Source organism: Nostoc sp. LEGE 12454, from assembly GCF_056620565.1.
Map to the genome: position 1 here is coordinate 1 of NZ_JBWQXL010000022.1, position 56393 is coordinate 56393.

Genomic DNA, 56393 nt, shown 5'->3' on the forward strand with positions numbered 1-56393 from the left:
CCTAAAGCCAGATTCTCACGCGTTACTCACCCGTCCGCCACTGTGTCCGAAGACACCGTTCGACTTGCATGTGTTAAGCATACCGCCAGCGTTCATCCTGAGCCAGGATCAAACTCTCCGTTTTGTTGTGTTTCGAGTTTGTGGCTCTGAAAAAAATATTTTCCAGAATCCTAGTTACTAATTTTGATTATATTTTTGGGAAATCCCAAAAGCAAAATCTTTTGACGAGGATTGGTTTTTTCTTAAGCTTTCAAAGTATTATGTTTTTTAGGTTCAGCGGTCGTTTGCGTCTTTCGCTTCCCGACTTAACTAGAGTAACTAGTCATCCCCTAGTTTGTCAAGGGGTAAATTTATTATTTTTCCTAAAAGGGCAAATCGCCTGAGTGGCATTACTTTCAGGTGAATGCCTTAAGCAATGGGAGGGGGCAAAAACAAAGTGGCTAAACCTGACTGGGTGAATCATTCACGTTGAGTGATTATCGAAAAAGGCAGGAATAGTCTTGCTGGAGGGATTTATCCGGAATTCTTACGCCTGAACTAACCATATACATAATATTAAGAGCATAATTGTTGCGGAGCTTGTGATTTAAAACTCCCATCTTACAGGTGACGCTTATATCGGCCTCTACGCGATCGCCATCACTACGCTCGCGGAGCGTTTGGAAGAGAAGATAGGCGTTACAGTGAATCTAGCGCTGTAGAGGGGCTTCAAAATTTATAATGAGTTTTTGATAAACAGCTAAAAACTAGACTAGGCAAGAAATACAGATGATCCGACCGCGTAAGGTCTTTGCTCAACATTGGCTCAAAAGTGAAAAGGCGCTCGACGCAATTATTAAAGCAGCTGAGTGTACAGAAAGCGATCGCGTCTTGGAAATTGGGCCTGGGACCGGGATTCTGACTCGTCGTTTATTACCCTTGGTGCAATCTCTGGTTGCAGTTGAAATAGACCGCGATTTATGCCAACTGTTGTCAAAGCAGCTTGGTAAGAATGAAAATTTTTTACTGCTGCAAGGCGATTTTCTAACTCTAGATTTACCATCTTATCTGGCAGCCTTTCCCAATTTTCAACAGCCAAATAAGGTAGTAGCAAATATTCCCTATAACATAACAGGCCCAATCATTGAGAAACTACTGGGTACGATCGCTAACCCCAATCCCGAACCATTTGACTCGATAGTGTTGCTGGTACAAAAAGAAGTCGCAGAAAGGTTATATGCTAAATCAGGCTCAAAAGCTTTTGGGGCATTGAGCGTGCGGGTACAGTATTTGGCTGAGTGTGAGTTAATCTGCACAGTCCCAGCGGCCGCATTCCAACCAGCGCCAAAAGTCGATTCAGCAGTGGTGCGATTGCGCCCACGAGAAATAGAAATACCAGCGCTTAATCCCCGACAATTAGAGAATTTCTTAAAATTGGGGTTTGGTGCCAAGCGCAAAATGTTACGAAATAATTTGCAATCAGTTATAGAACGCGATCGCTTGAGCCACTTGCTGGAACAATTAAAAATAAATCCCCAAGCTAGAGCCGAAGACCTCAGCGTTCAGCAATGGGTAATTTTAGCAAATGAGTTGGGAGTGGAGAGTAGAGAGTAGGGGACAAGGCAGATTTTTTCCCATTCCCCATTCCCCATTCCCCACTCCCCATTCCCCACTCCCATAAAATGCATTCCTACAGCCTAATTGCCCCTGCCAAAATCAACTTATATCTGGAAATCATTGGTAATCGCCCCGATGGTTATCACGAGTTAGCCATGATACTTCAAAGTATCGGACTTGCAGACAAAATTGATGTGCGTCCCATTAGCACTGATACTATTAGGGTTCATTGCAACCACCCACAAGTACCGACAGATAAAAGTAATCTGGCATACCGCGCAGCAGAATTAATGGTAAGGCAATTTCCCGAAGCCTTTGCTAAATATGGAGGCGTGGAGATTACCGTCAACAAGCAGATTCCTGTAGCTGCTGGGTTGGCTGGAGGTTCGACAAATGCAGCGGCTGTGTTGGTGGGGATAGATTTACTGTGGAAGTTGGGGCTAACTCAGTCAGAATTAGAGGAGTTGGGAGGTACACTCGGTTCAGATGTACCTTTCTGTGTAGCGGGTGGAACTGCGATCGCAACAGGTAGAGGTGAGCAACTTTCTCCCCTGCCGAGTTTAGATAATGTATATATAGTATTGGGAAAATACCGCAGTTTAGAAGTTTCCACCCCTTGGGCATATAAAACCTATCGACAGCAGTTTGGTCATTCTTATATTAGAGATAGCGACAACTTGGTAGCGCGTGCGAATGCAGTTCATTCCGGAGGAATTGTAAAAGCTATCCTGGATAAAAATCCAGGAGAAATTGCCCAAAAACTGCACAATGATTTAGAGCGCGTGGTATTGCCAGCCTATCCGCAAGTCTTGCAGTTGCGAGAAGTATTTGCTAATCAAGAAGGCGTTTTAGGAACAATGATGTCTGGTTCTGGACCAACAGTTTTTGCTCTTGTTGAGTCTCAACAGCAGGCAGAACAAGTAAAACTGCAAGTCAGAGAAGCAATTCTTGATGAAGACTTAGAATTGTTTGTGACTCGGACAATTACACATGGTATTCAGGTGGCATCTTCAGTTTAAATAAATCTTTATTGTTAATGGAGTATGGGCAATAAGCTGATGGATGAGCTTTTAAGTTGCATAGTTAAAATCCCCAAAAAAAACGCAAAGATGCAATTTAAATGATAATAATTATTCCTAATACTCCAATCCAAAATCTAACATCTAAAATCTAAATATTATGAATGACCAAAATCTAACGCCGCAAACAAATGCTAAAGAACAGGTGACAGCTAGTCCGTTACGCTGTTTTACTGGGGCGGTGATTTCTGGAGGGATGGCATTTGCAGCGTATTCGCTGATGATTGCGCTCGCGACAAATTTTGCTAGTAAACCGATCCATTCAATCAATCCATTGGTGGTGAAAATTTCTTCTGCTGTCCGCACTCTGGTTGTTGGTGTAGTTGCTTTAGGTAGCGGGATTTTTGCTATAGTGGCAATTGGTTTGTTGGCTTTGGGAGTGCAATTATTAGTGCAGCAATTGACGAAGCAAAAAAGTAGTGAAAACTAGTAATTTACTTTTAATGAGTAATCTAAAAGCAGGAGTTTTTCTAAAGCAGCACGACTTACCCTTATTCTGCAAGGAGTTGATTTTACTCTTGCCAAATTTATTTAGCACAAGCAGCAGGCGCAGATACAGTGCTACTGGTTGCAGCAATTCTCTGGATTACTGCATCCCTACTTGTTTTAGTCAAGCTTTTTGGGATTGAGGTAGACGCAAAGCAACTTGTTGTCTGACGATGTTGTAATTTTGGTAACTAGTATAAAATTTGACTTTAATAGATTTTGGGTTGACACTTTATAGACTGTCTCAATATTCACAAATTTATGCGGAATTGACACCAGTGACACTGAAATCGATAACAACATCATTTATAAGCAAAATTTATGAACACAATCAAGAAATTTTTTTTACCCCCTATTTTTGTGACAATGGTTGTGAGCCTCGGTAGTTGTAGTTCTAACCCTACCGCAGGTAATATTGATAGCGCAACTTCATACCCTACCACAGCACCAGCACCGACGAATAGCCTACCTTCTCAGTCTCCCAGCCAAATTCCTAGCGTAGCTCAGTTGAGAGAAAAATCTCCTAATCAAGAATCTTCTAAGGAAAATACGCCTTCCTCACCAGCTTCTAAAGTTGCCACTAGCAAAACTACTACCGTAACACTATACACAAGCGATACACAATGTCAAAAACTAATTCCAGAAAAGGTATCAGTACCAGCCGAGGAACCAGTAACAAATGTAGTGAGTAAAATCTTAGAAAAACGAGATACAAGCGACTTTAGCTTGTCTGGGTATCGTGTCAACATCAAAAATGGCATTGCTACAGTTGATTTACGAATATCTCCTGAGTCAAAGCGGCAAATAACTTCTCTTTCTAGTTGTGAACAGTTTGCTCTGTTTGGCAGTCTCCGCAAAACCTTAACGAGTAATGCTCAATGGAATATTAAAGAGGTTCGCTTTACGGAGCGAGGCGAGGACATTGTTCTTTAGTTAAATATTGTAATAAGTGCCGTCATCAGCTAGCTAAAAAAATTTCCTAATCTGAACAGCCACAGGACTCATGCATCAGTAGTTGTCAAAATAGTGTATTTTCTAGCCAATTGAAAACAGCTGTAAATAGTGATATGCTTAATTTTAAGCATAAATTTATGTTAGCAATTTGCGGGTGTAATTCAGTGGTAGAATGTCACCTTCCCATGGTGAACGTCGTGGGTTCGAGTCCCATCGCCCGCTCTAAAATCTGTAAGTTTTCACTATCAATGGGAATATCACCCAATTGTTGAGCAGCCGCTTTGGTTTATTATGAAATCATTTTCTAAAATCTGTAACTTTTAGCCAGTAGTGCGATCGCTCTTTTCCTTAAATAAAAAAATCCTGACATAATACTTACTATGTCAGGGTTTTAGGTATTTGAAATGCTGTGGCAGTATTTTGTTAAATTGACCAATAATTAGTTAATGTACAATTCATCCTTATATTTCACTAGGGATTCTACTTACCCGCCTAAAGTCCGCGTATAAATTACCTGACCTTGGGAATCATAAAGAAAAAGGGATAGATTGGCATTTTCACCAATTACGGCTAGGGCTTCGCGTAAGATTTGCAAGTGATTGGTAACGTCAACAGCAGTATCCGAATTCTGAGAATAAGGATTAGCCAAGTTATTTTGCCTTATTTGGTCATATTCAGGGGTTAGTCGGACAATAATTTCTGCATTGTCCATACTAAAGGTGCAAATCCGAATTCCATTAGTACAGGTTTTATCTAAGTCAGTGCGGGTTTGTTGCAAACTACTAACAACTTGTACTTTTTCTTGTGCTTGTTTGAACGCAGATGAATAGGGTTCGATGAGAGACTGAGCCTGAGTGTAGTACAAACTATCTTGGGGAACTTTTTTAGCAGTTTGCAAAGCCTGCTCCCAATATATCGCCGCTGCTTGCCATTGTTTTTGTTGTTCATAAACTTTGGCTTGCTTGGCAGTGGTAAGGGCCTGTTGGTAAGTTTTAACAGCTAATTGTTCTTTTGTAGCGCGATCGCGTACTAATACTAACTTAGGTTTATAATCTACCAACAGCTTTTGGGCTTCTTGGTATCCAACGCTATTTCGGGGAATCGTATTCAAGGCATTAATTACCACCAGCCAAGTAGACTGCGCCTTTTGCCAGTCTTTCAAGGATTTAGCAGTAGCCTCCTGCTTCTCGGCTGCAACGGCTACACCTTTTGCCGCTGTTAGTTTTTTCAGCCATTTTTCCTCAATAAATATCTGTTGATTTACAGTGTGCAAACGGACACGATAATTCAGCAATTTACCCTGTACTAGCCCATAGAGTTCACTACTGGAACTTATACTTTCTAGTGGCGCTATAACCTGTCGCCATAAGTGTTGCCTAGTTTGTAATTCCTCTAAGCTAGATGCAGGATTTTGAACTTTTTGTGTCGCCAAAGATGCCGTTTGCAAAGCTTTGACCACCTGATTGATTTTTTCTGCTCGCCCAGACAAACTTGCTTTTAGTTCCTGTGACAGCTGGTAACGAGGCGACCAACTAGGAATTACATTCAAGTCTGTGCTGGCTGCTGCAAGTTGCTGTTGTACAGCAACTAACTCTTTTTCAGACTTGGCGCGGCGCATCAGTTGCGGAGATTTTGTTTTTAATTGCTCGGCGTTTTGTATTTCTTTACACTCAGACATCACGCAAGGGCGAGTCAATAAGTAAGCACCACCGCCTAAAACTATAATTCCCAGCAACACTGCACCCAGGAGGATAGGTTTGACTTGGAATCCTGGCTTTGAAGCCGATAAATTCGGCACATCTGCAAACGGGTCAAACAGTTCTTCTTCTTCGCTCTCATTGATTAATGGAGAATATGTCAGAGATGATGAGGGGGATATTACTTCCTCATCTCCTTGTACTTCTTCATCTCCCTCTGCGACCCATCCACCCGTCGGCTTCAACGCCAAGAAACATTTAGTATAAGGGAGTTGTTCGCCAAAAACTCTGAGGAAACATTGCACCCGCTGCTCTTTGTGGGGTGCTAAAGACTGAAGTACCTCCTCAATGACTGCAAAAATTAGTTGAGCATCAACGATTACATCTGACGCGTGTTGCGTTAAAATCATTAGCTCGCCTTTATTGACGACGCACTTAACCTCGAAGACTTCAGCGGTTGAGACTTCTACAAGTAATTGTTCTTGCAAAGTTTTGGCTAAAAGCTGTAAATCTTCTTGCTGGACTGCTACTTTCATAGAGCTTTCCCGCTGAACTTCTATATTGTTTTGATTATCTTTAAGGGGATGAAATGAACTTTTTAGGTTTGTTGAATGCAAATGCACAGTTTAATCAACCACAGCCTGAGAGTCTGAACGACCAACTTTCTAACACAAATTCTGATTTTTCACCAAAAATTAAAAAAGTAATTATTGTTCGTGTCGATACATTTTTACAGCGCTAGATGCAAAATTAAATAATCTGTCTTCAGATATAAATTACAAATAAAAAATGGGAATAATAGAAGGTTTGGGTATTTTCACTGCATTACTTTGCGATAATTAAATTCACAAAAGCTACTGCTTTGCGAAATTCTAGTTGCAGAGCAATTTTTACCAAATTATCTAAAGGTTAAGAAAACAATGCTATGTCAGAGGGTTTTGACAAAAAAGCTAGTTATCTTCTATGCTGGGAAACTTGCTGAGGAGATTAATTATGTGTTGTGGCTATGGCACAAACAAGTTGACTATGCAAAATTAATATGCTTCATTTGCTGAATTCGATAAAATTGATCCGTGAAAAATAAGTTTTTATAGCTGCAAAAAGGTTAATTCTGCAATAAAGGTGCTGCAAAATATCAAGACAGGAATAACCAAAATCTTGGAAAGTGTCAATATAAGGTGTATCAATGGATTTATTAGAGTACCAAGTTAAAGAATGGTTTGCGAAGATAGGCATTCCGGTATTGCCTTCCCAACGAATTGACCATCCTACAGATTTAAAACGGTTAAAAATTCGCTTTCCAATTGTACTGAAATCTCAAGTTCACGGAGCGGAACGGGCAAAAGCTGGTGGAGTCAGGTTTGCCCAAACGACTATCGATGCGATCGCAGCAGCTCAAAATATCTTTAGTTTACCAATATGGGGCGAATTGCCGGAAGTTGTACTGGCAGAATCTAAATACGACGCCAACCAAGAATTTTATCTAGCAGTAGTTTTAGATACTGCTGCTTGCCGACCGGTACTTTTAGGTTGCAAAGAAGCAGACATCGATTGGGAATCCGCTGGGGAAAGAATGCACTACGTTGTTGTGGAACAGGAATTTTCGCCATTTTATGCCCGACGATTGGCTTTGAAAATGGGTTTGCAAGGAACGCTGATGCAGTCGGTAAGCAGCGTTGTGGAGAAGATGTACCACTTATTTGTCCAAAAAGACCTGGATTTAGTCGAAATTAATCCCTTGGCAGTCAGTACTACTAGTCAAGTTATGGCTCTTAATGGTAAAGTCAGGGTCAACGAACGGGCGATCAAGCGTCATCCCGATCTAGCCGAGATGGCAGCAAAAATTATCAGTCGTCATACCACTACTGAAATTAACGGTATTTTGGGTGACTGGGATGGTGTGCAAATGCATGGAAAAATCGGTATTTTAGGTAATGGTACTGGTTCAGTGATGGCAACTTTAGATTTAGTTGCGAATGCTGGTGGCAATCCAGGTGTTTGTTTGAATCTACGTCATGCTTTCCTTACAGATACTACACCAACTACCTTCCGCGATCGCCTAGAAACAGGTTTGAAAATGCTGGAGGCCGATAAAAGCATTCAAGTAATACTAATTAACTTTCTGGGTAGCATTCCGCAAACTGAGGAAGTAGCTGAAGTTATAGCTAGAGTTGTACAGCAAGACAACAGCGAACTTCAATCACAGGTTGTACGTTCTAATGGTAGTAAAGTTCGGCGACAGCTTAATTTTCCATCTTTAGTTGTCCGTCTTGCGGGTTCCGAATTTAATACTGCGAGAAAATATTTGACGACACTAAAAACCCACACCGATGCGCTTGTCGTGGTAGAAAATTTAGATGAGGCTGTGGCAGCAGCAGTTCTCCTTGCTAAACCAACGGCTAATAGAAGATAGTGAATGTCATTTTGTTCCAATTCAAAAATCAAAAATTATTAGTTTTTACCATCGGGTATAAATTGTTGAATTTGATGCTCAAATCAAGTATAGCTTTGCTTTCTGGAACTAAATTATATAGTGTATTCAAACTGGATATTCTTAGCTAGAGGCGTGTTTTCTAACTTTTGGAACACTCAGCTTCCAGACTAATTTTTGGAATTTCAGTAAAAATTGAATCAATACGACACTGTAAATGCGTCGTTTTTATGCTCAGTGGTTTAAGGCGCTGGGTTGTCAAACTTACGGTAATTTTTTATGAACCTAACGCCAGAAAGTAAAGTCTTAATTCAAGGCTTTTGTGAATTTATATCAAGCACTCATGTCGATCAAATGAAAGCTTATGGCACAAATTTAGTAGCTGGTGTCAATCCTGGATGCGGCGGACAAGAATTGCATGGACTGCCAGTATTTGATTTAGTAGAGGAAGTAATAGAACAATTTGGGGCAATTGACACAACAATTATTTGTGTAGATCCTTACGACGTGTTAGATGCGGCATTAGAAGCGATCGCATCTAATATTCGCCAGATCATTATTATTACTGCTGGCGTGCCGCCTTTGGATATGGTGCAATTACTCCGCAAAGCCGAAGCCTGTGAAACTTTGGTAATCGGGCCAAATAGTCCGGGGATCATTGTACCGGGAAAAATTCTCTTAGGAACTCAACCTAGCGAATTTTATACTCCTGGAACAGTGGGGATCGTTAGTCGTAGCAGCACCCTCACCTACGAAATCGCCTATGAATTAACAAAAGCAGGTTTAGGGCAGTCGATTAGTGTCAGTATTGGTAGTGATGCGATCGTCGGTTCCTCATTTTTGCAATGGCTGCAAATTCTCGATGAAGATGAAACCACACAAGCGATCGTTTTAGTCGGTCAACCTGGTGGTGGTAGTGAAGAAGCAGCAGCGCGGTACATTGCTGAGGCAATTGATAAACCAGTAATTGCCTACATCGCAGGTAGACAAGCACCACCAGGAAAAAGTTGGCGTCAAACCGGGACTTTAGCAACAGTTATCGGACGCGATCCTAACTTTGGCACAGCCCAAAGTAAATTAGCTGCTTTAAAAGAAGCGGAAGTTACAGTAGCAGAACGCCCTTCTCAAATTCCAGAATTATTACGAAAGGAAATTAACTAATTACTAATACTTCGGCTACGCTCAGTACAAGTTCGTAATTCAATTTTTAACTACGAATTACGAATTACGAATTACGAATTATTTTAATTGGTCAGTCTTGGGAACGATTTTGAGGGAACAGGTAAGCGATCGCAGCATAACCCGAAGCACTGAGTAAACTAACCAAAAAAGCAGCCAAAATAAAAGTAGACATAATGTTACACTCTATGCATTTCTAAAATCCTGGCATTCATCAACAAGCTAGAATTTTGGATACTTTCAAATTAGCAATTGGGTATGACACAGCCATGACTACCTTGTGTCAATCTCTGGGAACTCAAGGTTTTGTCTCAAGCTAAAGGCAGAAAAAAGCGAAACGTACTACCAACTCCCAATTCGCTTTCAACCTGAATTTGACCGCCTTGTAATTCAATCAAACGGCGGGAAATAGTTAAACCAATACCAGTACCTCCCGAATGGCGATCGCGCGATTGGTCAGCTCGCCAGAAGCGCTCAAACACATGAGGCAAATTTTCTGGAGCGATACCAATGCCTGTATCACTAACCGCAATCCAGAGTTGAGATGCGTCAATCCCAACAGTAATGGTAATTGAACCTTCATTAGTGTAACGTACTGCATTGCCTAGCAAATTAACTAGTACCTGTTCTGTACGGTCAATATCTGCCAATACAGGAGGTAGCACAGATGGACATTGCAAGAGCATAACTGGCCCATCTTCTAATAGTTGGTCGGTAAATTTCTCCACTAATGACTCTAACAACGGACGCAAATTTACCCGTTGGATATTAATTGGTAGATAACCAGCTTCTGCCTTAGATAGTTCTTGCAAATCGTTCACCAATCGCTCTAAGCGTCGAGTTTCTTTCGCTAAACGTCGATAGATTTCAGGAGACGCTTCAATTTCCCCATCAGCCAGTTCTTCCAAGTAACCGCGCACCACAGTTAATGGTGTGCGGAGTTCATGGGTCATATCTCCAATTACTTCTCGCCGCCGCGCTTCTACCCCTTCTAAACTAGCTGCCATTCGGTTGAAACTACTGCTCAATCCACTAAGTTCTGGAATGTCAGATACAGGTAGTCGTGCATCCATTTGACCAGCAGCAAATTTTTGGGTGATTTGTTCCATCTCGGTCAATCGCTGCATAATCCGTCTGGACACCCAGTAACTCAATCCTCCGGCGGCGGTACTACCGACTAAGACTGACCAAATAGTGCTGCGCTGCCAAGCAAGTTCAAATCCTGTAACCAATTCAGCACGGACATCGATTAAGTCGAACCCCTGATTTTCTAATCCTTCCAAATGTAAGACAAACAAGCGGGGGGAAGAGATTTTGCTGATGCTTACCAGACTAGCTACCCCCACGATCATTACTACTAAGTGGGAGAAAAATAGGCGCCCTCTCAGCCCCATCTTCATAACATTTACGCTACCAAAGGATCTTCAAATTTATAGCCAACCCCAACAACAGTTTTAATAAAAGTCGGATTTGCCGGATCGGGTTCAATCTTTTTTCGCAACCGAGCTACATGAGTATCTACAACTCGTTCATCGCCAAAAAAATTATCTCCCCAAAGTTTGTCAATTAGTTGAGTGCGGTTCCAAACTCGACCAGGATTACTGACAAAGGTGGTTAGCAAGTTAAATTCTAGGGTAGTTAAGTCCAAAATTTCAACTTCTTGAGAATTTATCTGGCGACTGGCAGTGCGCTGGTCTACATCAACAATAAAGTGTTGGGTACGATTGATTTGATGTTGTCCCCCTTGGCGGAGGCTACGCCGTAATAGTGCCCGCACTCTAGCTACCAACTCTCTGGGGCTAAAGGGTTTGACCATATAATCATCAGCACCAGTAGATAGACCAATGACGCGATCGATTTCCTCACCCTTAGCCGTGAGCATTAAAATGTAAGGATCTTTCGCACCTGGTTTCTGGCGAATTCGGGCACAAACTTCCAACCCATCCAAACCAGGAATCATTAAATCTAGAATGATTAAATCAGGTGGTTGCTCTTGAAACATCCGCAAAGCATTCATCCCATCGCGGCTAGTGCGACAAAAAAATCCTTCTTTTTCTAAAGAAAGTTCGATTAAACGAGCAATTTCTGGTTCATCTTCAACTATTAAAATATCCATCTGAATATAGAGTCGAGCAAAATGGGCAGAGCGGAAACACAGAGACACAGAGATATTTTTTATGCGTCCCTGTGTCTCCCACTTCCCGCCTCTTTTTAATTAGAGGTTTGAATTTGACGCTGTGCGATAACTATAGCCAAGACTAGAATCTTTTTGAATGTGTGTTTTAATACTATCGAGGTCAATGAAGCAGTCAGCAACGTCAATCAAACTTTCACTAGTGGTTGTTTGCAAACTGACTACTTCCACCCGAACGCCCATTCTGCTGACAGCGTTCACAGCATAAGCTAAATCTCCATCGCCACTGACTAAAACCGCTGTATCGTAATAAGGAGCTAAAGTTAGCATATCTACAGCAATTTCTACGTTCAGATTTGATTTTTTGAAATTCTCTGTTGGTACAACGAGTTCTTTTGCCACTACGCGATAGCCATTGCGACGCATCCACAAGAGAAAACCCTGTTGCTTTTCATTACTGATATCAACCCCAGTATAGAAAAAAGCACGCAATAGTCTGGAACCGCTGGTTAAATGACAAAGCAATTTAACGTAGTCAATTTCTATGCCGAGTTGTAAGGCCGTATGGAACAGGCTTAAGCCATCAATAAAAATAGCAACTCGACCGCGATTTAAGTTATTCAAAATCGAACTATCAGGTGCAGGATCTCGCATCTTGGTATCTTTACCTTTGACAGCAGTATCGTTCAAATTTTGCCCTTGCCAATGTGGTTTCGCTTTGAGTACTTTAGGTTCCTTAAATTCATTGCTTTGTTTACTAAAATTAGTTATAATCATTGATACCTCTGATTTTAAAGCTGTAAAGATTTTTGACTAAATTTTCTATAGTATAATCTGTGCTTGATTTATAACCTAGCAGGTAATGGTCTTAAGTCACTATATGCAGATAAGGTTAACTGGTGCTAAACAAGATTCAAAATAGACAGCGCAAGGTTTTCACTATTGTTATGGTTGATTTAACGAGATATTGCCTCTGCCCACAGATATGTTAATCTTTACCCACCGAGACAGCAAGAGTTTCGATAAAATAAATCTTTTTGTCAGGATAAGGGCTGTTTTTGTGAGGTCTGTATTGCACTCAACTCAGAAGCACTATATCTATAATTGGGTAGGCATGAACTGTAAGACCTGTAATAGGGGCAACCCGATATAAGCAAATTCCGCACAAGAATCCCACGGCTTTTTTAGGGGGAATGAGCGTAGCAATATTTACGCAGCCGTGGGTGTGTCAAGGAGTTAGAAACACTAATAATGTAATATTGCGATGCGATCGCACCTCAAAATCAACTTGTCTTAATTTATACAAGAACCAAATAAGAAGGACAGAGATGATTCGTTGCTCTCTTGTCCTCCTATTTGCTTAACGCACGCCAGCGGTTTCTAAAGACAAATCTTGAAACATGGGTGTGCTGAGATAACGTTCGCCAAAGGAAGGCTGAATCATCACGATTAAACGCCCGGCATTTTCTGGACGTTTACCGACTTGAATTGCGGCACACAAAGCTGCACCAGAGGATATCCCAGACAATAAGCCTTCTTCTTTTGCCAAACGTCGCCCGAATGCGATCGCTTGTTCATCGCTGACTCGAATTACTTCATCTACCAATTCTAGGCGGAGAACATCGGGGATAAATCCGGCGCCAATACCTTGAATTTTATGTGGCCCGGCTTCACCGCCTGAGAGGACTGGGCTATTGCTGGGTTCAACTGCGATCGCTTTAAAAGTCGGTTTGCGCTGCTTAAGTACTTCTGCAATCCCAGTAATCGTCCCACCAGTACCTACCCCAGCAATGACGATATCTACTTCCCCGTCTGTATCTGTCCAAATTTCTTCAGCGGTGGTTTCCTGGTGAACTTTGGGATTTGCAGGGTTGCGGAACTGTTGCAGCATAAAAGCATTGGGAGTATTAGCCACAATTTCTTCGGCTTTGCGAATTGCTCCCCGCATACCCTCAGTTCCTGGTGTCAACTCCAAAGAAGCACCATAAGCTCTAAGCATAGCGCGTCGTTCTTGGCTCATAGTCTCAGGCATCGTCAAAATCAAACGGTAGCCACGCGCTGCTGCTACCATTGCTAGAGCAATTCCTGTATTACCGGAAGTAGGCTCGACTAAAATGGTCTTTCCAGGGAAAATTGAGCCGGCGGCTTCTGCCGAGAGTACCATACTTAACCCAATGCGGTCTTTCACCGAAGCCGCTGGATTCATACCTTCTAATTTAACAACTATTCTTGCAACTACTCCCTCAGCTTGAGGAATCTTGTTCAGTTGAACTAAAGGAGTTCGTCCAATTAGTTCTGTTATGTCTTGAGCAATCCGCATTATTTAACCCCTAAAATCCTAAATCTTAAGTACAGAGTATTTACTTATAACAATAAGCTTTGATGTATTTATTTTGCCGTTTAATGCTAATAAATCCATATACTATATATTCTAACTAAACCACAAAACATTAAAGTTTAGAAAGAACTTTTATTAGATGTCCCCATTGATTGCGACTTCAACAGAGGGCTAACTCACCATCCTTCTATTTTACCATTTGAGATTGCTGATTATTATCTCTTTAGTCAAGATTCATTTTTTTTAATTCTGTATATATGAATAACTTTTTCATTGTTTTGTATTTCCTATGAAAATTTAATTCATTTTAAAAATAATTAATTGCTTTTCCGAACTTGTTAGTCTATGTTTATCAAAAGACATTAATATTTTCTTTTGAGTGCAGATTTTGTCAGTCCCAAATTGCATCTAAAACAGTCTTTAACCATTGCCTACATTGCTTTGAGGTTGAGTGCAAAAAAGCCAGAACCCCACCTCGAAAATACTAGAACCCCATCCAAAAAAGACTAGCACCCATACCCCAATTATTTTTTATAAGACTTATCAGGCATGGATTACAGGCTTTGAGTACTATTCTAATGAATTTAATAATCTTAACAGGGCTGGGGTAAACTGTTTGGTGGAGAGCGGCTGATATAAATCGTATAGGATTTACGCAGAGATTCCCCTCTACCCCCCAACATTCCTGAGCGAAAGCTTAGTGAACTAGGGGGGACTTCTTAATCTCCTTTTTGAGAGTAAGATGAAACCAGATTCCCGAATCTAAGTGCGTTCTTTCTGACTGAATAATCCTAAGTTTTGTGAAAAGGGTGGTAACTTTTTATTGGTCAGTAGTCAGTAGTGGCGAGAAAAATAACTGGCAACTAATGATTGTAAAAATTACCGATTACACATATTTTAATATCAAAACTGTTTAAGAGGTAGAAATATATAACTACTTTAGATAAACAGCAAAAGATATTTTCTTACTGGGTGCATACTACCTAGCAAGGGAGAGCCAAGATGAAAGCCAAACTTTTAAATGTTCTTACAGTTTGCGTCGTTACCTTAGCAGTGCTTTCACCAGGACTAGTAGTATTTGGCATAATTTGGGAGCGACATCTGGAGTTAGTAAAATCTCAGAATTTCGCTTACGAAGTTAACAACACAACTACAGATGCTCCCGCCTTGGCTCCCCAGATAGAGGGTACACATTCCCCTCAGACTAGCATTCAATCCTCCGATCGTAATGTGGTTCATCAAATGCTAACTGTTGCTGAACAATATAAATTTGCCACTATCCTGCAATGGTTCTTCTTGTTAACCCCGATTTGTGTTGGGTTAGGGATTCTCTTTTACGACAGATATCTGGTTCATCGTGCTGCTGTTTTAAAAGAACAAGTTGAAATGTTGGAAAGGCTGTGGCACCAAAGTATCGAACAGTAACTTATTCACAATTACTAAATTCAAGAAAATTACCATGACAGACCAAGAACAACGTCAAAGCCTGTATTTTAATCTGATTGATGAGTTACTCAAATGTCCTAATGGTCAAGAACCAGAAATTTTGGAATCTAACCCCGAATTGATTGATTCCGGTTTAGTAGAAACAATGTTACAAGTAGCTACTATGTTTGCCCATGAAGGCAATCAAGATGGTGCCAAATTTTTATTTTTTGTGGCGCGTGAACTAGCGAAAGAATTAGGTTTATACCCGGAAGTTCCCAGTACTGAAGTTGCAAATCCTGAAGTTGCAAATAAGGAGTAAAAATGTTGTTGACTTCAACGGATGCGGGACAAATAGCTTTAGAACTGCTCATGGCAGACTGGAATATTTCAGAAGAGAACAGAGAGTGGTTCACAATCTTTAACTCTCGTCTGATTGGCGAGAGTTGGTACACTGTGGAACTAGGTATAGAAGGATTTCCCGATAGGTGGTTTATTCAAGTATATGACAATGGAGTGTGCGATCCAAACTATACATTTATTTCACCAATCCTTGGTTCTGAAGGATTTACAGACTTTGTAAATGTCCCGGATATCATAGCAGAGGTTTTAGTTTGTGAACGCAATGCTCGCTAATAATAATTAAAAATTCAAAAGTTAGAATTCAATAAGAATTTGTAACTCGTAATTCGTAATTAAATCAAGACTTAGAGCCAGCGACCTCTAAAAGTCTTAGTATTTATTATGGATAGGGTTTAAATCCTAATCTATATATAATATAATTACGTTGGCGAGTCTGCGAATATGATTGCGAATTACTAATTACGAATTAAGAATTTTTAATATAAAGATGCTTTACGCAAATTTGAGGTGATACCGAATGAGGTAAACCTCTTTTTTTATGTCATATTTAATATTTTATTCCACCTTAATAGAGCATTTTGTCATATTTAACTGACAAAATTATGTTATATTAAATAGCGTGATGGACGCTACAGAAATATCAGTTCCAATGATTGCTGAAGATATCTTAGCCAAAGAATTCACAAGAGTCGTCAACCATTACTACCCGCAAGTTGGAGAATTGCTGGATGGGTGTTATGTGAAAGTCATCACCTGTTTTTGGGGACGACCTGCTAGACGTTTGCAATATATAGGAATTTATTGCTCTGACGAAATGATTTCCTGCGTGCAAGCTCAAAAAGAAATACTCAGAGAAGTAGCAGACAACATGGGTTTAATCCAGGTTGTTTGCATGAATGCCAAGCGATTATTGCGCGATCCGATGTCGAAGGTCAAAGAGAACAACCCACGCCTATGGTTGGAGTTGCAGTGGGTTGCAACTTAGTGATTTATCGCATTAATTAAGAGGGGTAAATTCTTTTGTAGAGAGGACTTTATTCCTCAAATATTTAAGCGCTAAAGTGCTTACTACAAACCTATCGACCACTAGAATAATCAGCACCTACGGTGAATACAAAGTATCAACGCAAGTAATGAAAACTGGAATTTTCTGCAATTACGATAATTTTCACCAAGATGCTCGTCGTGCCATCTTTGAGCAAGTTGCACTGGTAAAACAGGCAGAAAGCTTAGGTTTTGAGGAAGCGTGGGTGAGCGAACACCATTTTAGTGAATCTAATCTCAGCCCGTCCATGTTGGTGTTAATGGCACATTTGGCGGGATTGACTTCAACTATCCAATTAGGCACTGCGGCAGTATTGCTGCCATTCCATAACCCCATTAGGGTGGCGGAAGATATTGCCACTTTGGATAACTTGTGCAATGGACGATTATTATTTGGAGTTGCCAAAGGCGGCCCCTTTCCTCAACAAAACAAGCATTTTGCGACCCTCCCAAGTGAATCCCGTCCCAAGATGCTAGAAGCGATCGCACTGATTCACAAGCTGTTATATGAAACTGATGTATCATTTAATGGGCAATATTATCAATGCGATCGCCTAACGATTTACCCGAAACCATTGCAAAGTCAAATACCAGTGTATGTTGCCACTGGTGGTGATGACGGTATTGAGCTTGCTGCTAAACATTCCTTCAGCTTGATGGGTGGGCCGCCATTTTCTCTAGAGAGATTGAAGGATACTGTTACCAAATATCGAGCCTTAAATTCTAGTGGTGCGGAAAACTTCGTGCTGGCACGCTTCTTTTTTGTTGGCAAAACATACGATGAGGCGGTGAGTGAAGCGTTACCTTTCGTTCGCAAATTTAGCCAGAAAATGAAAGCTAATTCGGCTGAAGTATTGCAAAACAGTGCGAATCCCAACCAAAAACCATTCGATCGCACAAATATTTGTTTTGATGAAGATTATTTGATTGAGAACTCAATTATCGGTGATGTGGAGACTTGTCGAGACAAAATCAAGAAATTTCAGGACGAATTAAATTTAGGTACGCTAGCACTCAAACCCTCGTCTGCGGATTTGCAAAAAAACCTAGAGAGTTTGACGCGCTACAACCAAGAGGTGCGAAATTATGTCTTCTAAACTATACCTGCTTCCTCCTGATGATTTACCTCCCGCTGAGGTAACAAAACAGGATGGAATGCTGCAAATGGAGCTAGAACAGTCTGCTGGCAGATGCTTTTATCTAGCCTGCGATCGCATTACGCGAGTCCTCTTATCTAATTGTCAGTGGTATCTCACAACAAATGCTAGCATCCTCACATTAATTATTGACTGCCCTGACTTAGTATCTTACTGGCATATTGTCAGCAATATTCCCCAGTTAGGTAATAGGTTAGAGCGGTTTGCTAGCAATGGCAAAATCCGCGTTTATCCGCCATTTGGCAAAGGGACGCCGTTTGAAATCAGCGTAAATGAAATATCTGCTTATCGAGATTGGCTTTGAGGTAAATAGAAACTGGGAATCACACAAAATATAGCTGTCTTTCACCCTGTACTCCTAAAGTGCAGGGTGTTGCAATTTTTATCAAGAAAGAATTCAGCAGGCGCGATCGCACTCTTTGCAACGAATACCTACCCCCAATCGCACCGCCAGTTCTAACCCTATAAGTCAATACGGTTCAGTTAAGGTTAAAACCACCACAAAAATCAAGGATGAATTTTCCCATCAGACATCCTTGTTCCTTGAAAATTGGCTCCTTGAAAATTGGCTCCTAAAAGGTTGGCTTCTTGAAGGTCGGCTAGTGTTAGCCTAGCTCTTTGAAGGTTGGCTTTTGACAGGTTGGCTTTTGACAGGCTGGCTTGGAACAAAAAAGCTTCCGACAAGTTAGCTCCTTGAAGGTTTGCTGAGGATAAAAAAGCTTGCGACAAGTCAGCTCCCTGAAGGTTCGCTTTAGACAGGTTCGCTTTAGACAGGTTCGCTTTAGACAAAAAAGCTACCTGAAGGTTTGCTCCCTGAAGGTTGGCTTGGAGCAAAAAAGCTTGCGACAAGTTAGCTACCTGAAGGTTAGCTCCCTGAAGGTTTGCTTGGGCCAAAAAAGCTTGCGACAAGTTAGCTCCCAGAAGGTTAGCTCCCACAAGGCTAGCCCCCTGAAGGTTTGCTCCCACAAGGCTAGCTCCCTGAAGGTTTGCTCCCTGAAGGTTTGCTTGGGCCAAAATAGCTCCATGAAGGTGTGCTCCTGATAAGTCGCAGCTCACACACTTGTTAGTATTCAGCAGCTGTTTAACCTGTTCAGGATTGGCAGCATATCCGGGAGTAGTTAAAAGAGTAGAAGTGCTAACACTAATAAGCACAAAAGCTTGGTAAATGTTTAACTGCATCCTAGTTCATTATACAATTCGAGAGAATTATCTCATATTTGCATTTTTTCAGCTTCTTACTCCAAATTTTTCAACGTGATAGCAAGATTACAGAGATGTAGCGATCATCTTATTAGAAAAAATACTTCCAGTTTTGATGAACCCCCAGAGGGATTTCGTAAGTCAGTGACTTAATTTGACAGGTTTTAGTTGAAACGCAGAGGTACGCTAAGGAAAGCGCAGAGGGGCGCAGAGTTTTTACTATAATGATGCAGATAGCCACGCATACCAATTTTCTAACCCAGCACCAGTAGTTGCAGAAATTTGAAAAATCTGAATTTTGGGATTTACTTCTTTAGCATATTCTATGCACTTTTGAACATCAAATTGCAGGTAAGGTAGCAAATCGATTTTCGTGAGAATCATGATGTCACTAGCACGGAATATATGCGGATATTTTAGCGGCTTATCTTCTCCCTCTGTAACTGAGAGAATCACGACTTTTGCCTGTTCTCCTAAATCAAATAAGGCTGGACAAACTAAATTTCCGACATTTTCAATCATCACAACAGAATTCAATGGCGGATTCAGTTGTTGTAAACATCTTTCTATCATTGAGGCATCTAAATGACAGCCTGTTCCGGTATTTATTTGGATGACTTTAGAACCTGTTTCTTTAATTTTTTTGGCATCATTAGCAGTTTCTTGGTCGCCTTCAATGACACTAATAGATAATTGCTGTTTTAAATCATTAATAGTGCGAGTCAAAAGAGTTGTTTTCCCAGCACCAGGAGAACTCATTAAATTTAAGGCGAGAATATTCCGACCTTTAAACCATCCCCGATTTTGAGCAGCTAGCAGGTTATTTTTTGCTAATATATCCTGTTCTAAAGATATGGTTGTATTATGTATTTTGGCATGAATTTGAGGTGCTTCTATATGAGTTTCATGACTGTGGGAATGAGTGATGACAGTACCATCTGGTAAAGTATGAGTATGATTATGTTCAGCTTCATCTGTTTCTAACTTTGTGATTTTTATTTCGCCACTATCAGAACAACCGCAGGTTACACACATAATTCCTCTATTTCTATTTCTTTAATTTTAAGTTCTTCACCTGTAATTAAATCTAATTCCACGCTACCGCAGTTACAGATTCCGAACGGTTTATCTAAATAAACTTCTGCACTGCATTGACGACATTTTGCTAAACCGGGGATTTCTAAAATTTCTAATTTTGCCCCTGCTAAAACTGTTCCTTGAGTGCAAATATCAAAACAAAATCGGATAGCATCGGGCATAATGGCTGAAAGTTTGCCGATTTCTAATACAACTCGCTGCACTTTTGCGCCTTTGGCGTGTTCAGTCACAATTGCCACAATATTTTGGGTAATTCCAAATTCGTGCATATTAGAAATATATTAGAGATTAACAAATTCGTGGCAATTGGTCGCCTACTAACATATCAACAATTCTTTCAGCACCAAAAGCTGTTTTTAATAATACGATACCTGGGGGTGAAGTAATAACTTCGCCAATAATACAAGCATCTCTGCCTGCTGGGTGAGATTTCATAGCTGATAAAACATTTTCAGCATTCTTTTTTGGAACCACTACAACTAACTTACCTTCATTAGCTAAATACAATGGGTCTAAACCAAGAATTTCGCAAACTCCGTTGACTTCTTCACGCACTGGGATAGATTCTTCAAAGAGACGAATTCCCACATCGGAACTGAGGGCGAATTCATTTAGTACTGTAGCTAAACCACCGCGTGTAGCATCTCGCATAGCATGAATTTGGGGACATGTATGGAGAATAGTTTCTACTAAACTATGTAACGGCTGACAATCACTTTCAATATTAGTCTCTAAGGCTAATTCGCCACGGGCAATTAAAATTGCTGTCCCATGATTGCCTATTTCACCATTAATTATTATTGCATCTCCAGGTTTAATATTCTGGGCGGAAATATTAACTCCTCGCGGAATGATACCAATACCAGCAGTATTAATAAAGAGTTTGTCGGCAGCACCTCGATGTACAACTTTTGTGTCACCAGTGACAATTTGAATACCCGCTTTTTCTGCGGCTGCTTTCATACTGGCTGCGACACGGCGTAAGGTTTCTATAGGTAATCCTTCTTCTAAAATCACGCTACAAGTTAGATATAAAGGTTTAGCACCACTGACAGCTAAATCATTAATTGTGCCGTTGATGGCTAATTCTCCTATATCACTGCCGGGAAAAAATAAGGGGTCTACAACATAAGAATCTGTTGTAAATGCAAGTCTGTCTCCTTGTTGGAGGAGAGGGGCTAAGTTGAAGCTGGCTTGGTCTTCTAGTTGTGAGAGAATTGGGTTATCAAAATTGCTGACAAAGATATCATCTATTAAATCACGCATGGCTTTACCACCACTGCCATGTGCGAGAGTTATATGAGTGTCTTGCACTTTTCCTTGGCGACGGCGGACTTGTTCTATTTTTTGAAATAGGAGATTTTGTATTGGGTTTGTGGGGGGGAAATTCATATTAAAATTTTTTAAACGCAAAGGAACGTAGAGGGAAGCGCAGAGGTACGCTGAGTATTATTCTGAGGAGAAGCCGCAGGCGGGGAGGGGTTCTTGAGTTATTTTTGGTTTTTGGGCGATTGTTCTTTTAGCAATTGTGGAGAGTCGCCCGTATTTGTAATAGGCTGCACAAGCGCCTTCGGAAGATACCATGCAAGTACCAATGGGTGTTTCTGGTGTGCAAGCTGTACCGAATACTTTACACTCCCAAGGCTTTAAGACTCCTTTGAGAATTTCTCCACATTTACAAGCTTTATGGTCGGCTACTTTGAGGTTAGGAATGGTAAATTTAAGTTCGGCATCAAATTGGGCATATTCAGGTTGGATTTTTAATCCTGAATAGGGAATGTCACCTAAGCCGCGCCAATCAAAACTATCTCGGACGGCGAAAACTTTATTTATGGCTTGCAGGGCTACTGTGTTTCCGCTTTTTTGGACAATTCGGTTATATTGATTTTCGACTTCGCAACGATTTTCTACTAGCTGTTGCAATAGCATCCAAATTGATTGGAGAATATCTAAGGGTTCAAATCCTGAGACGACAATTGGCTTATTATATTGTTGAGAAATAAATTGGTATGGGTCACTGCCTATTACCATGCTGACATGACCAGGCCCAACAAATCCATCCAGTTGTAAGTCGGGATTATCTAGCAGTGCTTTGAGGGCGGGAATCACGAGAACGTGATTGCTAAACATACTAAAGTTATGAATTTTTTCGGCTGCTGCTTGCAGAATGGTGAAGGCTGTGCTGGGGGCTGTGGTTTCAAAGCCTAAGGCGAAGAAGACTACTTGTTTGTCGGGGTTATCTCTGGCAATTTGCAGGCTGTCTAGGGGAGAGTACACCATACGGATGTCTGCACCTTGTGCCCTAGCTTGCAATAAAGTGGTTTTGGAACCGGGAACTCGCATTGCGTCGCCAAAGGTGGCAAAAATGACGTTATGATTTTGAGAGATTGCGATCGCATCATCTAATCTCCCTTTTGGCATCACGCATACTGGACAACCAGGCCCATGAATTAGTTCAATGGTTTGGGGTAATATTTCTTCGATACCGTATTTAAATATGGAATGGGTATGTCCGCCACATACTTCCATGATTTTGATGGGTTTTTCTAGCTGGTTGCATAATTTGGCGATTTCGCGGCATAAGGCTTCTGCTTTTTCCGGTTCGCGGAATTCGTCAACATATTTCATAAGAAGTGAGGAGTGGTGAGTTTTATGTATCTGTTAATTTCGCTTTTTTGGTAGGAAGTTTTTTAACGAACCGCAAAGGACGCAAAGGGCGCGAAGGAAGAAGAAAGAAGTTTTAACTCTTTTTCTAACTCAGAAAAAATACTATCTAAGTACTAGTTCCTGCTTGTGCTGCTGCTAGTTCTTGGAATAGTTGTAATGTTTCTGCCGCTTCTTCTTCATTAATTCGATTCATAGCAAAGCCAACATGCACTAGTACCCAATCACCGACACAAGCTTCGGGGGGATGTTGTTCATCTACGATACAAGCAATATTTACTTCGCGCTTAACACCACCAATGTTAACTATGGCTAATTTATGGTTAACGTTGGTAATTTCTATAATTTGTCCGGGGATTCCTAAGCACATTTTTTTATTTTTTAGGATAAATTAACCGCAGCGGCACAGAGAACGCAGAGAGAATTATTTGTGAGAGAAACTTTTTCAAATATCAAGACTCATGTATTAATTGGGCGGCTGCAATCACTGCTTGTCCTAAAGATAAGCCGCCGTCATTAGCTGGAACTAAGCTGTGAGTGAGTACTTTTATTCCCAATGTTTGTAATCTTTTGGTAACTTGCTCTAACAATATACAATTTTGAAAGACTCCTCCTGTTAAAGCTACCTGATTAATCAGATTCTCTTGACTAAGATGCTTAACCATTTCCACAATTGCATTAGCTAAACCTTGATGAAATTTGGCAGCCATAATCGGTTGGGGAATCTGCTGCTGTAAGTCATTTAGCAAGGCTTGCCACATTGGACGTGGGTCTATACAGTAAATACTATCTAAAAAGCCAAAATTAAAAGGGTAGATTAGCGTTTCTTTATCATTTTTTAAGCTGCTAACATCTACTATAGCTTCCATTGCGATCGCAGCTTGTCCTTCATAGCTACATTCATCTCGATAAATACCGATAGCCGCTGCCACTGCATCGAACAACCGCCCCACAGAAGATGCTGAAGGAGAGTTAATTCTTTTCTCTATAAGTTGATTGAGTAGCTTAAGTGGCTTGTTTTTCAAAAATTTAAATATTTCTAAATCAGTATATTTTTGTTCGCAGTCATCCCAAAGATTAGCAGCTATTAATTGGGCATAAGTATTACGCCAAGGCTGATATATCGCTTGTTCGCCACCAATCATTGGCACTGATTTAAATGTTGCTAGTCGCTGAGATGTACGGTAATCTGCTAAAAGAAATTCTCCGCCCCAGAGTGTACCATCATCACCATAACCTAAACCATCTAAAGCAATGCCTAATACTGGAGGCGAATCTAAAGGAATACCATTTTCTGCCATACAAGCGGCAATGTGCGCGTGATGATGTTGGATTTGATAAATTTTGATTTGATTTTTCTCTGCAAGTTCCTTACCAAGTTTGCTTGAGAGATATTCAGGATGTTTATCAATGGCAATTAGTTCTGGTTTATGTTTAAATAAATTTAAGTATAAATTCAAAGTTTCTTGGTAAGCATTGAAAGCCGCAGCATTTTCTAAATCTCCCATGTGTTGAGAGAGAATTGCTTCTTCTTCACGCAATAAACAAAAGGTATTTTTTAACTCACTACCCATTGCTAAAATTTGTGGTACATTGTCAAATCCCGGTGGTAAGCTAATTGGTGCTGGTGCATATCCTCTAGCACGACGAACTGTTTGCACGTTATCGCCGACAACACGCACAACTGAATCATCTACCCGATTAATAATCTCTCGATTGTGAAAGAGAAAATAATCAGCGATTGTCCCTAATTTTTCTCTTGCTTCTTCATTATTAATACATTGTGGTTCATCGGCTAGATTGCCGCTTGTTAAAATAATTGGGCGATTCATCCGCCGCAAAATTAAGTGATGTAAGGGCGTATAAGGTAGCATGAAACCGAGGGTATTTTGCCCCGATGCTATCGATGCTGCTACTACTTTTTTACCTGTGGCTTGTAGTAAAACAATTGGTGCAGCAGAACTTGTCAATAATTCTTTTTCTTTGGCGTTGATAGTGCAATATTCTTCAATTATCTCAATATCTCGCGCCATTAAAGCAAAGGGTTTATGATAGCGCTTTTTGCGCTGACGCAGTTTTTGTACAGCAGTCTCCTGTGTTGCATCGCAAGCGAGATGAATACCACCTAAGCCCTTAATTGCGACAATCTCACCCTTTTGCAACAAGGTACAAACGGCATCAACATCATCCAACATGGAGAACATAGAAGCAGTAACCGATTTACCATCAGCACGTTCTAACCAAGCTGAAGGGCCACAAGCATGACAAGCGACAGGTTGGGCGTGAAAACGGCGGTTTTCGACATCGTGGTATTCCTTTGCACATTCTGAACACATGGCAAACGCAGACATACTGGTATTGTATCTGTCATAAGGAATCGCACGAATAATACTCAGACGGGGGCCGCAATGAGTACAGTTAGTAAAAGGGTAGCGATAAAAGCGGCTAAAAGGGTCGAATATTTCTTGTTGACATTGCGGACAAGTGGCTGCATCAGGAGTAATTTCTGTTTTAATGGCATTACTGACACTTGTAGAAATCACAAAATTATCAAATTTAAATTCACCTTGATAAATAACTCTTGTTAGTTGATTAATTATTGCTAACGGTGGAGATTCTGTTTGCAATCTGGCAACAAATTCTGTTAATGCTTCCTCACTACCAGATACTCTAATTAAAACACCTTGACCATCATTACAAACATCGCCACGCAAACCGCAGGCTTTAGCAAGACGATATACAGTAGGGCGAAAACCTACTCCTTGAACAGTACCATTAACTCTAATTTCTTCAGTCGGCATAGTTAAACTGCCACAGCAAAATTCGGTTATTTCCAGAATCGGCTATTATCGCCGTATTGCCACAAATTTTTATTCCGTAACACCAATTTAAGCTATCTCGTTTTGGCAGACCAAAATTACGATTTTCACCTTTACTTTGAAAATTGATTTGTCCTGCCAACCCATCTGCCGCTGCACCTTGCAGTGATAAAATTGATTCTGGCTTTCTCCATCCTAACAAACGGGAATTAGCAGTATCTGAAACTACTAACCAATCGTCAGCCACTCCCACACCATAAGGCATACTCAAACTACTAGCACTTGGCAAATAAACTCCTTGATTCATTTCCACAAAATCAAAGCTTTTTTGTCCTAAAATTACTGCACAAGGGGCATTATTTTCTGTGGGTATTCCCTGCCAAATCATTACCCGGTGATTACCTGCATCGCTGACAACTAGATTTTCTCCCCAAAAGGCGATATCGTGACACCAACGCATACTCGCTGCGGTTGGAGAATTACCGCCGTTTTCATTGCGAGATATCATATCTGGTTGTCCCAAAACTAAATCAGCAGGTTGACCATTTTCTATTGGTAATTGATGCCAAATTAATATTCTTCTATTACCAGTATCAGCAATAAATAGCCGTCCTTGATGATAGAAAATACCATAGGGCCAGTGCATTGTACTAGCAGATGCTGTTTGATTTCCTCGATTTGGTTCATTATCAGTAAAATTAACTTGCCCTAACACCAAATCTGCTGGAACATTGTTATCTTCTGGTAAGTTTTTCCAAATCAAAACCCGATGATTCCAAGCATCTGCTACAGCTAATCCTTCGCCGCAAGCGCAAATTCCTGTAGGTACACTTAGGGTTGCCCTCCCCGGTGTCTTTTTGGCATTTTGTCCTTCATGATAAAAATCAGGTTGTCCAATTACCCAGTCAGCCGATTGACTATCTCTGGTGGGTAAATTTTGCCATCCCAATAATCGATGATGTCCCGTATCTGATACCCACAAAGGGCCAGTTTCTGATAACAAACAAGCAGCACGAGGCCCAAACATTGTTGTGGGGCTGGGTGCTACAGGTATTACTAATTGCTGTGGTTCAATAATGTTGCCCAAAATTACCTCTGCACCTTGAGGCGATAGAGGTAAATGTTGAGAAATTTCTGTTGCTTCTGGCGGTAATTCTGATATGGGATTAATTTTGATTGGGATATCCATGAACCGCAGATAGACGCTAATAATTATTTAAAATCATTAATGTTGATAGGCATGTAACGACAATCACAATTTTGCATTATGTTATTTTCCATAAAACCTTTAAAAGACTTCCCTATTAATCAATCTTAAAAAGTCGCAGCAAGCCTCCTATTACTTTTGCTACACAGCGATATTTGTAATGAGTGCGCGATGTACTGAAATGAGAAAGCAATCAAGCATTTTGAGTAAGCAATATGCCTTTTTACTTGCTGAATCTACTGAAATGAGAAAGCAATCAGCCATTTTCAGAAAGCAAACAGTCATTTCGAGAAAGCAATCAGCCATTTTGCTTTCTCAAAACACTAAAATGACTAACTGAATTACACAAATGAGAAATAATTCAGGTATATTGAGAAAGCAATCTGCCTTATTGCTTGCATCAAAGGCTAAAATGAATGTGCGAAATACTGAAATTAAAAAGCAAAGTAGGCGTTATTTACTAATAGCACGGTATCTTTGCTGAGATGTTACTTTCGCATCATCATTTTTGCAGTTTTACAAAAATCTTATCATCTTTAATCTTTACTAGATAGGGCTGAAGTGAAATATCAGGTGCAGTTAAGCATTTCCCTGTCTCTAAACTGTACTGAAATCCGTGAGAAGGACAGGTAATAATCCCATTTTCAACTTTACCTTTTTCTAAGGGAGATCCTAGATGAGTGCAAGCATTACGGTAACATGTTACCATAACACCTTGACGATATAAAATGAGTGAAGTACCAGCAAGTTGTACTGCCAATACACTAAATTCAGGAACTCGATCGATTGTCGCTACTTTGATCCAAGTAGAAGTTATTTTTGAAGAGAATGGACTGATTAAACCAGAATTCGCGTTGTTAACTGTGAGGTTGTTAGTGACTGCAACTATTTTGATAATTTCGGGACAATGTTTTTTAATTGCCTGTTCTACTCCCTGAGATAAAGTCAAAGTAGAAGTCGGACAACTGCTGCAAGTTCCTATTAGTCTGACTTCAATTGTATCTGGTGGCTTAATCGCCACTAGTTCTACATCCCCATTATGGCTTTTTAAACCTGGGCGAACTTCTTCAAAGGCTATCTGAATGCGCTGTGCTAATGGCGGTTTTGGTGGTTTAACTAGTTCGTGATAAAGCAGCACTGCATACACTACTTCATCAGCAACGGCATGACGCAAAGCTGACATTGATTCTTGCTTTAAACTTTTAATCAAATTAGTCAATGCAGCTTTATGCAAAGCTTCTATTGCTCTTTTTAGACCTACTGCTACACACCGTTGGCTTTCATCCCACTCGGATATAATCGCCTCAAAGCGGTTAATTTCCTGAACTAATTCTTCAAGATTTGTCATTTGTCATTTGTCATTGGTTATTTATCAATGGCCAATCACTTCATTTTGAAATCCTTGAGAAGAAATGGCATAATCATGCCCGTTACTAAGCTAGATAATATTATTGGTAGGTATAAGGGAATTGGGGCTTGTGCGAGTAACACTAGCAGCAAGAAACCTACAGCAATACCAATAGTAGTTTGCTTGACAAAATATATTGGGTCGCGTAGTAGCTTTCCTTTAAAAAATAACTTGGCTGAAAACCACCCTATCTCTAACATGTTTTCTCCTAATAATTTGTCAATAAATTTAAGGCAGCAAGCCCCAAGATGATGGCGGGAATTACACCCGCAGGGGCAAATAATGCACCAAGCAATGCTGAGAACTGATATCCTATATCTTTACCAGCTAACAGCATTCCTCCAATTGCACCACCAACCATAGACAAGGCTGTTGCTATAATTACCCACACAAATTCTGTTGCTATGTTTAGGTCCCCATCTGCTAAACTTGTGATAAAATTCATCACATTTGGGGTTGTGAAAATATCTCTCATACTGTTTTGTCCTGATTATTAAACTGAAGAGTGAAGAGTTAGAAATCAAATTAGATCCATAACCTCTAACCATTCATTTCTGCTTCTACATCTTGTAGCGCTTGGGCTACTACCTCTGCTTGTGCGGTTTGTTGGTATTTCGTAAATATTTCTAAAGCGTCTTGATAGTAAATTCGCGCTTGCAAAAGATTTTGAGGATTACCAGCTTCTGGTTTTTCGCGGTCATCTGGTAAGTTGAATAGGGCGTTAGCTTTGTTAGAAATTGTGTTAGCGTACTCTAGGGGTGTATCTTTGGTGTTACGCACTTTCAGCGCTTCGTCATAAGCTGCGATCGCTCTTAAATTATTCTCCACAGGATGGGAACTCACTAAATATTGCAAAGCGTTACCCAAATTATTTTGCAACATCGCATATTCTCTGGGATGGTCAATCAAATTAATATGCTTTAGTGCTACCTCAAATGACTGCACTGCTAACCCTTGACGTAAGTATTCCCGTTCCGATGCTAGAGGCATAGAAAGGTAAGCGATCGCAATATTGTTATACAAAATCGCGTATTCCTGGGGATAATCCTCCCAAGTAAACACCCGCAACGCCTCATGATAAGCTTGGATGCTGTCGGTTATCCGCGCCAAATTGAACGGTACAAGCGACTGCAACACCAGCCCAAAATTCATCTGTGTCTCTGCCACTTCCTGAGGCGTTGCTAATTCTTGTAAAATCGGCAACGCCTCTTCATAACCTGTTTTCGCTTGCAGCAGCAGTTGGTAATCAGCATCCGGTATTGCCTGTAACGTCCCTGCCATGCCCACTTGGGCCCTAGCTTTCAGCAGGGGATACTCCTCACCACACATTTCATAGGCCCGGTAATATAACCCAACTGCATTTCGCAAGTCTTGGGCAGCTTTGGGCTTTTTTTGAAAGCCTTGCGCTATCTCGATCAGCATCTGGATTTTTTCCTCTGCTGAGGCTGACTCCGATGCAACAGCTGCGATCGCAGCCTTCACCGCTGAATCTGTAATGCTGGGGGTCATAACTCTGCCGTACTCTAGCCTATTGGGAATTGAGTCCAACACCCATGAATGAACGAGACACATTTACGCATCTCATCACGGGCCATACTGATTTACGCAGGCTTCGAGTCCTTTAGGCGGAATTCCCCTTTTTTATTTGAGCTAGGATTAAAGACTAAAACTAGGGAAAAAACTTAATTCCCTATAGCCAATGTCTTATGCCATGCTCAATACAATACTATAAAACACCCTATTTCTAAAAATATAGGGGGAAATTGCTAATATTAATGTCAGTTTTAAACACCTAATATTTTTTAAATACTTTTTGTATCATCATGTTATACAATTTCAATATTTTTTGGTGAATTGTTGACATATATTTAGTGTACTCAAGATTGAGGCATCATCAATCGGCATAGAGACAGTTAAACTCATCATCGAACCTGAATCAACTGCGACAATAAAAGCTATAGAAATAGTCAACAGTGCCCAACAGCAAATTTTAGATGTCGCTACGATTAGGGAAATTATACAATTGATAGAGACGATATTAATCTACAAGTTGCCGCGATTGAGCCAAGAGGAGATCGGAAAAATGTTTGGATCAAATGAGTTAAAGCAAACTAGATTTTACCAAGATGTTTTTGCAGAAGGCAAACAAGAAGGTAAGTTAGAAGCCATACCCCAGTTATTAGGGTTGGGTTTAAGTATTCAGCAGATAGCTCAAGCGTTAGGTTTGGATGAACAAGTTGTTAGGCAAGCTGTACAACCGAAATCTTAAAACAATAGGGTGCGCCAAGGCTTAACAGTGCGTTTAATAAAGACGATATTAATTTACAAGTTGCCGCGATTGAGCTAAAAGGAGATCGGAAAAATGTTTGAATTAAATGACTTGAGGCAAACTAGATTTTTCCAAGATGTTTTTGAAGAAGGTAAAAAAGAAGGTAAGCAAGAAGTTTTTATAGAAGTTAAGTTAGAAATTATACCGCAATTATTAGCATTTGGTTTCAGTATTGAGCAGATAGCTCAAGCGTTAGGTTTGGACGAACAACTTGTTATGCAAGCTGCACAACCAAAATCTTAAAAAAACTGATATATAGCTGACGGGGTGCAAAGTCTTGTACCCCAAGATTTTACTGAATTTTACTTGGTTATCATATTAAAATATGACTGCTTAGAATACTCATACTTTCGTATAAATTAACAAATAGCAGTAATTATTACAGATTTTTAACAGTAATAAATTCAGTAGACGAGATTATTTAACGTCAGTAACTAAAAAACAACGATTCTGTTTTTACTATTTTTTTATTTGTTAAATATGTTACGAATATAACAAACATAATAATTTCAAACATCTCGTAAAAACTTTAGTTATTGTTAATGATTAATTCTTTTTTAATGAAAGTAAATTAGCTAAAAAATATCTTAAAATTGAAAAATAAATATTGATAAACAGGTGAAACCTTGCAAGCATTATCACCTACATCATGCATGGGAAACAATAGAAAAACGCATAGCCGATGACTAACGTACTATGGTTACAAGGTGGTGCTTGTTCGGGCAACACCATGTCATTTCTCAACGCTGAAGAACCGACAGTCTGCGATTTAATTGCCGACTTTGGCATCAATTTACTTTGGCATCCATCTTTGGGAGTTGAACTAGGCAACAACTTGCAAACACTGCTGCGGGATTGCATTTCTGGCACAATTCCTTTAGATATCTTGGTATTTGAAGGCAGTGTCGTTAACGCTCCCAACGGCACCGGCGAATGGAATCGATTTGCCGATCGCGCCATGAAAGATTGGTTAATAGACCTTGCCAAAGTTGCTCAATTTATTGTCGCGGTGGGAGATTGTGCCACATGGGGAGGAATTCCTGCCATGTCACCCAACCCCAGCGAATCGGAAGGTTTGCAATTTCTCAAGCGCCAAGAAGGCGGCTTCTTAGGTAAAGACTTTGTGTCTCAAGCCGGATTACCTGTAATCAATATACCTGGATGTCCTGCCCATCCCGACTGGATAACGCAGATATTAGTAGCGATCGCTACTGGACGCATAGCAGACATTGCTTTCGATGAACTAAATCGTCCCCAAACCTTCTTCAACACTTATACCCAAACAGGTTGTACCCGCAACGTCCACTTTGCCTACAAAGCCTCGACTGCCGAATTTGGTCAGCGCAAAGGCTGCTTATTTTATGATTTGGGTTGTCGCGGCCCCATGACCCATTCTTCCTGCAACCGCATCTTATGGAACCGCGTCTCTTCCAAAACTCGCGCCGGGATGCCTTGTTTAGGTTGCACAGAACCAGAATTTCCCTTCTTTGACCTCAAACCCGGAACCGTATTTAAAACCCAAACAGTAATGGGGGTTCCTAAAGAATTACCGCCAGGGGTGAACAAAAAAGACTACGCCTTACTCACAATGGTTGCCAAAGACGCAGCACCACCTTGGGCAGAAGAAGACTTTTTTACAGTTTAGTCATTGGTCATTAGTCATTAGTCATTTGTCCTTTGTGATTTGACCAATGACTATAACCTTTCACACTCACCTCAACGATAAATCAAGGGTTTCGACCATTTTACAGAGAGGCGAGTGAATAATTACCAATGACGAATGACAAACGACAAATAACAAATGACAAAGGACAAATGACAAATGACAATTCAATCATTAGACATTTCGCCCGTTGGTAGAGTTGAAGGCGATTTAGATGTCCGAGTCGATATTGAGAATGGGCGGGTAGTCAACGCCTGGACACACGCCGAATTATTTCGTGGATTTGAAGTTATCCTACGCGGTAAAGACCCCCAAGCCGGATTAATTGTCACGCCTCGCATTTGCGGAATTTGTGGCGGTTCTCACCTGACTTGTGCATCTTGGGCATTAGATACAGCTTGGGAAACAGAAGTTCCCCGCAATGCAATTTTGGCGAGAAATCTCGGTCAAATTGTCGAGACTATTCAAAGCATCCCCCGCTATTTTTATGGACTGTTTGCTATTGATTTAACAAATAGAAAATACCGCAATAGTCGCTTTTATGAGGAAGCTACGAAACGCTTTGCTGCTTACACAGGCAAATCTTATGAACTAGGCATAACAATTTCCGCTAAACCCGTAGAAATTTATGCACTATTGGGCGGACAATGGCCCCATTCTAGCTACATGGTTCCCGGCGGCGTGATGTGCGCCCCCACTTTAACAGACATCACCCGCGCTTGGGCGCTTCTGGAATATTTCCGCACCAATTGGTTAGAACCAGTGTGGTTGGGTTGTTCTTTAGAACGCTACGAACAAATCCAAACTTATGATGACTTTAGAGATTGGTTAGATGAAGACCGAAATCATCGAGATTCCGACTTAGGTTTTTATTGGCGCATGGGTTTAGACATCGGTCTAGATAGATATGGGGCTGGTGTTGGTAAATATGTCACTTGGGGATATTTAGCCCATGAAGATAAATACCAAAAGCCGACTATTGAAGGGCGAAATGCGGCGATGATCATGAAAAGTGGAGTGTACGACAGCTTCGCAGACACTCACGTTTTAATGGATCAGTCATTTACCCGCGAGAATACAACTCACTCTTGGTACGATGAAGGGACAGCAGACATTCACCCTAGCGATCGCACCACTAAACCCACTGCAATCAATACCAAAGACTTCGATAACGCCTACTCTTGGTCGAGTGCAGTCCTGCACAAAGACTTCGGACGCTTGGAAACTGGCCCCTTAGCGCGTCAATTAGTAGCCGGTGGCAAACATGGCGAATCTTGGCAACATTACGACCCCTTCATCCTCGATGTATTCAAGGAGATGGGTGGCCCTAGTATTCATGTGCGCCAGTTAGCACGAGTTCATGAACTTGTCAAGTTATATCGACAAGCTGAACACTGTTTACGCGAATTCAAGTTAAACGACCCTTGGTATATCAAACCCACAGAAAAAGATGGCAAGGGTTGGGGTGCAACAGAAGCAGCGCGGGGTTCCTTGAGCCACTGGGTAGAGGTGGAGGGCGGTAAAATTAAGAATTACCAAGTCATTGCTCCTGGTACTTGGAATATCGGCCCTCGTGACGGTGAAGGAATCCGGGGCCCTATCGAAGAAGCTTTAATTGGCACACCCATTTACGATTCTAGCGACCCGGTGGAAGTTGGTCATGTGGCGCGATCGTTTGATTCATGTTTGGTGTGTACAGTCCACGCCCATGATGCGAAGACTGGTGAAGAGTTGGCGCGTTTTCGGACTGCTTAGAGAATGCTAATTTCTAATAGCTAATGGCTAATTATTTTTCAGTTAGTCATTAGCTGTGTTTTTTACTATGTTAGATATTATGCCATGATTAGAAATAGCTATGGCATGAGGAAAAAGTTTATGACTATAACTATAGAAGCTGTTTATGAACAAGGGGTACTCAGGTTATCACAGCCGATTCCATTAGCCGAAGGAACTCGTGTTGAAGTCACTGTGATTTCAACTGAGACTAAACCTCAAAACAAAACTCCTAGAGAGATTTTGGCACAAATTGCAGCCATGCCCTTAGAAGTTAGCAATGATAAATTTTCTGGTCGAGATCATGACACTATTCTTTATCCTCCCCATAGTGCAAAATGATCTTTGTAGATACCAGCGCCTGGTTTGCTAGTATTGTTCCTTCCGATACTGAGCATCAGGCAGCGTCTTCATGGGTTAATCAAAATATTCAGCCATTGCTAACAACAGATTACGTTGTTGATGAAACCTTGACCCTTTTGAGAACCCGTGGAGAAACGTTGAGGGCAATCAGCTTGGGAGAGGCATTTTTTTCAGATAATCTGACGACCATTTATTACCTGACACAAGAGGATATTCAACAAACTTGGCAGGTTTTCCGTCAGTTTTCAGATAAAAACTGGAGTTTCACGGACTGCACCAGTCGGGTTGTGATGAATAAACTCCATTTAACTCAGGCATTCACTTTTGATCGTCACTTTCGTCAATTTGGGTTCGTGAATGTTGTACCTTGAGAGTTGCGCGATCGCGTAATGTTTGGTGTGTACAGTTCACGCCCATGATGCTAAAACAGGTGAAGAGTTAGCGCGTTTTCGGACTGTTTAATTCTCAAATATCAGATTGTCTAGCACAATGCATATTCAGTTACACTGGCTCTACAAGTAGTTGCAATTTTGCTAGACATACTTTGTATGCTTGAAATTATTCAGAGACCTGTTGAACTGACTCACTTTCAACTTCCTGAAGCTGTCCAAGAGCGTCTGCAATTTCTGCTAAATCGCCAAGATGTAGGCGAAGCGCTTACCCTTGGAGAACGACGAGAAGCAGAAGGGTTGGTTGAGTTGGCAGAATTTTTATCCCTGCTGCACTTGCGTTCAAAGCGTCTGATCCAGCAGGGATAAATTTGGGGGAAATGAAAGAGAAATAACCTATTCCCAATGTCCTATTCCCAATGCCTTATATTCAAAACTCGTAGCGTAACACACTAAAACTTAGTGAAACAGTGCGTTAGGCTTGCGTTAATGCATTTGCATAAAACAGTAATTTACACGGTAAGCTTGTGTCTGATTTAGCGCTACATAATTATCTCCCTCGCGTTCCCGATGCAGCATTGCAAGAATACATAGAATGGTGTGTTTTAGAGCAAGCTCAAGCCGCAGAATGTAACTTTACTCCTGATAGAAGTAAGTTAGATAGTTTGCCACCAGAAGACTACGTTCCTAAACTTGTCGAGCAGTTCATGAAAGTTAAACCAGACCCAATTAAAGCTGGTTTGGTGGCTGCGATCGCAGGCAAGGAAGCTGACAAACATGATTTATCCGGTTTAGCGATCGCTGCTGATTTTGTATCTCTTTATGTCAAGTATTTAATTCCTAAAGAGGGAAGTACTAAAGAACAGGCTGAAGAGATATTAACTCAAGCATCACAACATCAGTATGAGAAACTAACTGAAGTTGCCAAGAAACATGGTGTAGAGTTCTAGTTTCCTACTGATAAATTATTTTTCAGAGGCTTTGTGTGTATTATTTACTCAAAGCCTCTGTTTCAGTCACTATTGATTGCCTAAACTATACATTGCTTCATAGGAGCGATCGTCATTATTCGATGCTAACTATTATTGGTTGCGGCAATCTAAATCGCAGCGACGATGCTGTAGGCGTAATCATTGCCCAAAGCTTACAAAAATATCTAGCTGAACATCCTCATCCTCATCCTCATGTGCGAGTTTATGACTGTGGCACCGCAGGGATGGAAGTAATGTTTCAAGCTAGAGGTAGTAAAGAATTAATAATTATTGATGCAAGTTCAACTGGTTCTGAACCTGGTGCTGTGTTTAAAGTTCCAGGAAAAGAACTGGAAGCTTTGCCAGAACCTAGTTATAACTTGCATGATTTTCGTTGGGATAATGCTTTAGCCGCCGGACGGAAAATCTTTCAAAATGACTTTCCTGATGAGGTGACAGTTTATTTAATTGAGGCGGCAAATCTTGGTTTGGGACTAGAGTTAAGTCCTGTTGTCAAACATTCTGCTGATTTAGTTTTTGAAGAGGTAGTTGCACTTATAAAGCAGAATATTAATTAATCCAAAATCTAAAATCTAATCACGCCCAATCGCGATAAACAGAAAGTTCATCTACCCTCATTTCAAAAGGTACGCCTTGACTCTCTGGCGGACAAACACGGATTTTAGCACTGCTAACAATTCCATATAATAATGTTCCCATTGGCACGATTTTTTGCAAAATACGCCAATTAGTAACTTGATCGGGACATTCAATAACCAATGTTAGAGCATTGGCATGAGTTGTGACATACCACCGACAATTAGATAGAAGATTTTGAATTGTGCGATCGCAAGCGTCATAAAAGTATCTACTAATAGAATACTCTAGTTGTTGCCGCAGTATAATATCTGCCGATGTCGGTTGCATAGGATGTGAGTCATCACCATTAAAGTAATACATCTTTCTGGCCATATCTCTTTAGCTTCCTGCTTATATTCCAATCACCATTCCATAAAATACATCTTTATTCGTTTCTAATAATTCTTGGGTTTCATCATCATAATAAGCACCAATACCACTACACTGAATTCCCAAATAATTACTAGTTAAATAAAGTCTCTGTCCAAGAAAACCAGCTATTTGCATAGCAGTTTGATAGTTTAAATAATCTGACACAAAAAATAAAGTTACAGCGCCATCTCTAGCAATAGCTTGATTAATACATAAGTAACCTGTCTTTTCACTAAAATTACCCGTTTTAACCAGATGTGTACCTCTATATAACCCAGGTGTCATTCCTTCTACTCGATACACCACTGAGTAAATTTCTATTTCCTCATAGTTTTCTGTCGGTATTGACTGTTGAAGTTGTTGCACTACATATAAATAATCTTCTTGAGAAATAGCCTCTTTCCGGAAACGTCTAATAGAACGTCTATGCCAAACAGTTTGGTAAAATTTATCCCGATCAAAATCAAATTGAGGATACTCTAATTTCTGCTGACGACTCTTTTCTAGAGTTGTTGCTTGATAGGCATCTTCAATAAATTGATTGGATTCAAAATAATCAGTACCAGAGACAAAAGGAATTTTCAGCCTTAAACCTCTGATTTTCTTGTCTTGTACTTCTCCTGATACCGCACAAGCAGTAATAAACTCTTTATTCTCAAATCCCAAATCCGAATTGAGAGCGAATTTATCAAAGTCGAAAATTAGTTGTATATCTCGGTTGTGGAGAAAAGCTGAAGCTGCGATCGCACCTAAATGGTGTCCGCTATCTAAGAAGCAATATCTTATGCTTCTATTTTGATATTTCCAGCTAGACCTATAATAAACACAACTGATTAAAAAGATGAATCCTTTGATACATTTACCCGGTATAATATAACTCTCTAACCCATCATCAATTAATTCATAGATGAGAGTTAGACAATTATTCTCAACTTCTAGATGGTATATACCATCTATCATTCCCTCAATCCCGCGAACCTGTACGTAAACTTCCGTAGGATACAGAGCGCCTGCTGATGGATTCACCCGCAGTTTATAAGGGCCATCTTTATATACTTTTTCCAGTGTTATTGCACTGGTTAATGAGATAAAAGAATGAACAGGATTATTGAGATTTAATTTCACTCTCCGATAAAACTTTGGATAAACTTTAAATGGAGATGGCTGTGTTGAAGCATCTACATAATTTGGATCGAGTTGTACCGATAAGTAAGAATGCTTGGTAGCGTCATGATAAGCTTTCCCTGGTATCTGACTTGGTGGCATTTTTGAGTATCCTTAAAACTTCTACGTTGCTAGCAAAATCTCTCGCTTTATAATCGTCTAAGTTTTTTAAATATAAATTAGGATTATGTTGTAAAAGTAACTTGACGACTTCTGTCTTTCCGGCTGAAGCTGCGTACATTAAAATAGTTGCACCATTATCATTTTGGTTGTCAATGTTAATGTTCGCAGCCAACAATAAATTAATTAAATCATAGTGATTACCAAAACAAGCAAACCACAAAGCATTGTTGCGTAGGCGTAGCCCGCCGCAGGCATCGCTATTTCGAGCATTGATATCCGCACCTGCATCAATTAGTTCGTTGACGACTGCATAAACTCCTTCTCTTGTCGATTTCATCAAAGCTGTATCGCCATTTTCACCTGTCTGATTTAAATCGCTGGTATTATAGCCTTTTTCTATTAACCATTGGGTTGTTGCTTCACTCAAATTATAGCTGTTGGTTCGATTCATAAGTATTCCTTAGTTAGCTTAACTTGTGCTAATTTACTAATATAAATTTGCTTGGTAAATAGAATGGTGAGCAATGCCCACCATTTGTAGAAAAATGTTATTTAAATTATTTTCACTTACATATATGCTATCAACTTTAGAAGTTTAAACTCTGAATCATTTATAAAGATCAATAGATATTTTTCTTAAAAAAGCTTGAAAAATAATTTAAAGGCAGTAAGTATTACAGTTTTATTTCATAATATACATTAATAACAGATATGTAATAAAGATGGCTCTATATCGCTGGCTTCTTGAAGAAGGCAGCGTTCTGAGAAGGAAAGACTTATATTTTTAAACCTATTAGCAATGATAAGAATATAAAATTTTGTCTACATCTTCAATACTAAGACTTTGTTTATCAGCTAAAGTTTTCAGCATATTGGTAATATCTTGAAGCTGGAATAAATTAAATGAAAGTCCTAATTCATTAGCTCGGTGATTAACCGCCTGTTTTCCAGCCAATTTATGGTTGACTAAAATTGAGCGCGTTACACCAAAACTTCGGGGATTAATAGCTTCATAAGTCTCAGAGTTATTGAGCATAGCTTTAGTATGAATCCCAGCTTTATGGCTAAAAGCACTTTCCCCAAAAACACAGTGGTTAAAAGGAATAGAAACTCCAACTTTTCTCGCAACTAATTCATGCAAGTAACCAAGTCGATCTAAGTGATATTTAGATTTAATCTGCTCTGGATTTGTAGCATATAACCTAGCGATGAATCCAGCTAATGAGGTAATACCATTGCGTTCACCAATGCCCAGAACACAAGTGTCGATATGAGTTGCTCCCGCTTCTAGTGCTGTATAACTGTTAGCATTCGCACATTCTGTATCATTATGACCGTGAAACTCAATATCTAAATTGGTGAACTGGCGCAAAGTCTTCACTAATTCAAATACTTGCATTGGCGTAATAATTCCTACTGTATCGGCAATTCCTATGCGTTTGACAAATCCTAATTTCTCAATTGCCAAATAAATTGTGATTAAATCTTCTATAGAAGTACGTGACGAATCCTCAGCCGAAAACCGTAGCTCAATATCGGGGGCTTGTTGATGAATAAAAGTTAAAACTTCAGATGCTAAATCAATAATTTGATTAATATTTTTACCATGACTGAACTGACGCATCAAAGAAGAACTACCGATAGTTAAATTAATCCCGGCAACGCCTGTTTCTAAAGCAACTTTAGCATCTTCTAAGTGACAGCGAATGTGAGTTAATATTTTGGATGGCAAGCCTAACTGAGCCAATCTTTCACAGTCTTGTCTAGACTGAGGTGAAGCAATTGGTGACGTTAACTCTATATATTCCACTCCAAACGCAGCAAGGGATTCAGCAATTTCGACTTTATCATCTGAAGAAAAATTGGCTTTGACAAATTGTTCGCCTTCACGTAGAGTGCTTTCTACAATTGCAAATTCAGATAGCGACATTGACCATTACCTTGTGCTAGTTGTTACCAATTTTGGTTAGTTGTTAGTTTGAAGATCACTATATTTGCATAATTGAGAAATAATTGCTTTGGCTGATTCTTGGGGACTAGATATAGTATCAATTATAAGAGAGCGATCGCTCGTATCCATCACCTCTAAAATCTGTTTCATCGAAACCGAATCATAGTTCTGACTTTCTTCCACAAATATTTTTAGTTTTTCTCGCAATTCTATACCTGTGACAACTTGTTTACTGACAAGTTCTAAGATTTGTTGTTCTTCTTTAGGAGTAAAATAAGCAGAAGCCTCTGGTACACCCAAACTAGCAAAATTGCTCAGTACTTCTGGGATAATTTGCATAGACTCGTCTAACTCTTGATTAGCAATTCGATCAAAAGAATCATGACGTTTTATAAGTCTTTCTAAACGCACCATATTTGGTGCGGTCAACATTACAAATTTAGCATTTTTTAAAGCCTTAGCTGCATAGTGAATCTCATTTTCACCACGCAAACTATCGAAAACTAACATAGAGTTGACTTGTTGTGGATTAATATGTAGCGAAGCTAAAATGTGACCCATTCCACCAGGAAAGTATTCTCTATAAAGGCGAGTATAAGTTAGGCGTTTAATCCGGCAGTGGGGTTGCATGAGTTTCTCTTGCATTTTTAACATTGGCGCAATTATTACGCGTTCGGTTAAAACACGGCGATTAGGTAAAAGTGTAAAATCCAAGCCTTCTTCAGCCAAAGCTTTTGCGATCGTGCTTTTTCCCACGCCAGTCATACCTACTAGAATTAGTAAAGGAAAACTTGTTATTGGCAACCAGTCTTTAGGAACAGGAAATCCGACGCCTACACCTGAACTTAAGTGTTCAAAAAATAGATTTTGCCTTGTTGTATTAATTCGATCCTGCACAATATGAACCTCTGTTTAGCCTAGTTATTATAAATACGCAAATACGCCATAACCTCAGTATTTATACATAATAAATTGCCATATTAAATTGATGATAATATTCATCAGTAGTTACTTTTTTTTAATTGTTTTATCTTGTTTTTTGAAGCAAATGGCTGCCCATTTTTGTTATTATCGTCAAGCAGATGTACCACTGTTAAGTAAATGAGAATTATTTCAAAATTATTAAGATATCTTAAAAAAAGCTATTTTGAAATCAAAATTTGCTAACTTACTAAAGTATAAATAGTTCAAATTCGTGAATTAAAAACATGAAAATTAGCGCTCGTAATTCTCTTAAGGGTACTGTCAAAAAAGTTGTACATGGTTCAGTTAATACTGAAATAACTTTAGAACTAGCGCCAGGAGTAGAGCTAGTGTCAATCATCACAAAATCATCAGCAGAAAAGCTATCACTTGCAGAAGGTAAGCAGGCTTATGCTGTGATTAAATCATCAGATGTGATAGTTGCTGTTGATTAAAAAATAGAGTTGGCTTCCTTTACAAGCCACTCTATTTTTTATATCGAATTGCACTTATGTAATTTAGTGATTAACTCCTAAAAGTGATTATAAAAAGAGTGTAAGAGCTTAGTCAAGCGTAATTACAGCAATCATACTCGATTTTTAAGAGTTGAAAATCATAGATGCCCGAATTATTTAAAATATCGGGTATTCTATTTTTATAAATAACTAAGTAAGGTTATACATAAAGGTTAATTAATAAAGTTATCAAGTAATGCGAACATAAATGATTCGGACACTTTCTAAATCTAATACAAAATCTATATTCTCAATATTAGACTTCTTGCAGAAGTGGGGAAAGGGGAAGGGTTAAAGGGAAAAGGGATGGAATTTCCCCTTTACCTTTAACCTTTCCCCAACATCTTGGCAAAAGTAACTTTTGTAAGATGTCTATTGATAATCAAAGATGGGAAGTGTTGTTTTAAAGTAATATGAGTCCCTGTCCTTATTCCCATTGATATAAGTTTTGTCAATATTGTTTAATCTTAAGTTTTACAGAAGGTGACGATTCCTCGCTCTGCCGTTTTTAATAATTCTAATAAACAGCCAGTAACACTAAAAGGGGAAAACATTTAAATTATAAATTAGGAATTGTGAAGGGAAGAAGGAAGTATATCTTCATCCTTCACCCTTCTTCTTTTATTTGATTGCTTAAGGCAGCAACCAAAATAATAGTTTAGACGAGATAGGGTTCTTGATGTGTCTTAATTGTGCAATTAGAACGGGGATAAGTGACACAAAGTAGAGCGAATCCCTTAGAAATCTGTTCGTCATCTAGGAAGTTTTGATCTTCTTGATCAATTTCACCTTCAACGACCTTGCCAACACAACTAGAGCAAGAACCTGCTTGACAAGAAGCTGGCAACTCAATACCACTTTCTTCTGCTGCGTCTAAAATGGTGGTCTCTTCGTCAACTTCAATTGTGGTGTCGAGGTCTTCTTTTTTGTTGATTAATCTAACTTGGTAGGTAGCCATTTTCAGATTCTCCTCAAACGTTATACAGTTGGTCTAATTCCCGAACTTTTTGAGCAACCTATCCTACTTTTTGCTTCCTTTCTTCTTACAGAGATGCTAAGTTTAGTCAGCTTCTCTATAGGGGTAAGGGATACAATGCGAACTAGAAGCTATCTCAAGAGCATTGAAACTCTGCGGAGTGCTTCTATGGGAAGCCTCTACAATTGACTTAGTACTAACGCAATGATGTTAGCTGCAAGGTACACCAGTGGGCGTACCGTCGTCTGTTTTAAAGGACTTTCCACAACCGCATGTATCAGTTGCGTTGGGGTTGATGAATTTAAAACCGCTTTCCATCACTCCCTCAACGAAGTCAACGATAACTCCGTCTAATAACGGCGCACTTTTGGCATCAACGTAAACCAGCACTTTGCCTTGCTGACTTACCAAATCATCTGGTTGGGGCTTGCTGGTGATATCGATCGCATATTCATAGCCACTGCAACCACCATCTTTTACCGAGATGCGGACACCTTTAGTTGCGCCATTAGCATCGGGTGCGGAACCTTTGAGGAATGCCCGCAGATGAAATTCTGCTTTTTCTGATAAAATAACGGCCATGAAGTCTCCTGATTTGTAGCGATTAGTTGTTCTGATTTCAGGTGGGGACGAAAATTAACTATTTTGTGCAATACCTGTGGCTGTGGGTTCCATTGAATTGGCTTGCGCGTGTCTCCAAGGCGCACTATTACCGCATACTGGACAAGAGCGATCGCGGTGAGAACGGCGTTTAGCAAATTCCATCCGATTTAGGTCGATTGTCAGCAATTGCGACAATAGAGGCTGACTAAACCCGGTGATCAGTTTGATAGCTTCCAGTGCTGTTAAACAAGCTAGTGTTCCAGAAACAGCGCCTAGAACCGAAAAGCCGCGCTGATCCCACTCAGGCTTTTCTGGAAACAGACAAGATAGACAAGGAGTCACACCAGGAATAATCGTCGTCAGGTAAGCCTCCATCCCATTCATTGCAGCTTCCACCATTGGCTTACGCGATCGCACACAGGCTTCATTTAACAAATTGCGCTCTGTAAAGTTGTGGGCGCAATCAAGAGCCATATCAGCCGACTGCACTAACGAGTCTACATTTTCCGGGGTAATGTAATCATGAACAGCTTCCACTTGGACATCAGGATTAATCGCATCCAGAGTTTCTTTAGCTTTGAATACCCTTGGCTTACCTACCCAATCATCAGTCATGAGAACCTGACGATTCATATCATCTTGCCGCAAGTCACCACCCCGGACTAGGATTAGCCGCCCAACGCCCGCTACTGCTAAGTAAAGCGCTGCCGTACCGCCTAATCCCCCCACACCTGTAACCAGAACTGTCGCTGACTTCAAGCGTTTCTGTGCTGTTTCGCCAAAATTCGGAAGCATCATTTGGCGACGATAGCGTTCTAATTCGGTAGGCGTTAGGTTAACCAATTTATACCTCCTAATCAGAAGTGATTTCTGTCAGTGTGACTACATTTTTCGGCTTATCGTTAAACACTTTGAACAGCTTTTGTTCATAAGCTGTCGATTCGATAAATAGCTGATAAGCTTTTTGCAAAGCCAAAGAATATTGATTTAATTTCTCTTCTTGACTCAAGTCAGGAGAATTATCATCAATTTCCTGCATGTGTTGAGAAAACTTTTTCAGAATATGTAGACGATGTACATTCACAACTTCTAAGTCGTAGGACATATTAAAGAATTGGAAAAATTCTTCTGCATCTACGAGCTTCTTGAATTCATCAATAGTTTTAGTCATTTAGCACTCTCCAATTGTTTTAGATGTTGCTTAAGTTCATCTAACTTGCGATAGATTTCATAAGTTGCGGCGGCAACATCCATAAGTTGGTTGTAATCTGTTGGTAGCCCTTCAGCTAAATCATGCAGATCCATTTTCATTTGACCTGCTTTGCTGTTGAGGCGTCTGATTTGTCCCTGTAGTTCCTCAATTGTCATTTGTCCTTCGTCCTTCGTCCTTCACCTTTTGTCATTAGTCATGTGTCTTTTACTAATGACCAATGACCAATGACTAATGACTAATTAAATTTTGCCAACTTCAGGAAAGCGTTTCGCCAAATCAAGACCTTTTTTGACGTAGTTTTCTCCTTCTTCTGCTAATTTCTCTACTGAGTCAAAGCCAAAGCGATGAGCATCTCGCAAGGTTTTTACAGCTAGCAAAAGACGGCCAGAAAAAACTAGCGCCCAGCCAAATCCTTCATGGCTCAAATCAACTACAACCTGGGATATCAAACCTGTTTCTTGTTCAATTCCAGCAGCTACAGCCCGAAAAAATGCCATAATTCGTGCTTGTGTGATCGGATCAACTTCTCCCTCAACAGAGATTTCTCGTTTCTTTTGTTTGGTGACAATAAAGGGTTTGAGAATTAATTCATCCGACCAACTACGATAAACTCCATAACTGTCTTGACCACGGATTTGTTTAATTAATACCTTCAGGAAAGGTGAGTTCAAGACTTCAGTTGTAGCAGTTCCGTTAACACTATTATTTGTGGTCATACTGTTGCTTCGTCTTCAATTTCATCAGCAAAGTTTGTGGTTTTTGGCTGTAAAGCTTTACGCAACCAAGGTGGAGGATTACCTTTGAGCGTTTTCACTAGCTTGTTTAGCACTTCACTAATTTCTTCTTCTTCCGATCGCGCCTTCACTGGGGTGACACCTTTCTTGATTAACCGAGCGGCGGCGCTACCACCAATTGCTGTTACGTAAACAATCGTACAGTCGCCTATTGCCTCAAGTTTTGGGTTGATTTTATCTTCATTACCATCTTCCTTGAGTTCACCTTCAAAATTGAGGGTTTCTACGAAGTGATATCCCTCATCGGTAATTTCGTAAACATCAATCATTTTTGCCCATCCGAAGTGAGCATTAATATGAACTCGGTCACTCGTCGTGAAGGCTATTTTCATTGTAATTCTCCTCTCTAAAGTTTTGAATTTTGAATTGGGAAGAAGGAATTCAGGAGTCAGGAGGAGGTAGTGCGGTCTTGGGGCCTCCCCAAGTAGAGCAACTACCGTTCAGAATTCAGGAGTAAGAACTAAATCTGCATATTTAGTGGTTTTCCCTACGGAAACGCCAAAGGGAAACCATCAGTGGCAGGTTTTACTCTTTCTGAAAAGCATTCTGAATTCTGAATTCTGACTTCTGAATTCTTGAAGAAGAATTCAAAACTCAGCGCTCACAGTTCCGAACTCTTGGAACTGCTTAACTCTCGCTTCTTCTGCCTCTAAAAATAGGTTGCCGATACCAAATAAAAGCTCCATCGTGCCTCGATAGCCAACTTTGGTAAATTGACCATTACCTAAGCGGTCATAAATGGGCAATCCTAGACGATAAAGAGGAATCGAGAGGCGTTTTGCGATCGCACCCACATTCGAGTTACCAATCAGCAAATCAGAACCACCCGCTAGACTCTCAAAGTCTTCCAAGTCGCCGATAGTGATGCTTTTAACTGGGAGTTTTTCTAAGAGATGCGATCGCGTGGTTGTCACCGCCGCATGAATTTGCGCTCCCATCGATTGCAGGAAATGCACTGTAGACCACAACAAATCTGGTTCCAGTGCGAGGGAAACTCGTTTTGCACCGAAGTAAAAATGAGTGTCCAACATCGCATCTTGCAACTGACGACGTTGGCGGCGGTATTTTTCGGGTACGCTGTTACCGCTCAGAATCGCCAATGCTTGGATAAACTCATCTACTGGTTCTAATCCCGTCAGTTCGCCAAACACCTCATAAGGTGTGCCAAAGCGTTCTTCCAGAATCTTTGCAGCCCCCCGCATACTTTCACCCAATGCCAGGGTAAAAGCAGAACTACCTACTTCTCGTAGCTGTTTTAAGGTAGTTCCACTGACTGTAACCGCACTGTAACTATCCTCTAAATGTCCATCTAGAGAAGCGCCAAGGTCAGGTACAAAGATTGGCACTAATCCAAAGGATGTGACTATCTCTTTGATTTCTTGTACATCCCCAGGTGTGAAGGCAGAACCCGCCAAAACTGTGACTTGTTCAGTTCTGAGTCCACCCGCGCGAGGAATTTCCTTAACTATGCTTTCCACAGCAACAGCAAAGCCATCTTGCAACGCACCTTTAAAATCTGGGGTAGGTGCAAAAACGATCGCTAAATCATTCAATTCGGGATGGCGATCGCGAATTTCCTTAAGAAAACCTTCGATGTCATCTCCTCTAGTTTCCGTTAACCCAGTGGTACATAAACCAATAATTTCTGGATTAGCCTTTTCTACCAGAGTCAGAATTGCTTGCTCCACATTCTCTTCACCACCCAAAATAGTAGTGACTTCCGTCATCGCTGTCGTAGCAAGGGGAATCGCTTCCCGGAAATGCCGCACTAGGACAACTTTGGCGAAAGCAGTACAACCTTGAGAACCGTGGAATAAGGGCATCGTCCCTTTCAATCCCAAAAAGGCTAAGGTTGCGCCCAAAGCTTGACTTTGCTTGAGGGGATTAACTGTCAGTGCTTTGTTAGAAGCGGTAACGATCGCCATTAAACTTCTTCCTCTTCTTCCCAAGGAGCGGGTTTGCGTATTTGTTCCCAAATCGGGCTATACAAAGCTTCGTACAGTTCCCGCGCCATCTCAATCATTCCCACATAACCTGCATAAGGATGGTGGCGTTCTTGGTTGATATCAAGGAAAGGAATTCGAGCTTTCAAAGCTGTATATTGGTTACGTCCACCTGCAATCAGCATATCTGCGCGAGTGTCTTTAACCAGTTGTAGCAATTCCTGAGCGTTGCCTTTCTCCAGCATGATGCCGTCGTTGCCAATCAACTTCTTGATTTTGGCTTTATCTTCTTCAGTACTTTTCCGAGTACTGGTAGCAACAACTTCAATACCTAAGTCTCTAGCAGCCGAGATAATCGACCAACTCTTAACACCACCTGTATATAAAACAACCCGCTTACCTTTGAGTCGAGCGCGATAAGGAGCCAGTGCCAAATCTAAAGCAGCCGTTTCTTCTGCAATTAGCTTTTCTGTCCGCTCTTGTAAATCAGCGTCGCCTAATTTAGCGGCGATGTTTCGCAGACAGCGATTCATATCATCGATGCCGTAGAAAGACTCTTCAATGTAGGGGATGTTGTAACGCTCCTCCATCTTTCTCGCCATATTGAGCAGCGCTCGCGAGCAGATCATGACGTTGAGCTTGGCGCGGTGGGCGTAGCGAATTTCATCGTAGCGAGCATCGCCCGTAATTTTAGACAAAATACGGATGCCTAATTTTTCTAGCAGTGGTGTTACTCCCCACATTTCACCGGCGATGTTGTATTCACCGATTAAGTTAATATCATAGGGCGTTGTATGTTCCGGTTCTGCTGTTCCGACAACATATTCTAATAAAGCTTCACCGCCAAAACGGTTGCCCAGATTTTTACTGCCAATGAATCCTGGGGCAATAACGGGAACAACAGGAATACCGATTTTTTCAGCCGCAGCTTTACAGACAGCATCCATATCATCGCCAATTAGGGCTGTAACGCAAGTGGCATAGACGAATACTGCTGCTGGTTGGTAGCGCTCGTGAAGTTCTAGAATCGCTTTGTAGAGTTTCTTTTCGCCACCGAAGATGACATCATTTTCACCCAAGTCAGTGGTAAAGCCCATTTTGTAGAGTTGAGGACCAGACGACAGACTACCACGACTGCCCCAGGAATTACCAGCACAGGCGATCGGCCCGTGGACTAAGTGAGCAGCATCTGCGATCGGCACTAGAGCAATCATTGCACCATCAAAAGCGCAGCCCCCTTGAGCCGCGCCAGGTTGTGCCTGTTGGGCGCAAGATTTGTTTTTCTTTTCCGCTTGTTTGTGCTGATTATGCTCGCATCCTGTCTCAGTCAGCAGCTCGTTGATTTTGCCTTGGGTGCTTTTCATCTCTCTTCTCTTAATTGTTAATTGTCCTTTGTCATTTGTCATTTGAATTGACTATTGTACAGACGCGATTAATCGCGTCTCTACCAATGACTAATGACCAATGATTAATGACCAATGACTAATGACCAATGACTAACAAATGTATCTCGTGACATCCTCTCCACAGACATCGGCAAGATAAGATAGAGCGCGAAAACGCAATCCTACAAATTCGTCATATAAAGGATTGAGTTTACATAGTGGTGGGATATCAATACACTTCCCAAATAATTTAATTTGTCGCTCAAAGGGACAACAACAAGGAATTGTTTGGCAAATTAGATGAGCGATGCGATTATTTTTAACCTGAATTCCATCCACCACACGGCGCAACGGATTAAGAAGATTGTTGAACCACCCTCGTTTTTTCTGGTTAGGTGGATGGTAATTAGGATGAGGATGAGTGTGAGTATGTTCGTGGGTGTGATTGATGGTTTCCATCTATATATACCTTGGGTAAATGCTAGAAAGAAAAAGGGGGAAATAATTCATAATTACGAATTACGAATTACGAATTATTTCCCGCCCTTTAATTAACACGTTGTGTTTCTACGCAATTTCTAACGAATCAAGTCGTAGGAAATATCTGTCTTAGAAGGAATGTTGGTGTTGCGATCGATTTCTTCAAACAGGGTGTTTACAGTCCAGTTGAGGAGGTTGATTATACCTTGATAACCAATGGTGGCGTAGCGGTGTAAGTGGTGGCGATCCATGATGGGGTAGCCGATTCTCACGAGGGGAATCTTGGTGTCGCGCCACAGGTACTTACCGTAGGTGTTACCAACCAGGAAGTCTACTGGTTCGGTGAACAACAATGAACGCATGTGCCACAGGTCTTTACCACCCCAAACAGTTGCATTCTTACCAAAGGGGCTAGAAGCAAGCAGTTCTTTCATTTCTGCTTCAAATATTTCGTTGCTGTTGTTAACCAAGATATGCACAGGTTCAGCACCCATTTCTAGCATAAAGCCAACTACGCTGTATACTAAATCTGGTTCGCCGTAGATAGCGAAGCGCTTGCCGTGAATCCATGAGTGGGAGTCAGTCATGGCATCAACTGCACGACCGCGTTCGATTTCCAATTCTTGAGGAATGGGGATACCACTCAATTCGCTGAGTTTCATCAAGAACTCATCAGTACCCTTAATACCCCAAGGACGGCAAACTGTGGTTGGTTGCTTCCACTCTTTTTCGATGTACTCGCGGGTTTTGAGGGTAGAGTGTGATTGCAGAGCAATTGTAGCTTTCGCATTGATTGAATCTTCTGCATCTTCTAGCTTTGTTCCACCTGGGTACATATCGAATTCACCTGTGTTGGGTGAATCCAAGTAGTCGCTGTTGTCGGCTAGAATTGTGTAGTCAAAGCCGAACAGCGAAGCAATCCGCTTGATTTCGCGGTTGTTGCCTACGTAGGTGTCAAAACCTGGGATGAAGTTGATCTTACCATTGCTGGTTTCTTTCTTATGACCTGCTGTCAGGTTAGAAAGAATTCCCTTCATCATGTTGTCGTAACCAGTGATGTGGGAACCAACAAAGCTAGGGGTGTGAGCGTAGGGTACTGGGAAATCTTGAGGAACTGAACCAGCTTCCTTGGCGTTGTTGATGAAAGACTGCAAGTCATCACCAATTACTTCTGCCATACAGGTGGTGCAGACAGCGATCATCTTGGGCTTGTAGAGTTGGTAAGAGTTCGCCAAGCCGTCAATCATGTTTTGCAGACCACCAAACACGGCTGCATCTTCAGTCATTGAAGAAGATACACCAGAGAATGGTTCTTTGTAGTGACGGGTTAAGTGGGTGCGGAAGTAAGCAACGCAACCTTGAGAACCTTGAACGAAAGGTAGAGTACCTTCAAAACCAACAGCAGCAAAGATTGCTCCTAGTGGTTGGCAGCCTTTAGCAGGGTTAACGGTTAAAGCTTCACGAGCGAAGTTCTTTTCACGATAATCCCAACCTTTTGTCCACTCTGCAACCCGTTGTACTTCTTCGGCTTCGTGACCGTTTTCAAACTGCTTTTTGTTTTCAAATAGCTGTTGGTACTCAGGCTGGTGGAATAACTCGACGTGATCTTGAATTTTTTCTGGATTCTGAGGCATTTCTAGATCTCCAAGGTTACTGAATTCTTTTACTGATTGAGGAGGGAGAGACGCGATTAATCGCGTCTTTACAAGGGAGATGGGAATATGATTCAAAATTCAAAATGCAAAAATCAAAAGAAATTTTAATTTTTCAGTTTTGAATTTTGGATTCCCAACTCCCCCCTGGGGTTTTAGCCCCAGGTTATCCTTACTTATCTCACTCTCCCATTTCCCTAAACGGCAGCCTTAGCTTCAGCCTTCTTAGCCTGAGCTTTTTCATTCCAAGGAGCGCCAATTAATCCCCAGGTTGGGCTGTTGAGTGCCAAGTCCATATCACGAGCGAAGATGGCGAAGCCGTCATAACCGTGATAAGGGCCGGAGTAATCCTTTTTGTGGTTTAATTCTTTTCAACAGCCTAATGTTTGCAGTAAACAGTGTCAGCGATAAGCATTGTTCGCTGATAACACATTTATTTTTAGGCTAAATATAGGCTAAAAACACAGCATAACTAGGTTCAGGACTCACGCATCATCTAAATGTTGTCCTGAACCAAGGCGATAAAAAAATCGCCTGTTTTTTTGCTCATCTCTGCAAGCACAGCAGCAAAAAGAACACATGAGAACGAAAGTACTACTGGAATTAGAGAAAGTTAATCTGCGTTTGAAGTCTGCAAAGGCAAAGGTGACAATTAGAGAATCGAATGGAAGTCTGCAATTACGAGCGACGTTGCCAATTAAACCGGGAGACAAGGACAGTAATGGAACTGGGAGAAAGCAATACAATATCAGTTTGAATATTCCCGCTAACTTAGATGGACTCAAGACGGCTGAGGAAGAAGCTTATGAGTTAGGGAAGTTAATCGCTCGTAAAACTTTTGAATGGAATGATAAATATTTAGGAAATGAGGCAATTAAAAAAGAGTTTAAAACTATAGGAGAATTACTTGCAAAATTTGAAGAAGAATATTTTAAAACTCATAAACGCACAACCAAAAGCGAACATACTTTTTTTTATTACTTTTCCCGCACAAAGCGATTTACGAATCTTAAAGATTTGGCAACTGCTGAAAATTTGATAAGTTCAATTGAACAAATCGATAAGGAATGGGCTAAGTATAATGCAGCTAGAGCCATATCTGCATTTTGTGTGACATTCAATATCGAAATTGATTTATCTAAATACTCCAAAATGCCTGAGAATAATTCCCGCAATATACCTACAGATGTGGAAATATCTGAGGGAATTATCAAGTTTGAATATTACCAAAATAGTAGAGGTAATCAAGTTAATCAGAATGTTCAAGATAGCTGGCAACTTTGGCGCTGGACGTATGGAATGTTAGCAGTTTTTGGTTTACGTCCACGGGAACTTTTTATTAATCCTGATATTGATTGGTGGTTGAGTGCAGAAAACTCAGATGTAACATGGAAAGTTGATAAAGATTGTAAGACTGGTGAGAGACAAGCATTACCATTATATCGGCAATGGATTGATGACTTTGATTTGAGAAATCCGAAGTATTTGGAGATGTTGAGGAGTGCGATCGCTAAAAAAGATAACACTAATCATGCTGAGATAACGGCGTTAACACAGCGAGTTAGCTGGTGGTTTCGCAAAATAGGATTAGATTTTAAACCCTATGATTTACGTCACGCTTGGGCAATTCGGGCGCATATTTTGGGAATACCAATTAAAGCGGCTGCGGATAATTTAGGGCATAGTGTGCAAGTTCATACCCAAACTTATCAGCGTTGGTTTTCGCTAGATATGCGGAAGTTAGCGATTAATCAGGCGTTGAGTAAGAGAAATGAAGTTGATTTGATTAGAGAGGAGAACGCTAAGTTGATGATTGAAAATGACAAATTGAGATTAGAGATTGAGAAGTTGAGAATGGAAATGGTTTATAAGCAAAGTTAAATTTACTGATAAATCATAACAATTTTATATAATTTGCTATGGTTTTTGGGTAAAGAACTATCATTAGTGACTTTTGCTAGCCATACAGCATCTACATACAATAAAAAAGGAGTCATGCATTGATTATAATTTCATCACAGTATGACTGCAAAATTTAAAATTAACTAAGGAGTATAACTTAAATTAGCAATACAATTGAATTTGAATTGTGAATAACAGGCAAAGATATTATGCGGAGGCGCAGCCAAGAGAGATCGTATCAATAAATATTGAGTGTTAATAATAAATTTAGCATTATTGTATGATGTGTTATTAAAGGAAAAAAACATGGACATTACTTTTAAAGAATCTATTGGTCATGGAATGTTTGGAGATATTTGGGCTGGAAATGATGAGATAGGAAGAAATGTGGCTATCAAAGTTATCCGAGAGTCAGGAGAAGGTGTATCTACTATATTGCAACACGCCCAAGCTCTTGTTAGGGTCAAGCACACAAACGTCGTGGACGTTTACTCTATTGAATATCTTGTACTCCCTGATTCTGAAAAAGGAAAAAAATGTATTGTTATGGAACACATAGATAGTGTTTCGCTGAGACAAAGAATAGAAGTAAAGCTCACAGCTAAGGAGGCTTTTAACATTGGTGAACAAATTCTTGCTGGAATTAAGCATATTCATTCTCAAGGGTTAGTTCATATGGACTTACATGAAGAGAATGTCATGGTCAAACAAGACGACACAATTAAGATTATTGATATTCTTTATATGAATTCTATGTCGGAATTAGCTCCGAATGCTCAAAAGCAACGCTTAGATTATGATATTAGGCAACTAGACTGTATTCTTTCTTCATTAATCTATAACTCTGAATTAGGCATAGTGGGTTATGATGAATTTAGAAAAATGCTAGGTAAACCAGAAAGCATTGCAAAACTTGAACGAAGCTTTTTAGACTTATTTACTAATGTAGCGAGCGATCTAGACAGCATTACCGATTTATTTGGGTTAGATCCTTTAAAGCTGCGCTCATATAAGTTTAGGTCTGAGTGTGAACATGATGTAGATTCTCTTCGACAGTTACTAGGAAAAGATGTGGTCAGCATTAGTAAAACAATCAAAATATTTCCAGATACTGAGGTTGAAATAGTGACAACCCTTGAACTAGAAGCTCTTAGAGATAGAATGAGGCAGGTTGAAGATGGTCACGTAATGGTTCAAACACTTTTACATAAAGCAGATTATACAGGTGAGAGAAACTTCGATATATGGTAATTATCTTAAATCTAAAGAAACAACAAGTGCAATCGCCTCTCTCTTGTAGCCTGAGTGTGTAAGTCCTGAAATCATCTTTAGCAAACCCTAACCTCAACCGTTAACAGTGAATGCGATCGCACCCCTCCCATAAGGTGCATTGTTGCAAAGTACAACGCAGTATGACCTCAAATTTACAAAGCTGATATCGCAGCCTGATAAAATTTGTGGAAAGATAGAAATGTTGATTCATCTCCAGCATGACAATTATGAACGCCGTAGAGCTATTTCCTACCTTGCGAAATTTAACTCGTGCAGACAAACTGAAAGTTATGCAGTTTTTAGTTTCAGAATTATCTAGAGATGAGGAACCATCATTAGAGCAGGGTGCAACCTATCCTATTTGGTCGCCACTTAATTCCCACGCAGCTGCACATCAACTTGCTCAACTGCTAGAGTCGGACGAATAAATGCACAATGGTTAATCCTCAAAGATTTTCCTTTACAGAGGGATATGATACATTTGGTGTTCCTGATGCGCTGCCAAAGCTACCATTAATATTAACCTATCGTAACTCATCAGTCTTGAGGGGAGACAAAATACCCTGGAATAGATATATGGCAAGTAGTGTAGCAATTTATGGTAAAAGAAAAAGAGCATTAATTCTCAATAAGCTCTATTTAATGATAATGTTACCAGAATTCTACGAAACAAACCTCAAGCGAGAATTGGGACGTGCAGAATATTTATTACTAAAAATCCTGATAAATTTATTACAATCTATTAAAACTGTAAGCCTTGAGACATTGGCTACAGCTTTACCTATTCCAATATTGTTTGAGAGTAGAAGAAAAAAGATTCAACGTTTTTTATCTCTGAATTACATAAATGTTGAAGAAATATGGTTTCCCATAGTTAAAAGCTGGCTAGAAATATATTTTCCTTTGACTGAAGTTGTTTATGTAGTTATAGACCGGACTAATTGGGGATGCATTAACCTATTAATGATTAGTGTGGTTTGGGATAAAAGGTCTATTCCAATATATTTGGAGTTATTAGACAAGTTAGGCTCGAGTAATTTTGACGAACAAAAAGTTGTTTTTAATAAAGCGCTACCCCTGTTTAAAACTTATAAAACTGTTGTGCTAGGAGACCGCGAATTCTGTTCACTGAAATTGGCTAACTGGCTTACAGAGCAGCAAGTGTACTTTTGTTTACGTATAAAGAAAGATACTTTTATAGAAATAGAACCGGAGATTTGGCTGCAATTAAAAGATTCAGGTTTATCGCCTGGAGTTTCGTTTTTTTATCAAGGGGTTAAATATACAAAGTCTACAGGATTTATCAGTTTTAACCTTGCTGGTAAATGGAAACGTAAACGCTTTGGAGCCGCCCCAGAAGAAGGCTGGTTTATTCTCACTAATTTTGATACTTTAGAGGCGAGTATTAAAGCTTATAAAAAACGGTTTGATATTGAAGAGATGTTTAGAGATTTTAAGAGTGGTGGTTACAACTTAGAAGATACTAATGTATCAGGACAACGGCTAATTTCATTAATATTATTAATCTCACTTGCCTATACCGCTGCAACTATATCTGGTCAAAAAATTAAACGTATGGGTGTTCAAAAATATGTCGGACGAATTAAAGAATCTGGGCGGATTGTTCGACGACATAGTAGTTTTTATATTGGATTATATGGATCTAACTGGGTCAATTTTATGGAAAATTCTTATGAATTAGTCGCCAAATTATTGACACTAAATCCTAATAAGCGTAAGTACTACCAGCAAGGGGAGAGGGCTATGAGGCTTATTTTATCTGCATCCTAGCCCTTTTTGTAGCCCCGCAAGCTCATCAGTAGACGTTTCAGGCTTGTTAGATACTGGAGCAAGCGTCAGCGTTCTGCCATACAGTATTGGTGTCCAACTAGGCGCAATTTGGGAAGAACAGACGGTTTCTGTAACATTAGCTGGTAATTTGGCTCCCGTTGAAGCAAGAGGTTTGCTTGTATCTGCTCAGATTGGATCATTTGAGCCTGTTCGCTTAGTTTTTGCGTGGAGTTTGTCTAATGATGTACCTTTGTTGCTAGGACGTATGAACTTCTTTTTGGAGTTTGATGTGTGTTTCTATCGTTCACAACTGGTATTTGATGTGTGTCCACAGTCGTAATGCGATCGCATCTCTCCTGTAGCGTCCATTCATTTACTCAAAAACAACGCCGCGATAAATTTCCGCCATTGGCAATTCAATATTAACTGAATCTAAAGAAATAGATACCTCTAAGCTGCTAAAATCACTGAGCAACCAACCTTCAGCTTGTTTACTGTAGCGTTCCACAAAAGGTTCATCTTGCTCGACTAATAAATATTCGCTAAAACTCGGAATTGATCGGTACATCCGAAATTTACTTTGGCGATCGTAATCTGCGGTGGAAGGAGATAGAAATTTAACAATCAGCACGGGATTTAATACTTCATCTAAACGATCGCCATTTAGTTGCGGTTCGCCGTTAAAAGCCATTACATCTGGGTATACTCCGCGTCGATGTTCAGGAATCCACAGCCGTAAATCGCTGTTAATTGGCTCAAATTCAGTATCGCGGAGCAAAAACTTGAAAAAGGCAAAAATATTGCCACTGATGCGCCTGTGTTTGAGCGTTCCTCCAGACATGGGTACAATTTCTCCATCTCGATATTCACTCCGTCCTTCGGCTTTTT

59 protein-coding genes, 1 tRNA gene, 1 rRNA gene and 5 pseudogenes (1 of these 66 running past the window's edge) are annotated in these 56393 nt (G+C 40.3%); 30 read left to right on the forward strand and 36 right to left on the reverse strand.

All coding sequences use genetic code 11. From position 1 onward, the window contains the following. A 16S ribosomal RNA gene (locus AC1F2U_RS21325) occupies window positions 1-124 on the reverse strand; the annotation flags it as partial. Window positions 125-768: 644 nt separating this feature from the next. Here AC1F2U_RS21325 and rsmA point away from each other — a divergent pair. The 6 genes and pseudogenes from rsmA (at window position 769) to AC1F2U_RS21355 (ending at window position 4337) form a co-directional block, all read left to right on the forward strand. Next, window positions 769-1593, forward strand: a complete 825-nt coding sequence (rsmA, locus tag AC1F2U_RS21330; protein WP_480262900.1) for a 16S rRNA (adenine(1518)-N(6)/adenine(1519)-N(6))-dimethyltransferase RsmA — start codon at window positions 769-771, stop codon at window positions 1591-1593. A 68-nt stretch (window positions 1594-1661) separates the two neighbouring features. Further along, window positions 1662-2615, forward strand: a complete 954-nt coding sequence (gene ispE / locus AC1F2U_RS21335; RefSeq protein WP_480262901.1) for a 4-(cytidine 5'-diphospho)-2-C-methyl-D-erythritol kinase — start codon at window positions 1662-1664, stop codon at window positions 2613-2615. 160 nt (window positions 2616-2775) lie between these two features. Then, window positions 2776-3105, forward strand: a complete 330-nt coding sequence (locus AC1F2U_RS21340) for a DUF3082 domain-containing protein (protein WP_480262902.1) — start codon at window positions 2776-2778, stop codon at window positions 3103-3105. 55 nt (window positions 3106-3160) lie between these two features. Further along, a pseudogene (locus AC1F2U_RS21345) lies at window positions 3161-3257 on the forward strand (indole-3-glycerol phosphate synthase TrpC); the annotation flags it as partial. Between the two features lie 225 nt (window positions 3258-3482). Beyond that, window positions 3483-4094 (forward strand): sporulation/spore germination protein, encoded by a 612-nt coding sequence (locus AC1F2U_RS21350; RefSeq protein WP_480262903.1) that lies wholly within the window; start codon window positions 3483-3485, stop codon window positions 4092-4094. Between the two features lie 171 nt (window positions 4095-4265). Continuing rightward, window positions 4266-4337, forward strand: a tRNA-Gly gene (locus tag AC1F2U_RS21355). 262 nt (window positions 4338-4599) lie between these two features. On the opposite strand, the gene AC1F2U_RS21360 is transcribed toward AC1F2U_RS21355, so the two are convergent. Further along, a complete protein-coding gene (locus AC1F2U_RS21360; RefSeq protein ID WP_480262904.1) occupies window positions 4600-6348 on the reverse strand; it encodes a hypothetical protein in 1749 nt (582 codons plus the stop codon). 650 nt (window positions 6349-6998) lie between these two features. Here AC1F2U_RS21360 and AC1F2U_RS21365 point away from each other — a divergent pair. Next, complete coding sequence (locus AC1F2U_RS21365; RefSeq protein WP_480262905.1) at window positions 6999-8225, forward strand: ATP-grasp domain-containing protein; 1227 nt, start codon at window positions 6999-7001, stop codon at window positions 8223-8225. A 297-nt stretch (window positions 8226-8522) separates the two neighbouring features. After that, complete coding sequence (locus tag AC1F2U_RS21370; protein WP_480262906.1) at window positions 8523-9404, forward strand: succinate--CoA ligase subunit alpha; 882 nt, start codon at window positions 8523-8525, stop codon at window positions 9402-9404. A 329-nt stretch (window positions 9405-9733) separates the two neighbouring features. Here the strand turns inward: AC1F2U_RS21370 and AC1F2U_RS21375 are convergent, their stop codons facing one another. The 4 genes from AC1F2U_RS21375 to cysK all read right to left on the reverse strand — a co-directional run bounded on the left by AC1F2U_RS21375 (window position 9734) and on the right by cysK (window position 13876). Then, window positions 9734-10822, reverse strand: coding sequence for a sensor histidine kinase (locus tag AC1F2U_RS21375; protein WP_480262907.1), 1089 nt, complete (start codon window positions 10820-10822; stop codon window positions 9734-9736). Between the two features lie 5 nt (window positions 10823-10827). Continuing rightward, window positions 10828-11538 carry a response regulator transcription factor gene (locus tag AC1F2U_RS21380; RefSeq protein WP_480262908.1) on the reverse strand — a complete coding sequence of 237 codons (711 nt, stop codon included), beginning with the start codon at window positions 11536-11538 and terminating at the stop codon, window positions 10828-10830. A 99-nt stretch (window positions 11539-11637) separates the two neighbouring features. Beyond that, complete coding sequence (locus tag AC1F2U_RS21385) at window positions 11638-12333, reverse strand: LabA-like NYN domain-containing protein (RefSeq protein WP_480262909.1); 696 nt, start codon at window positions 12331-12333, stop codon at window positions 11638-11640. 583 nt (window positions 12334-12916) lie between these two features. Beyond that, a complete protein-coding gene (cysK, locus tag AC1F2U_RS21390; RefSeq protein ID WP_480262910.1) occupies window positions 12917-13876 on the reverse strand; it encodes a cysteine synthase A in 960 nt (319 codons plus the stop codon). 1020 nt (window positions 13877-14896) lie between these two features. Between cysK and AC1F2U_RS21395 the strand changes: the two genes are divergently transcribed. From AC1F2U_RS21395 to AC1F2U_RS21420, 6 genes are all read left to right on the forward strand, one after another. Further along, a complete protein-coding gene (locus AC1F2U_RS21395; protein WP_480262911.1) occupies window positions 14897-15319 on the forward strand; it encodes a hypothetical protein in 423 nt (140 codons plus the stop codon). 34 nt (window positions 15320-15353) lie between these two features. Further along, window positions 15354-15641 carry a hypothetical protein gene (locus AC1F2U_RS21400; RefSeq protein ID WP_480262912.1) on the forward strand — a complete coding sequence of 96 codons (288 nt, stop codon included), beginning with the start codon at window positions 15354-15356 and terminating at the stop codon, window positions 15639-15641. 2 nt (window positions 15642-15643) lie between these two features. Then, entirely contained in the window at window positions 15644-15955 is a 312-nt protein-coding gene (locus AC1F2U_RS21405) for a hypothetical protein (RefSeq protein ID WP_322729824.1), read from the forward strand. Between the two features lie 349 nt (window positions 15956-16304). Further along, complete coding sequence (locus tag AC1F2U_RS21410; protein WP_069068421.1) at window positions 16305-16667, forward strand: hypothetical protein; 363 nt, start codon at window positions 16305-16307, stop codon at window positions 16665-16667. Window positions 16668-16815: 148 nt separating this feature from the next. After that, the gene (locus AC1F2U_RS21415; protein ID WP_480262913.1) at window positions 16816-17823 is read left to right on the forward strand and encodes an LLM class flavin-dependent oxidoreductase; all 1008 of its coding nucleotides are present in this window, start codon (window positions 16816-16818) and stop codon (window positions 17821-17823) included. Beyond that, a complete protein-coding gene (locus AC1F2U_RS21420; RefSeq protein ID WP_480262914.1) occupies window positions 17813-18187 on the forward strand; it encodes a hypothetical protein in 375 nt (124 codons plus the stop codon). Before AC1F2U_RS21415 ends, AC1F2U_RS21420 begins: the two co-directional genes overlap by 11 nt. A gap of 203 nt (window positions 18188-18390) precedes the next feature. On the opposite strand, the gene AC1F2U_RS21425 is transcribed toward AC1F2U_RS21420, so the two are convergent. The 12 genes from AC1F2U_RS21425 to AC1F2U_RS21480 all read right to left on the reverse strand — a co-directional run bounded on the left by AC1F2U_RS21425 (window position 18391) and on the right by AC1F2U_RS21480 (window position 29788). Next, window positions 18391-19062 carry a pentapeptide repeat-containing protein gene (locus AC1F2U_RS21425; protein ID WP_480262915.1) on the reverse strand — a complete coding sequence of 224 codons (672 nt, stop codon included), beginning with the start codon at window positions 19060-19062 and terminating at the stop codon, window positions 18391-18393. A gap of 240 nt (window positions 19063-19302) precedes the next feature. Further along, window positions 19303-20118, reverse strand: a complete 816-nt coding sequence (gene hypB / locus AC1F2U_RS21430) for a hydrogenase nickel incorporation protein HypB (protein ID WP_480262916.1) — start codon at window positions 20116-20118, stop codon at window positions 19303-19305. Next, window positions 20109-20450, reverse strand: coding sequence for a hydrogenase maturation nickel metallochaperone HypA (gene hypA, locus AC1F2U_RS21435; RefSeq protein WP_480262917.1), 342 nt, complete (start codon window positions 20448-20450; stop codon window positions 20109-20111). The genes hypB and hypA overlap by 10 nt, the downstream gene beginning before the upstream one ends. A gap of 19 nt (window positions 20451-20469) precedes the next feature. Then, window positions 20470-21573: a hydrogenase expression/formation protein HypE gene (gene hypE / locus AC1F2U_RS21440; RefSeq protein ID WP_480262918.1), complete on the reverse strand. Its 1104-nt coding sequence runs from the start codon at window positions 21571-21573 to the stop codon at window positions 20470-20472. A gap of 57 nt (window positions 21574-21630) precedes the next feature. After that, window positions 21631-22809, reverse strand: coding sequence for a hydrogenase formation protein HypD (hypD, locus tag AC1F2U_RS21445; protein ID WP_480262919.1), 1179 nt, complete (start codon window positions 22807-22809; stop codon window positions 21631-21633). 145 nt (window positions 22810-22954) lie between these two features. Next, entirely contained in the window at window positions 22955-23215 is a 261-nt protein-coding gene (locus AC1F2U_RS21450) for a HypC/HybG/HupF family hydrogenase formation chaperone (protein ID WP_480262920.1), read from the reverse strand. Between the two features lie 82 nt (window positions 23216-23297). Next, window positions 23298-25646 carry a carbamoyltransferase HypF gene (gene hypF / locus AC1F2U_RS21455; RefSeq protein WP_480262921.1) on the reverse strand — a complete coding sequence of 783 codons (2349 nt, stop codon included), beginning with the start codon at window positions 25644-25646 and terminating at the stop codon, window positions 23298-23300. Further along, window positions 25636-26853: an NHL repeat-containing protein gene (locus tag AC1F2U_RS21460; protein ID WP_480262922.1), complete on the reverse strand. Its 1218-nt coding sequence runs from the start codon at window positions 26851-26853 to the stop codon at window positions 25636-25638. Before AC1F2U_RS21460 ends, hypF begins: the two co-directional genes overlap by 11 nt. 520 nt (window positions 26854-27373) lie before the next feature. Then, window positions 27374-28219, reverse strand: coding sequence for a NifU family protein (locus AC1F2U_RS21465; protein ID WP_480262923.1), 846 nt, complete (start codon window positions 28217-28219; stop codon window positions 27374-27376). Window positions 28220-28254: 35 nt separating this feature from the next. Further along, on the reverse strand, window positions 28255-28479 hold the full coding sequence (locus AC1F2U_RS21470) for a hypothetical protein (protein WP_480262924.1): 225 nt from the start codon (window positions 28477-28479) through the stop codon (window positions 28255-28257). An 8-nt stretch (window positions 28480-28487) separates the two neighbouring features. After that, window positions 28488-28754, reverse strand: a complete 267-nt coding sequence (locus tag AC1F2U_RS21475) for an asr0689 family protein (protein ID WP_480262925.1) — start codon at window positions 28752-28754, stop codon at window positions 28488-28490. Window positions 28755-28819: 65 nt separating this feature from the next. After that, window positions 28820-29788, reverse strand: coding sequence for a hypothetical protein (locus AC1F2U_RS21480; protein WP_480262926.1), 969 nt, complete (start codon window positions 29786-29788; stop codon window positions 28820-28822). A gap of 373 nt (window positions 29789-30161) precedes the next feature. On the opposite strand from AC1F2U_RS21480, the pseudogene AC1F2U_RS21485 reads away from it, so the two are divergent. The 10 genes and pseudogenes from AC1F2U_RS21485 to AC1F2U_RS21530 all read left to right on the forward strand — a co-directional run. Further along, window positions 30162-30356 (forward strand): annotated as a pseudogene (locus AC1F2U_RS21485) (DUF2887 domain-containing protein); the annotation flags it as partial. 6 nt (window positions 30357-30362) lie between these two features. Continuing rightward, window positions 30363-30548, forward strand: a complete 186-nt coding sequence (locus AC1F2U_RS21490) for a hypothetical protein (protein WP_480262927.1) — start codon at window positions 30363-30365, stop codon at window positions 30546-30548. Between the two features lie 93 nt (window positions 30549-30641). Then, complete coding sequence (locus AC1F2U_RS21495) at window positions 30642-30851, forward strand: hypothetical protein (protein ID WP_480262928.1); 210 nt, start codon at window positions 30642-30644, stop codon at window positions 30849-30851. Window positions 30852-31290: 439 nt separating this feature from the next. Beyond that, on the forward strand, window positions 31291-32253 hold the full coding sequence (locus AC1F2U_RS21500; RefSeq protein ID WP_480262929.1) for an NADH-quinone oxidoreductase subunit B family protein: 963 nt from the start codon (window positions 31291-31293) through the stop codon (window positions 32251-32253). A gap of 177 nt (window positions 32254-32430) precedes the next feature. Next, the gene (locus AC1F2U_RS21505) at window positions 32431-34026 is read left to right on the forward strand and encodes a nickel-dependent hydrogenase large subunit (RefSeq protein WP_480262930.1); all 1596 of its coding nucleotides are present in this window, start codon (window positions 32431-32433) and stop codon (window positions 34024-34026) included. A gap of 120 nt (window positions 34027-34146) precedes the next feature. Continuing rightward, window positions 34147-34386 carry an antitoxin family protein gene (locus tag AC1F2U_RS21510; RefSeq protein WP_480262931.1) on the forward strand — a complete coding sequence of 80 codons (240 nt, stop codon included), beginning with the start codon at window positions 34147-34149 and terminating at the stop codon, window positions 34384-34386. Next, on the forward strand, window positions 34383-34778 hold the full coding sequence (locus AC1F2U_RS21515) for a type II toxin-antitoxin system VapC family toxin (protein WP_480262932.1): 396 nt from the start codon (window positions 34383-34385) through the stop codon (window positions 34776-34778). Before AC1F2U_RS21510 ends, AC1F2U_RS21515 begins: the two co-directional genes overlap by 4 nt. Window positions 34779-34955: 177 nt before the next feature. Then, window positions 34956-35165 carry a hypothetical protein gene (locus AC1F2U_RS21520; RefSeq protein WP_480262933.1) on the forward strand — a complete coding sequence of 70 codons (210 nt, stop codon included), beginning with the start codon at window positions 34956-34958 and terminating at the stop codon, window positions 35163-35165. A 158-nt stretch (window positions 35166-35323) separates the two neighbouring features. Continuing rightward, window positions 35324-35746, forward strand: a complete 423-nt coding sequence (locus AC1F2U_RS21525) for a hypothetical protein (protein ID WP_480262934.1) — start codon at window positions 35324-35326, stop codon at window positions 35744-35746. A 122-nt stretch (window positions 35747-35868) separates the two neighbouring features. After that, window positions 35869-36345: a hydrogenase maturation protease gene (locus AC1F2U_RS21530; RefSeq protein ID WP_480262935.1), complete on the forward strand. Its 477-nt coding sequence runs from the start codon at window positions 35869-35871 to the stop codon at window positions 36343-36345. Window positions 36346-36364: 19 nt separating this feature from the next. Here AC1F2U_RS21530 and AC1F2U_RS21535 read toward each other — a convergent pair whose 3' ends face one another. The 5 genes from AC1F2U_RS21535 to AC1F2U_RS21555 all read right to left on the reverse strand — a co-directional run bounded on the left by AC1F2U_RS21535 (window position 36365) and on the right by AC1F2U_RS21555 (window position 40913). Beyond that, the gene (locus tag AC1F2U_RS21535; RefSeq protein ID WP_461931190.1) at window positions 36365-36739 is read right to left on the reverse strand and encodes a hypothetical protein; all 375 of its coding nucleotides are present in this window, start codon (window positions 36737-36739) and stop codon (window positions 36365-36367) included. Between the two features lie 18 nt (window positions 36740-36757). Continuing rightward, complete coding sequence (locus tag AC1F2U_RS21540; RefSeq protein WP_480262936.1) at window positions 36758-38044, reverse strand: nitroreductase family protein; 1287 nt, start codon at window positions 38042-38044, stop codon at window positions 36758-36760. Beyond that, on the reverse strand, window positions 38007-38516 hold the full coding sequence (locus AC1F2U_RS21545; protein ID WP_480262937.1) for an ankyrin repeat domain-containing protein: 510 nt from the start codon (window positions 38514-38516) through the stop codon (window positions 38007-38009). The genes AC1F2U_RS21540 and AC1F2U_RS21545 overlap by 38 nt, the downstream gene beginning before the upstream one ends. Before the next feature lie 342 nt (window positions 38517-38858). Then, the gene (locus tag AC1F2U_RS21550) at window positions 38859-39995 is read right to left on the reverse strand and encodes a homocitrate synthase (RefSeq protein ID WP_480262938.1); all 1137 of its coding nucleotides are present in this window, start codon (window positions 39993-39995) and stop codon (window positions 38859-38861) included. A 36-nt stretch (window positions 39996-40031) separates the two neighbouring features. Next, window positions 40032-40913 carry an AAA family ATPase gene (locus AC1F2U_RS21555; protein WP_480262939.1) on the reverse strand — a complete coding sequence of 294 codons (882 nt, stop codon included), beginning with the start codon at window positions 40911-40913 and terminating at the stop codon, window positions 40032-40034. A gap of 311 nt (window positions 40914-41224) precedes the next feature. Between AC1F2U_RS21555 and AC1F2U_RS21560 the strand changes: the two genes are divergently transcribed. Further along, on the forward strand, window positions 41225-41434 hold the full coding sequence (locus AC1F2U_RS21560; protein ID WP_322738062.1) for a TOBE domain-containing protein: 210 nt from the start codon (window positions 41225-41227) through the stop codon (window positions 41432-41434). Window positions 41435-42152: 718 nt separating this feature from the next. On the opposite strand, the gene AC1F2U_RS21565 is transcribed toward AC1F2U_RS21560, so the two are convergent. The 12 genes and pseudogenes from AC1F2U_RS21565 to AC1F2U_RS21620 all read right to left on the reverse strand — a co-directional run. Next, window positions 42153-42452 carry a 2Fe-2S iron-sulfur cluster-binding protein gene (locus AC1F2U_RS21565; RefSeq protein ID WP_100900536.1) on the reverse strand — a complete coding sequence of 100 codons (300 nt, stop codon included), beginning with the start codon at window positions 42450-42452 and terminating at the stop codon, window positions 42153-42155. Between the two features lie 228 nt (window positions 42453-42680). Further along, window positions 42681-43052, reverse strand: coding sequence for a HesB/IscA family protein (locus AC1F2U_RS21570; protein ID WP_094327427.1), 372 nt, complete (start codon window positions 43050-43052; stop codon window positions 42681-42683). Window positions 43053-43106: 54 nt separating this feature from the next. Further along, window positions 43107-43916: a HesA/MoeB/ThiF family protein gene (locus tag AC1F2U_RS21575; protein WP_480262940.1), complete on the reverse strand. Its 810-nt coding sequence runs from the start codon at window positions 43914-43916 to the stop codon at window positions 43107-43109. Between the two features lie 10 nt (window positions 43917-43926). Next, entirely contained in the window at window positions 43927-44244 is a 318-nt protein-coding gene (gene nifW, locus AC1F2U_RS21580; RefSeq protein ID WP_480262941.1) for a nitrogenase-stabilizing/protective protein NifW, read from the reverse strand. Next, complete coding sequence (locus AC1F2U_RS21585) at window positions 44241-44441, reverse strand: CCE_0567 family metalloprotein (RefSeq protein WP_480262942.1); 201 nt, start codon at window positions 44439-44441, stop codon at window positions 44241-44243. Before AC1F2U_RS21585 ends, nifW begins: the two co-directional genes overlap by 4 nt. 84 nt (window positions 44442-44525) lie before the next feature. Next, window positions 44526-45002, reverse strand: coding sequence for a NifX-associated nitrogen fixation protein (locus AC1F2U_RS21590; protein ID WP_012407193.1), 477 nt, complete (start codon window positions 45000-45002; stop codon window positions 44526-44528). Beyond that, the gene (gene nifX, locus AC1F2U_RS21595; RefSeq protein WP_292819426.1) at window positions 44999-45412 is read right to left on the reverse strand and encodes a nitrogen fixation protein NifX; all 414 of its coding nucleotides are present in this window, start codon (window positions 45410-45412) and stop codon (window positions 44999-45001) included. The genes AC1F2U_RS21590 and nifX overlap by 4 nt, the downstream gene beginning before the upstream one ends. A 255-nt stretch (window positions 45413-45667) precedes the next feature. Then, on the reverse strand, window positions 45668-47005 hold the full coding sequence (gene nifN / locus AC1F2U_RS21600) for a nitrogenase iron-molybdenum cofactor biosynthesis protein NifN (protein WP_480262943.1): 1338 nt from the start codon (window positions 47003-47005) through the stop codon (window positions 45668-45670). Beyond that, window positions 47005-48387 carry a nitrogenase iron-molybdenum cofactor biosynthesis protein NifE gene (gene nifE, locus AC1F2U_RS21605; protein WP_193947865.1) on the reverse strand — a complete coding sequence of 461 codons (1383 nt, stop codon included), beginning with the start codon at window positions 48385-48387 and terminating at the stop codon, window positions 47005-47007. Before nifE ends, nifN begins: the two co-directional genes overlap by 1 nt. Before the next feature lie 132 nt (window positions 48388-48519). Then, window positions 48520-48867 (reverse strand): Mo-dependent nitrogenase C-terminal domain-containing protein, encoded by a 348-nt coding sequence (locus tag AC1F2U_RS21610; protein ID WP_480262944.1) that lies wholly within the window; start codon window positions 48865-48867, stop codon window positions 48520-48522. A gap of 119 nt (window positions 48868-48986) precedes the next feature. Beyond that, window positions 48987-50522, reverse strand: coding sequence for a nitrogenase molybdenum-iron protein subunit beta (gene nifK / locus AC1F2U_RS21615; RefSeq protein WP_480262945.1), 1536 nt, complete (start codon window positions 50520-50522; stop codon window positions 48987-48989). 215 nt (window positions 50523-50737) lie between these two features. After that, window positions 50738-50899: pseudogene (locus AC1F2U_RS21620) on the reverse strand (nitrogenase molybdenum-iron protein alpha chain); the annotation flags it as partial. Window positions 50900-51077: 178 nt separating this feature from the next. Here AC1F2U_RS21620 and AC1F2U_RS21625 point away from each other — a divergent pair. The 5 genes and pseudogenes from AC1F2U_RS21625 to AC1F2U_RS21645 all read left to right on the forward strand — a co-directional run. After that, a pseudogene (locus tag AC1F2U_RS21625) lies at window positions 51078-52421 on the forward strand (site-specific integrase); the annotation flags it as partial. A gap of 327 nt (window positions 52422-52748) precedes the next feature. After that, a complete protein-coding gene (locus tag AC1F2U_RS21630) occupies window positions 52749-53693 on the forward strand; it encodes a protein kinase domain-containing protein (protein ID WP_480262946.1) in 945 nt (314 codons plus the stop codon). A gap of 248 nt (window positions 53694-53941) precedes the next feature. Beyond that, entirely contained in the window at window positions 53942-54142 is a 201-nt protein-coding gene (locus AC1F2U_RS21635; RefSeq protein WP_094327414.1) for a hypothetical protein, read from the forward strand. A gap of 220 nt (window positions 54143-54362) precedes the next feature. After that, entirely contained in the window at window positions 54363-55505 is a 1143-nt protein-coding gene (locus AC1F2U_RS21640) for an IS4 family transposase (protein ID WP_480262986.1), read from the forward strand. A 22-nt stretch (window positions 55506-55527) separates the two neighbouring features. Beyond that, window positions 55528-55845, forward strand: a pseudogene (locus AC1F2U_RS21645) (aspartyl protease family protein); the annotation flags it as partial. Window positions 55846-55878: 33 nt separating this feature from the next. Here the strand turns inward: AC1F2U_RS21645 and AC1F2U_RS21650 are convergent. Beyond that, window positions 55879-56393, reverse strand: the 3' portion of a protein-coding gene (locus tag AC1F2U_RS21650) for a Uma2 family endonuclease (protein ID WP_480262947.1). 55 nt of this gene lie beyond the right edge of the window; 515 of the gene's 570 nt are visible here — the last part of the coding sequence; the start codon falls outside the window, past its right edge — the gene reads right to left on this strand; its stop codon occupies window positions 55879-55881.

Coding starts and splice junctions, on each gene's coding strand:
- hypD (WP_480262919.1), bottom strand. CDS start 22,809: ATGAAATATGTTGACGAATTCCGCGAACCGGAAAAAGCAGAAGCCTTA.
- AC1F2U_RS21495 (WP_480262928.1), top strand. CDS start 30,642: ATGTTTGAATTAAATGACTTGAGGCAAACTAGATTTTTCCAAGATGTT.
- AC1F2U_RS21520 (WP_480262933.1), top strand. CDS start 34,956: ATGCTTGAAATTATTCAGAGACCTGTTGAACTGACTCACTTTCAACTT.
- AC1F2U_RS21375 (WP_480262907.1), bottom strand. CDS start 10,822: ATGAAGATGGGGCTGAGAGGGCGCCTATTTTTCTCCCACTTAGTAGTA.
- AC1F2U_RS21515 (WP_480262932.1), top strand. CDS start 34,383: ATGATCTTTGTAGATACCAGCGCCTGGTTTGCTAGTATTGTTCCTTCC.
- AC1F2U_RS21560 (WP_322738062.1), top strand. CDS start 41,225: ATGAAAATTAGCGCTCGTAATTCTCTTAAGGGTACTGTCAAAAAAGTT.
- AC1F2U_RS21360 (WP_480262904.1), bottom strand. CDS start 6,348: ATGAAAGTAGCAGTCCAGCAAGAAGATTTACAGCTTTTAGCCAAAACT.
- AC1F2U_RS21340 (WP_480262902.1), top strand. CDS start 2,776: ATGAATGACCAAAATCTAACGCCGCAAACAAATGCTAAAGAACAGGTG.
- AC1F2U_RS21470 (WP_480262924.1), bottom strand. CDS start 28,479: ATGTTAGAGATAGGGTGGTTTTCAGCCAAGTTATTTTTTAAAGGAAAG.
- AC1F2U_RS21450 (WP_480262920.1), bottom strand. CDS start 23,215: ATGTGCTTAGGAATCCCCGGACAAATTATAGAAATTACCAACGTTAAC.
- AC1F2U_RS21370 (WP_480262906.1), top strand. CDS start 8,523: ATGAACCTAACGCCAGAAAGTAAAGTCTTAATTCAAGGCTTTTGTGAA.
- AC1F2U_RS21610 (WP_480262944.1), bottom strand. CDS start 48,867: ATGGAAACCATCAATCACACCCACGAACATACTCACACTCATCCTCAT.
- AC1F2U_RS21565 (WP_100900536.1), bottom strand. CDS start 42,452: ATGGCTACCTACCAAGTTAGATTAATCAACAAAAAAGAAGACCTCGAC.
- AC1F2U_RS21505 (WP_480262930.1), top strand. CDS start 32,431: ATGACAATTCAATCATTAGACATTTCGCCCGTTGGTAGAGTTGAAGGC.
- AC1F2U_RS21465 (WP_480262923.1), bottom strand. CDS start 28,219: ATGACAAATCTTGAAGAATTAGTTCAGGAAATTAACCGCTTTGAGGCG.
- rsmA (WP_480262900.1), top strand. CDS start 769: ATGATCCGACCGCGTAAGGTCTTTGCTCAACATTGGCTCAAAAGTGAA.
- AC1F2U_RS21460 (WP_480262922.1), bottom strand. CDS start 26,853: ATGGATATCCCAATCAAAATTAATCCCATATCAGAATTACCGCCAGAA.
- AC1F2U_RS21395 (WP_480262911.1), top strand. CDS start 14,897: ATGAAAGCCAAACTTTTAAATGTTCTTACAGTTTGCGTCGTTACCTTA.
- AC1F2U_RS21480 (WP_480262926.1), bottom strand. CDS start 29,788: ATGACCCCCAGCATTACAGATTCAGCGGTGAAGGCTGCGATCGCAGCT.
- AC1F2U_RS21420 (WP_480262914.1), top strand. CDS start 17,813: ATGTCTTCTAAACTATACCTGCTTCCTCCTGATGATTTACCTCCCGCT.
- AC1F2U_RS21635 (WP_094327414.1), top strand. CDS start 53,942: ATGAACGCCGTAGAGCTATTTCCTACCTTGCGAAATTTAACTCGTGCA.
- cysK (WP_480262910.1), bottom strand. CDS start 13,876: ATGCGGATTGCTCAAGACATAACAGAACTAATTGGACGAACTCCTTTA.
- hypF (WP_480262921.1), bottom strand. CDS start 25,646: ATGCCGACTGAAGAAATTAGAGTTAATGGTACTGTTCAAGGAGTAGGT.
- AC1F2U_RS21405 (WP_322729824.1), top strand. CDS start 15,644: ATGTTGTTGACTTCAACGGATGCGGGACAAATAGCTTTAGAACTGCTC.
- AC1F2U_RS21570 (WP_094327427.1), bottom strand. CDS start 43,052: ATGGCCGTTATTTTATCAGAAAAAGCAGAATTTCATCTGCGGGCATTC.
- AC1F2U_RS21540 (WP_480262936.1), bottom strand. CDS start 38,044: ATGCCACCAAGTCAGATACCAGGGAAAGCTTATCATGACGCTACCAAG.
- AC1F2U_RS21640 (WP_480262986.1), top strand. CDS start 54,363: ATGTTACCAGAATTCTACGAAACAAACCTCAAGCGAGAATTGGGACGT.
- AC1F2U_RS21510 (WP_480262931.1), top strand. CDS start 34,147: ATGACTATAACTATAGAAGCTGTTTATGAACAAGGGGTACTCAGGTTA.
- nifE (WP_193947865.1), bottom strand. CDS start 48,387: ATGAAAAGCACCCAAGGCAAAATCAACGAGCTGCTGACTGAGACAGGA.
- AC1F2U_RS21500 (WP_480262929.1), top strand. CDS start 31,291: ATGACTAACGTACTATGGTTACAAGGTGGTGCTTGTTCGGGCAACACC.
- AC1F2U_RS21630 (WP_480262946.1), top strand. CDS start 52,749: ATGGACATTACTTTTAAAGAATCTATTGGTCATGGAATGTTTGGAGAT.
- AC1F2U_RS21415 (WP_480262913.1), top strand. CDS start 16,816: ATGAAAACTGGAATTTTCTGCAATTACGATAATTTTCACCAAGATGCT.
- nifN (WP_480262943.1), bottom strand. CDS start 47,005: ATGGCGATCGTTACCGCTTCTAACAAAGCACTGACAGTTAATCCCCTC.
- AC1F2U_RS21385 (WP_480262909.1), bottom strand. CDS start 12,333: ATGATTATAACTAATTTTAGTAAACAAAGCAATGAATTTAAGGAACCT.
- nifW (WP_480262941.1), bottom strand. CDS start 44,244: ATGACTAAAACTATTGATGAATTCAAGAAGCTCGTAGATGCAGAAGAA.
- AC1F2U_RS21425 (WP_480262915.1), bottom strand. CDS start 19,062: ATGCAGTTAAACATTTACCAAGCTTTTGTGCTTATTAGTGTTAGCACT.
- hypE (WP_480262918.1), bottom strand. CDS start 21,573: ATGAATTTCCCCCCCACAAACCCAATACAAAATCTCCTATTTCAAAAA.
- hypA (WP_480262917.1), bottom strand. CDS start 20,450: ATGCACGAATTTGGAATTACCCAAAATATTGTGGCAATTGTGACTGAA.
- AC1F2U_RS21530 (WP_480262935.1), top strand. CDS start 35,869: ATGCTAACTATTATTGGTTGCGGCAATCTAAATCGCAGCGACGATGCT.
- AC1F2U_RS21490 (WP_480262927.1), top strand. CDS start 30,363: ATGTTTGGATCAAATGAGTTAAAGCAAACTAGATTTTACCAAGATGTT.
- AC1F2U_RS21585 (WP_480262942.1), bottom strand. CDS start 44,441: ATGACAATTGAGGAACTACAGGGACAAATCAGACGCCTCAACAGCAAA.
- AC1F2U_RS21410 (WP_069068421.1), top strand. CDS start 16,305: ATGGACGCTACAGAAATATCAGTTCCAATGATTGCTGAAGATATCTTA.
- AC1F2U_RS21535 (WP_461931190.1), bottom strand. CDS start 36,739: ATGGCCAGAAAGATGTATTACTTTAATGGTGATGACTCACATCCTATG.
- nifX (WP_292819426.1), bottom strand. CDS start 45,412: ATGAAAATAGCCTTCACGACGAGTGACCGAGTTCATATTAATGCTCAC.
- AC1F2U_RS21400 (WP_480262912.1), top strand. CDS start 15,354: ATGACAGACCAAGAACAACGTCAAAGCCTGTATTTTAATCTGATTGAT.
- nifK (WP_480262945.1), bottom strand. CDS start 50,522: ATGCCTCAGAATCCAGAAAAAATTCAAGATCACGTCGAGTTATTCCAC.
- AC1F2U_RS21365 (WP_480262905.1), top strand. CDS start 6,999: ATGGATTTATTAGAGTACCAAGTTAAAGAATGGTTTGCGAAGATAGGC.
- ispE (WP_480262901.1), top strand. CDS start 1,662: ATGCATTCCTACAGCCTAATTGCCCCTGCCAAAATCAACTTATATCTG.
- AC1F2U_RS21380 (WP_480262908.1), bottom strand. CDS start 11,538: ATGGATATTTTAATAGTTGAAGATGAACCAGAAATTGCTCGTTTAATC.
- AC1F2U_RS21590 (WP_012407193.1), bottom strand. CDS start 45,002: ATGACCACAAATAATAGTGTTAACGGAACTGCTACAACTGAAGTCTTG.
- AC1F2U_RS21475 (WP_480262925.1), bottom strand. CDS start 28,754: ATGAGAGATATTTTCACAACCCCAAATGTGATGAATTTTATCACAAGT.
- AC1F2U_RS21545 (WP_480262937.1), bottom strand. CDS start 38,516: ATGAATCGAACCAACAGCTATAATTTGAGTGAAGCAACAACCCAATGG.
- AC1F2U_RS21350 (WP_480262903.1), top strand. CDS start 3,483: ATGAACACAATCAAGAAATTTTTTTTACCCCCTATTTTTGTGACAATG.
- hypB (WP_480262916.1), bottom strand. CDS start 20,118: ATGTGTGTAACCTGCGGTTGTTCTGATAGTGGCGAAATAAAAATCACA.
- AC1F2U_RS21550 (WP_480262938.1), bottom strand. CDS start 39,995: ATGTCGCTATCTGAATTTGCAATTGTAGAAAGCACTCTACGTGAAGGC.